This window comes from Variovorax multivorans (genome assembly GCF_051216835.1).
Lineage (GTDB): Bacteria > Pseudomonadota > Gammaproteobacteria > Burkholderiales > Burkholderiaceae_C > Variovorax.
Genome location: NZ_JBPJZL010000005.1, coordinates 555,231 through 606,470, shown reverse-complemented (window position 1 = coordinate 606,470; position 51,240 = coordinate 555,231). Strand labels below are relative to the sequence as shown.

Annotated in this window: 47 protein-coding genes (1 of these 47 cut by a window edge); 29 read left to right on the top strand and 18 right to left on the bottom strand. The window is 67.2% G+C overall.

Going from position 1 to position 51,240, the window contains the following annotated elements:
* From ACSFCA_RS16200 to ACSFCA_RS16190, 3 genes are all read left to right on the top strand, one after another.
* Positions 1 to 117, top strand: a 117-nt coding sequence (locus tag ACSFCA_RS16200) for an aldehyde dehydrogenase family protein (RefSeq protein WP_435460206.1), incomplete at its 5' end; no start/stop codon positions are given.
* Entirely contained in the window at positions 111 to 701 is a 591-nt protein-coding gene (locus ACSFCA_RS16195) for a phosphonate degradation HD-domain oxygenase (RefSeq protein ID WP_435460191.1), read from the top strand. The genes ACSFCA_RS16200 and ACSFCA_RS16195, both read left to right, overlap by 7 nt.
* A gap of 23 nt (positions 702 to 724) precedes the next feature.
* Complete coding sequence (locus ACSFCA_RS16190; RefSeq protein ID WP_435460190.1) at positions 725 to 2,113, top strand: FAD-dependent oxidoreductase; 1,389 nt, start codon at positions 725 to 727, stop codon at positions 2,111 to 2,113.
* Between the two features lie 6 nt (positions 2,114 to 2,119).
* Here ACSFCA_RS16190 and ACSFCA_RS16185 read toward each other — a convergent pair whose 3' ends face one another.
* The 4 genes from ACSFCA_RS16185 to ACSFCA_RS16170 are packed head-to-tail and all read right to left on the bottom strand — an operon-like array spanning position 2,120 to position 5,617.
* Positions 2,120 to 3,400 (bottom strand): NAD(P)/FAD-dependent oxidoreductase, encoded by a 1,281-nt coding sequence (locus ACSFCA_RS16185; protein WP_435460189.1) that lies wholly within the window; start codon positions 3,398 to 3,400, stop codon positions 2,120 to 2,122.
* Positions 3,397 to 4,167, bottom strand: a complete 771-nt coding sequence (locus ACSFCA_RS16180) for an amino acid ABC transporter ATP-binding protein (protein WP_435460188.1) — start codon at positions 4,165 to 4,167, stop codon at positions 3,397 to 3,399. The genes ACSFCA_RS16185 and ACSFCA_RS16180 overlap by 4 nt, the downstream gene beginning before the upstream one ends.
* A complete protein-coding gene (gene ehuD, locus ACSFCA_RS16175; RefSeq protein ID WP_435460187.1) occupies positions 4,164 to 4,835 on the bottom strand; it encodes an ectoine/hydroxyectoine ABC transporter permease subunit EhuD in 672 nt (223 codons plus the stop codon). The genes ACSFCA_RS16180 and ehuD overlap by 4 nt, the downstream gene beginning before the upstream one ends.
* A 14-nt stretch (positions 4,836 to 4,849) precedes the next feature.
* A complete protein-coding gene (locus ACSFCA_RS16170; protein WP_435460186.1) occupies positions 4,850 to 5,617 on the bottom strand; it encodes an ABC transporter substrate-binding protein in 768 nt (255 codons plus the stop codon).
* A 201-nt stretch (positions 5,618 to 5,818) separates the two neighbouring features.
* Between ACSFCA_RS16170 and ACSFCA_RS16165 the strand changes: the two genes are divergently transcribed.
* A complete protein-coding gene (locus ACSFCA_RS16165; protein WP_258353606.1) occupies positions 5,819 to 6,622 on the top strand; it encodes an IclR family transcriptional regulator in 804 nt (267 codons plus the stop codon).
* A gap of 96 nt (positions 6,623 to 6,718) precedes the next feature.
* Positions 6,719 to 7,780, top strand: coding sequence for an adenosine deaminase (locus tag ACSFCA_RS16160; RefSeq protein WP_435460185.1), 1,062 nt, complete (start codon positions 6,719 to 6,721; stop codon positions 7,778 to 7,780).
* Here ACSFCA_RS16160 and ACSFCA_RS16155 read toward each other — a convergent pair.
* Positions 7,741 to 9,042, bottom strand: coding sequence for an MFS transporter (locus ACSFCA_RS16155; protein WP_258353608.1), 1,302 nt, complete (start codon positions 9,040 to 9,042; stop codon positions 7,741 to 7,743). The two genes, ACSFCA_RS16160 and ACSFCA_RS16155, sit on opposite strands and share 40 nt — an antisense overlap.
* A 97-nt stretch (positions 9,043 to 9,139) precedes the next feature.
* Between ACSFCA_RS16155 and ACSFCA_RS16150 the strand changes: the two genes are divergently transcribed.
* The 3 genes from ACSFCA_RS16150 (at position 9,140) to ACSFCA_RS16140 (ending at position 13,487) form a co-directional block, all read left to right on the top strand.
* Positions 9,140 to 10,168, top strand: a complete 1,029-nt coding sequence (locus ACSFCA_RS16150) for a LysR substrate-binding domain-containing protein (protein WP_435460184.1) — start codon at positions 9,140 to 9,142, stop codon at positions 10,166 to 10,168.
* A complete protein-coding gene (locus ACSFCA_RS16145) occupies positions 10,134 to 10,946 on the top strand; it encodes a helix-turn-helix domain-containing protein (protein ID WP_435460183.1) in 813 nt (270 codons plus the stop codon). The genes ACSFCA_RS16150 and ACSFCA_RS16145 overlap by 35 nt, the downstream gene beginning before the upstream one ends.
* Positions 10,947 to 11,060: 114 nt before the next feature.
* Positions 11,061 to 13,487 carry a penicillin acylase family protein gene (locus tag ACSFCA_RS16140; RefSeq protein WP_435460182.1) on the top strand — a complete coding sequence of 809 codons (2,427 nt, stop codon included), beginning with the start codon at positions 11,061 to 11,063 and terminating at the stop codon, positions 13,485 to 13,487.
* A 28-nt stretch (positions 13,488 to 13,515) separates the two neighbouring features.
* On the opposite strand, the gene ACSFCA_RS16135 is transcribed toward ACSFCA_RS16140, so the two are convergent.
* The gene (locus ACSFCA_RS16135; protein ID WP_435460181.1) at positions 13,516 to 14,748 is read right to left on the bottom strand and encodes an MFS transporter; all 1,233 of its coding nucleotides are present in this window, start codon (positions 14,746 to 14,748) and stop codon (positions 13,516 to 13,518) included.
* A 172-nt stretch (positions 14,749 to 14,920) separates the two neighbouring features.
* On the opposite strand from ACSFCA_RS16135, the gene ACSFCA_RS16130 reads away from it, so the two are divergent.
* The 3 genes from ACSFCA_RS16130 to ACSFCA_RS16120 all read left to right on the top strand — a co-directional run bounded on the left by ACSFCA_RS16130 (position 14,921) and on the right by ACSFCA_RS16120 (position 17,970).
* Positions 14,921 to 15,868, top strand: coding sequence for a GlxA family transcriptional regulator (locus tag ACSFCA_RS16130; protein ID WP_258353613.1), 948 nt, complete (start codon positions 14,921 to 14,923; stop codon positions 15,866 to 15,868).
* 105 nt (positions 15,869 to 15,973) lie between these two features.
* Positions 15,974 to 16,780: an SDR family NAD(P)-dependent oxidoreductase gene (locus ACSFCA_RS16125; protein ID WP_435460180.1), complete on the top strand. Its 807-nt coding sequence runs from the start codon at positions 15,974 to 15,976 to the stop codon at positions 16,778 to 16,780.
* Between the two features lie 89 nt (positions 16,781 to 16,869).
* Positions 16,870 to 17,970 (top strand): BMP family ABC transporter substrate-binding protein, encoded by a 1,101-nt coding sequence (locus ACSFCA_RS16120; protein WP_435460179.1) that lies wholly within the window; start codon positions 16,870 to 16,872, stop codon positions 17,968 to 17,970.
* Here ACSFCA_RS16120 and ACSFCA_RS16115 read toward each other — a convergent pair.
* Complete coding sequence (locus ACSFCA_RS16115) at positions 17,967 to 18,848, bottom strand: LysR family transcriptional regulator (RefSeq protein ID WP_435460178.1); 882 nt, start codon at positions 18,846 to 18,848, stop codon at positions 17,967 to 17,969. The genes ACSFCA_RS16120 and ACSFCA_RS16115 overlap by 4 nt on opposite strands.
* 105 nt (positions 18,849 to 18,953) lie before the next feature.
* On the opposite strand from ACSFCA_RS16115, the gene ACSFCA_RS16110 reads away from it, so the two are divergent.
* From ACSFCA_RS16110 to ACSFCA_RS16085, 6 genes are all read left to right on the top strand, one after another.
* Positions 18,954 to 19,559, top strand: coding sequence for a short chain dehydrogenase (locus tag ACSFCA_RS16110; RefSeq protein WP_435460177.1), 606 nt, complete (start codon positions 18,954 to 18,956; stop codon positions 19,557 to 19,559).
* Positions 19,556 to 20,539, top strand: coding sequence for an SMP-30/gluconolactonase/LRE family protein (locus tag ACSFCA_RS16105; RefSeq protein ID WP_435460176.1), 984 nt, complete (start codon positions 19,556 to 19,558; stop codon positions 20,537 to 20,539). Before ACSFCA_RS16110 ends, ACSFCA_RS16105 begins: the two co-directional genes overlap by 4 nt.
* Before the next feature lie 76 nt (positions 20,540 to 20,615).
* The gene (guaD, locus tag ACSFCA_RS16100) at positions 20,616 to 21,902 is read left to right on the top strand and encodes a guanine deaminase (protein ID WP_435460175.1); all 1,287 of its coding nucleotides are present in this window, start codon (positions 20,616 to 20,618) and stop codon (positions 21,900 to 21,902) included.
* Positions 21,903 to 21,981: 79 nt separating this feature from the next.
* Positions 21,982 to 22,548: a dCTP deaminase gene (gene dcd, locus ACSFCA_RS16095; protein ID WP_093179585.1), complete on the top strand. Its 567-nt coding sequence runs from the start codon at positions 21,982 to 21,984 to the stop codon at positions 22,546 to 22,548.
* Positions 22,549 to 22,658: 110 nt separating this feature from the next.
* A complete protein-coding gene (gene ypfJ, locus ACSFCA_RS16090) occupies positions 22,659 to 23,549 on the top strand; it encodes a KPN_02809 family neutral zinc metallopeptidase (protein WP_435460174.1) in 891 nt (296 codons plus the stop codon).
* 131 nt (positions 23,550 to 23,680) lie between these two features.
* Positions 23,681 to 25,144 carry a DEAD/DEAH box helicase gene (locus tag ACSFCA_RS16085; RefSeq protein WP_093080851.1) on the top strand — a complete coding sequence of 488 codons (1,464 nt, stop codon included), beginning with the start codon at positions 23,681 to 23,683 and terminating at the stop codon, positions 25,142 to 25,144.
* A gap of 35 nt (positions 25,145 to 25,179) precedes the next feature.
* On the opposite strand, the gene ACSFCA_RS16080 is transcribed toward ACSFCA_RS16085, so the two are convergent.
* The 5 genes from ACSFCA_RS16080 to ACSFCA_RS16060 all read right to left on the bottom strand — a co-directional run bounded on the left by ACSFCA_RS16080 (position 25,180) and on the right by ACSFCA_RS16060 (position 29,975).
* Positions 25,180 to 25,401 (bottom strand): hypothetical protein, encoded by a 222-nt coding sequence (locus tag ACSFCA_RS16080; RefSeq protein WP_435460173.1) that lies wholly within the window; start codon positions 25,399 to 25,401, stop codon positions 25,180 to 25,182.
* Between the two features lie 131 nt (positions 25,402 to 25,532).
* Positions 25,533 to 27,155, bottom strand: a complete 1,623-nt coding sequence (locus ACSFCA_RS16075; protein WP_435460172.1) for a rhodanese-related sulfurtransferase — start codon at positions 27,153 to 27,155, stop codon at positions 25,533 to 25,535.
* Positions 27,152 to 27,754, bottom strand: coding sequence for a cysteine dioxygenase family protein (locus tag ACSFCA_RS16070; RefSeq protein ID WP_435460171.1), 603 nt, complete (start codon positions 27,752 to 27,754; stop codon positions 27,152 to 27,154). Before ACSFCA_RS16070 ends, ACSFCA_RS16075 begins: the two co-directional genes overlap by 4 nt.
* On the bottom strand, positions 27,751 to 28,734 hold the full coding sequence (locus ACSFCA_RS16065) for an ABC transporter substrate-binding protein (protein ID WP_435460170.1): 984 nt from the start codon (positions 28,732 to 28,734) through the stop codon (positions 27,751 to 27,753). Before ACSFCA_RS16065 ends, ACSFCA_RS16070 begins: the two co-directional genes overlap by 4 nt.
* Complete coding sequence (locus tag ACSFCA_RS16060) at positions 28,731 to 29,975, bottom strand: acyl-CoA dehydrogenase family protein (RefSeq protein WP_435460169.1); 1,245 nt, start codon at positions 29,973 to 29,975, stop codon at positions 28,731 to 28,733. Before ACSFCA_RS16060 ends, ACSFCA_RS16065 begins: the two co-directional genes overlap by 4 nt.
* A 110-nt stretch (positions 29,976 to 30,085) precedes the next feature.
* Here ACSFCA_RS16060 and ACSFCA_RS16055 point away from each other — a divergent pair, with 110 nt between their 5' ends.
* From ACSFCA_RS16055 to ACSFCA_RS16035, 5 genes are read left to right on the top strand one after another with little or no spacing between them, the layout of a single operon-like run.
* Positions 30,086 to 31,087 carry an ABC transporter substrate-binding protein gene (locus ACSFCA_RS16055; protein ID WP_258353630.1) on the top strand — a complete coding sequence of 334 codons (1,002 nt, stop codon included), beginning with the start codon at positions 30,086 to 30,088 and terminating at the stop codon, positions 31,085 to 31,087.
* A 38-nt stretch (positions 31,088 to 31,125) separates the two neighbouring features.
* The gene (locus ACSFCA_RS16050) at positions 31,126 to 32,244 is read left to right on the top strand and encodes an LLM class flavin-dependent oxidoreductase (protein ID WP_258353631.1); all 1,119 of its coding nucleotides are present in this window, start codon (positions 31,126 to 31,128) and stop codon (positions 32,242 to 32,244) included.
* A gap of 3 nt (positions 32,245 to 32,247) precedes the next feature.
* The gene (locus ACSFCA_RS16045) at positions 32,248 to 33,072 is read left to right on the top strand and encodes a class II aldolase/adducin family protein (protein WP_435460168.1); all 825 of its coding nucleotides are present in this window, start codon (positions 32,248 to 32,250) and stop codon (positions 33,070 to 33,072) included.
* Between the two features lie 10 nt (positions 33,073 to 33,082).
* The gene (locus ACSFCA_RS16040) at positions 33,083 to 34,084 is read left to right on the top strand and encodes an ABC transporter substrate-binding protein (protein ID WP_258353632.1); all 1,002 of its coding nucleotides are present in this window, start codon (positions 33,083 to 33,085) and stop codon (positions 34,082 to 34,084) included.
* 20 nt (positions 34,085 to 34,104) lie between these two features.
* Positions 34,105 to 35,061: an ABC transporter substrate-binding protein gene (locus ACSFCA_RS16035; RefSeq protein WP_177142479.1), complete on the top strand. Its 957-nt coding sequence runs from the start codon at positions 34,105 to 34,107 to the stop codon at positions 35,059 to 35,061.
* Here ACSFCA_RS16035 and ACSFCA_RS16030 read toward each other — a convergent pair.
* Both ACSFCA_RS16030 and ACSFCA_RS16025 read right to left on the bottom strand, forming a co-directional pair.
* The gene (locus ACSFCA_RS16030) at positions 35,058 to 35,762 is read right to left on the bottom strand and encodes a glycine-rich domain-containing protein (RefSeq protein ID WP_435460167.1); all 705 of its coding nucleotides are present in this window, start codon (positions 35,760 to 35,762) and stop codon (positions 35,058 to 35,060) included. The genes ACSFCA_RS16035 and ACSFCA_RS16030 overlap by 4 nt on opposite strands.
* A gap of 72 nt (positions 35,763 to 35,834) precedes the next feature.
* Positions 35,835 to 39,155: a bifunctional diguanylate cyclase/phosphodiesterase gene (locus ACSFCA_RS16025; protein WP_435460166.1), complete on the bottom strand. Its 3,321-nt coding sequence runs from the start codon at positions 39,153 to 39,155 to the stop codon at positions 35,835 to 35,837.
* A gap of 471 nt (positions 39,156 to 39,626) precedes the next feature.
* Between ACSFCA_RS16025 and ACSFCA_RS16020 the strand changes: the two genes are divergently transcribed.
* Both ACSFCA_RS16020 and ACSFCA_RS16015 read left to right on the top strand, forming a co-directional pair.
* Positions 39,627 to 40,331, top strand: coding sequence for a fumarylacetoacetate hydrolase family protein (locus ACSFCA_RS16020; protein ID WP_435460165.1), 705 nt, complete (start codon positions 39,627 to 39,629; stop codon positions 40,329 to 40,331).
* 104 nt (positions 40,332 to 40,435) lie between these two features.
* Positions 40,436 to 41,353 (top strand): helix-turn-helix transcriptional regulator, encoded by a 918-nt coding sequence (locus tag ACSFCA_RS16015; RefSeq protein ID WP_093179601.1) that lies wholly within the window; start codon positions 40,436 to 40,438, stop codon positions 41,351 to 41,353.
* Between the two features lie 31 nt (positions 41,354 to 41,384).
* Here the strand turns inward: ACSFCA_RS16015 and ACSFCA_RS16010 are convergent, their stop codons facing one another.
* Positions 41,385 to 42,923, bottom strand: a complete 1,539-nt coding sequence (locus tag ACSFCA_RS16010; RefSeq protein WP_435460164.1) for a peroxidase family protein — start codon at positions 42,921 to 42,923, stop codon at positions 41,385 to 41,387.
* Positions 42,924 to 43,083: 160 nt separating this feature from the next.
* Positions 43,084 to 44,589 (bottom strand): MocR-like pyridoxine biosynthesis transcription factor PdxR, encoded by a 1,506-nt coding sequence (pdxR, locus tag ACSFCA_RS16005; RefSeq protein WP_435460163.1) that lies wholly within the window; start codon positions 44,587 to 44,589, stop codon positions 43,084 to 43,086.
* Between the two features lie 95 nt (positions 44,590 to 44,684).
* On the opposite strand from pdxR, the gene ACSFCA_RS16000 reads away from it, so the two are divergent.
* Positions 44,685 to 45,398 (top strand): GNAT family N-acetyltransferase, encoded by a 714-nt coding sequence (locus tag ACSFCA_RS16000; protein WP_258353639.1) that lies wholly within the window; start codon positions 44,685 to 44,687, stop codon positions 45,396 to 45,398.
* Between the two features lie 10 nt (positions 45,399 to 45,408).
* On the opposite strand, the gene ACSFCA_RS15995 is transcribed toward ACSFCA_RS16000, so the two are convergent.
* Entirely contained in the window at positions 45,409 to 46,326 is a 918-nt protein-coding gene (locus ACSFCA_RS15995) for a LysR family transcriptional regulator (RefSeq protein WP_435460162.1), read from the bottom strand.
* A gap of 122 nt (positions 46,327 to 46,448) precedes the next feature.
* On the opposite strand from ACSFCA_RS15995, the gene ACSFCA_RS15990 reads away from it, so the two are divergent.
* The gene (locus tag ACSFCA_RS15990) at positions 46,449 to 48,005 is read left to right on the top strand and encodes a M20/M25/M40 family metallo-hydrolase (protein ID WP_435460161.1); all 1,557 of its coding nucleotides are present in this window, start codon (positions 46,449 to 46,451) and stop codon (positions 48,003 to 48,005) included.
* Between the two features lie 17 nt (positions 48,006 to 48,022).
* Here the strand turns inward: ACSFCA_RS15990 and ACSFCA_RS15985 are convergent, their stop codons facing one another.
* Positions 48,023 to 48,865 carry a symmetrical bis(5'-nucleosyl)-tetraphosphatase gene (locus tag ACSFCA_RS15985; RefSeq protein WP_435460160.1) on the bottom strand — a complete coding sequence of 281 codons (843 nt, stop codon included), beginning with the start codon at positions 48,863 to 48,865 and terminating at the stop codon, positions 48,023 to 48,025.
* Positions 48,866 to 48,888: 23 nt separating this feature from the next.
* On the opposite strand from ACSFCA_RS15985, the gene ACSFCA_RS15980 reads away from it, so the two are divergent.
* The 3 genes in view from ACSFCA_RS15980 to ACSFCA_RS15970 are tightly spaced (at most 27 nt apart) and all read left to right on the top strand, a layout consistent with a single transcriptional unit that may run on beyond the window.
* Positions 48,889 to 50,202, top strand: coding sequence for a hemolysin family protein (locus ACSFCA_RS15980; RefSeq protein ID WP_435460159.1), 1,314 nt, complete (start codon positions 48,889 to 48,891; stop codon positions 50,200 to 50,202).
* Positions 50,203 to 50,212: 10 nt separating this feature from the next.
* Entirely contained in the window at positions 50,213 to 51,190 is a 978-nt protein-coding gene (locus tag ACSFCA_RS15975) for a lipopolysaccharide kinase InaA family protein (protein WP_435460158.1), read from the top strand.
* Between the two features lie 27 nt (positions 51,191 to 51,217).
* On the top strand, positions 51,218 to 51,240 hold the beginning of the coding sequence (locus tag ACSFCA_RS15970; protein WP_435460157.1) for a VWA domain-containing protein. Its footprint extends 958 nt past the window's final position; the window shows 23 of its 981 coding nt (coding positions 1-23); its start codon is at positions 51,218 to 51,220; its stop codon lies beyond the right edge, outside the window.

Here is a 51,240-nt window from a genome sequence, read left to right as displayed (position 1 = left end):
CGCCTGGAGCTCACGCCCTTCGGCGGCATCAAGGACTCGGGCCTGGGGTACAAGGAAGGCGTGCTCGAGGCCATGAAGAGCTTTACCAATACCAAGACTTATTCGTTGCCGTGGTAGTCGCCGCATCGCTCGCTGTGCCGCTGGACGTGGAGGGCATCGTCGCCCTGTTCGAGGCCAGGGGCCACGCGCAGTACGACGGTGAACCCGTCACGCAGCTCCAGCACGCGCTGCAGTCCGCGCACTTGGCCGAGCAGGCCGGTGCATCCAGCGAACTCATCACTGCAAGCCTGCTGCACGACCTGGGGCACCTGCTGCACGACATGGACGGCACGCCCACGCAGCAGGGCCTGGACGACCTGCACCAGTACCGCAGCCGTGCCTTCCTGAAGCACCTGTTCGGCCCGGCCACGCTCGACCCGATCCGGCTGCACGTGGACGCCAAGCGCTTCCTGTGCGCGCGTGAACCGGGATATCTCGAAGCGCTGTCGGCCGATTCGCAGCGCAGCCTGGTGCTGCAGGGCGGTGTGTTCGACGAAGCACAGGCAAGGCAGTTCGAAGCGCTGCCGCATGCGCTCGACGCGGTGCGCCTGCGCCGCTGGGACGACAGCGCCAAGTGCGCCGATGCGAAGACGCCCGACCTGATGCACTACGCGCGGCACATGCTGCTCGCGTCGAGGCAGGCTGCCACGCAGCAGCCATAACCTGAAACCGAGAGCCTTCCGACATGCGCCCCTTCTGGATCGAACAGGCCCTCTTCAATGACGGCGACCTCGCACCTGCACTGCAGGGCGCGCAGCGCGCCGACGTCTGCATCGTTGGTGGCGGCTTCACCGGGCTCTGGACTGCCATCCAGGCGAAGCAGCGCAACCCGGCGCTCGACATTGCCATCGTCGAGAGCGATCTCTGCGGCTCCGGCGCGAGCGGGCGCAACGGCGGTTGTCTGCTGACGTGGTCGACCAAGTTCTTCACGCTGCGCCGGCTGTTCGGCGAAGCCGAGGCCATCCGCCTCGTCAGAGCCTCGGAAGATGCGGTGCAACACATCGCCGACTTCTGCCGCGCGAACGGCATCGACGCCGAACTGCGGCAGGACGGCACGCTCTACACCGCAACCTCGCAGGCCCAGGTCGGCGCACTCGACCCCGTGATGAAGGGGCTGGAGGACTGCGGCATTCATTCCTACCGCACGCTGCCGCCCGAAGAAGTCGCGCGCCGCTCGGGCTCCGCGCGCAACCTGGCGGGCGTGTACTCGCCCATCGCCGCGACCGTGCATCCGGGCAAGCTGGTGCGGGGGCTGAGGCGCGTGGCGCTGCGCATGGGCATCCGCATCTACGAGCGCAGCCCGATGATCGACTTCACGCAAGGCCATCCGGTCACGGTGCGCACGCCGGCCGGCAGCATCGAGGCGCCGAAGCTGGTGCTGGCGATGAACGCGTGGATGGCCAGTGCCTTGCCTCAGTTCGAGCGCACGATCGCCATCGTGTCGAGCGACATGGTCATCACGGAAAAATGCCCCGAGCTGCTGCGCGCGACGGGGTTGGTCGATGGCGTCTCGGTGCTCGATTCGCGCACCTTCGTCTATTACTACCGAACCACCGTGGACGGCCGCCTGATGCTGGGCAAGGGCGGCAACACCTTCACCTGGGGCGGGCGCATCGCGCCGGTGTTCGACCAGCGCTCACCTTACGAGGCCGAGCTCACGCGCGCGCTGCATGGCTTCTTTCCTTCGCTGCGTGACGTGCCAGTGACTGCGAGCTGGAACGGGCCCTCGGACCGCTCCGTGACCGGCTTCCCGTTCTTCGGCAAGCTCAACGGCGCGCCGCACATCTACTACGGCTTCGGCTACTCGGGCAACGGCGTGGGGCCGACCTACATGGGCGGGCAGATCCTCTCTTCGCTGCTGCTGGACGAGGACAACGCCTGGACGCGCAGCCCGCTCATCCAGGGGCCGCTGGGGCAGTTTCCGCCCGAGCCGATCCGCTACATCGGCTCCATCGTCGTGCGCGACGCGATCCGCCGCAAGGAAGCGGCCGAGGACCGCGACAGCCGGCCGTGGATGGTCGACCGGCTGCTGAGCAAGTTCGCCGACGCGGCAGGCAAGTCGGACAAGGGCTGAGCGCGTTCAGGCCAGCCGGTCGAGCAGGCTGTACCAGGCCACGCCGCCGGCCACGTAGAAGCGCTGCAATCCATGCAGCGGGATCGGTGCGATCGGCGTCACCGGGTACGGAAAATCCGCGCCCGCATCGACCAGCCGCGCCGCCACGTGTTTGCCCATGCTGGTGGCCAGCGCGATGCCACGCCCGTTGTAGCCCAGCGCCACCGTCACGCCCGGCGCCGGCGTGTGCACGTGCGGCATGAAGTCGCGCGTGACCGCGATGCGGCCGGCCCAGCGGTACTCGTAGCGCAGCGGCCCCAGTTGGGGAAACAGCAGTTCGAGCGAACGTTCGAGGTGCGCGAAATCCGCGGGCCCGGCCGGGTCGGCGAAGTGGCCGCGCCCGCCCATCAGCAGACGGCCTTGCGCGTCCTTGCGGAAGTAGAGCAGCAGGCGCTGCGAGGTCGATGCGGTTTCGCCGCCCGGCAGGATGGCGTCGGCCGCGGCGCCCTTGAGCGGTTCGGTGGCAACGATGAAGCTGTTGGCGGCCAGCACGGTGCTCGACAGCTTCGGCCACAGCGCGCCGGTGTAGCCGTTGGTGGCAATCAGCACTTGTTCGGCCGTGACGCTCGCGCCTGTCGATGTGCTCGCATGCCAGTGCGTGCCGTGGCGCTCCAGCGCCGTGACTTCGGTGCCGCCGTGCACGGAAGCACCTGCGGCCTGCGCGGCACGCACCAGTCCGCGCGTGTAGGCCAGTGGCTGGATGCTGCCGGCGCGGCCGTCGAGCCAGCCGCCGGCAAAGGCTTCGGTGCCGAGCCGCGCGCTGACAGCGGCGCGGTCGAGTTGCAGCATCGTCACGCCGCGCTTCGCCCACTGCTCGGCGCGCGCATGCAGCGCGGCCACGTCCTTCTGTGCGTAGGCGGCCTGGATCCAGCCTTTGCGCACCGGCTGGCAGTCGATGCGGTGGCGGGCGATCAGGTCGAACACCAGGTCGGCCGAGCGCGAGACCGCATCGATCAAGGGCTCTGCACGCGCTTGGCCATAGAGCTGGACCAGCTCATCGGGGTCGTGCTTGAGCGAAGGATTCACCTGCCCTCCGTTGCGGCCCGACGCGCCCCAGCCGGGTTCGTGCGCCTCAAGCACGCAGGCCTGCACGCCGGCCTCGGCCAGATGCAGCGCAGCCGAGAGGCCGGTGAAGCCGCCGCCGACGATCAGCACGTCGGCCTTGCGCGATTCGGTCAGCGGCGGCGTTGGCGGAGCGGGTGGTGCGGTGTCGGCCCAGAGCGAAGGAGGCAACGCGCGAACGCTCATGCACGCACCTCCGCGGACGCCGCAGACGCTACAGCACCAGACGGATGCAGCACGCGCCGCAAGAAGTCTTGCGTACGCGCCTGGCGCGGCGCGCCCAGCACCCGCGCGGACGGGCCTTCCTCGACGATGCTGCCGCTGTGCAGGAAGCACACGCGGTCGGCCACTTCGCGCGCGAAGCCCATCTCGTGCGTGACCACGATCATCGTCATGCCCTCGTCGGCCAGTGCGCGCATCACGCCGAGCACGTCGCCGACCAGCTCGGGGTCGAGCGCCGAAGTGGGCTCGTCGAACAGCATGGCCTTTGGCTTCATCGCGAGCGCGCGGGCGATTGCCACGCGCTGCTGCTGCCCACCCGAGAGCTGTGCCGGATAGGCTTGCGCCTTCTCGGCCAGCCCCACCTTGGCCAGCAGCGCCAGCGCTTCTTCGCGCGCTTGCGCCGCGTTCTGGCGCAGCACGTAGACCGGGCCTTCCATCACGTTCTCCAGCACGGTGCGGTGCGGAAACAGGTTGAAGCGCTGGAACACCATACCCATGCGACTGCGCAACCGATGGATGTTGGGCGCGTTGCGGTCCACCCGCTCGCCGAAGGCGCGCACTTCGCCGCCTTCGTATGACTCCAGCCCGTTGATGCAGCGAAGCACCGTCGATTTGCCAGAGCCCGAAGGGCCGATCAGGCACACGACCTCGCCCTTGTCCACGTTCAGGCTCACGCCCTGCAGCACGCGATGCGCGCCGAAGCGCTTTTCCAGTCCTTCGACGTGGATCATGGTTGTTTTCTCCCGGCGGCAAAACGCTTCTCGAGCCGGCGCAGGCCGTAGACCAGCGGCAGGCTCATCAACAGGTAGAGCAGGGCGACCAGCGTGTAGACGGTCATGTTCTGGAAGGTCGACGAGGCAATGAGCTGGCCGGCGCGCGTCATCTCGGCCACGGTGATGGTCGAGACCAGCGAGGAGTCCTTCAGCATCATCACCAGCGTGTTGCCGTAGGGCGGCAGCGCGATGCGAAAGGCCTGCGGCAAGATCACGCGCCGCATGATCAGCGCCGAGCGCATGCCCATGGCCTGCGCGGCCTCGCGCTGGCCCGGATCGACCGCCTCGATGCCGGCGCGGAAGTTCTCGGCCTGGTAGGCCGAGTAGGCGATGCCCAGGCCGATCACGCCGGCCTGGAAGGCCGTGAGCTGCACGCCGAACTCCGGCAGCACGAAGTAGATATAGAACAGCTGCACGATGATCGGCAGCCCGCGAATCACGTTGATCGTCACCGTGGCGGCCCAGGAAAGGGCGCGCACGGGCGACAGCTTCATCAGCGCCAGTGCAAGGCCGAGCGCGCTGCTCAGCAGAAAGGCGAGCACCGTGACCTGCACGGTGACCACCGCGCCCTGCAGGAGGATCGGCAGGAAGTCCTGCGCGTTCTGGAGAAAGGTGGGAGCAGCCATGGGTCAGCGCGCTCTCAGATGCCCCACTTCTGCACGATCTTGGCGAGCGTGCCGTCTGCCTTCACGGCGGCAATGGCTTTGTTGATGCGGGCCATCGTCTCGGTGTCGCCCTTGCGCACCACCAGGCACACGTCGCCCACGTTCACGGCCTTGTAGCTGTCGACCAGCTTCACGCCAGGGAAGGTGTTCTGCCGGATCTGGTAGGCCATGATGGGTTGGTCGCCCAGCCCCGCCTTGATGCGCCCGAGCGAGAGGTCGCGCGTCATGTCGGCCACCGAGTCGTAGCTGCGCACTTCCTTGAAGATGCCTTTCTTGTTCAGCATGTCGAGGAACACGGTGCCGACCTGTGCGCCCACCACTTCGCCCTTGAGTTCGTCGAGCGAGACGTACGCGCGGGTGTCGTCGGCCTTGACGATCAGGCCTTCGCCGTACGAATACACCGGGTCGCTGAAGTCGACCACTTCCTGGCGCGCCGCCGTCTTGAGCATGGCCGCCGAGACGATGTCGATCTTGCGGGCCGTGAGCGAGGGAATCAGCGCCGAGAACACCGTCTGCTGCACGTTGACGTTGAAGCCGCCCGCCTTGCCCACGGCGGTGACGGTGTCGACCATCATTCCCTGGATGGTGTTGGTCTTCACGTCGAGGAAGGTGAAGGGCACGCCGGTGGCGGTGGCGCCCACGTTGTAGGTCGGGGTGGCGCCTTGTGCCGCAGCGAGCGAGGCGGTGCCGGCGATGCAAAGACCCAGGGCCAGGCGGTGAAGGCGGCGAACGATGCGATTCATGGAAGCACTCCTCGGAGGAAAAGGACGTTGAAAAGTGGAAGTGAACGGAAAGGGAACGGAAAAGGGTGGTGCACCCTGCGATGCAACATGTATGCCAATAGTCGATTCTTTTGAATCTCTAATCAATAAATAGAAACCACTAGTCGAACCATAAGAATCGATATTCGATATTTCAAGGGACTGTAGATATACTCCACCGCCATGGACGCCACACCCGACACAGCCCCCGAAGACAGCCAGAGCCTGCTTTTCAACCAGTCGCTGGAGAAGGGCCTGGCCGTGCTGCGCGCCTTCAGCGCAAGGCGGCGCACCATGACGCTGGCCGACGTGGCCGAGGCCACCGACATCACCAAGAGCTCGGCCCAGCGCATGGTCTTCACGCTCGAAAAACTGGGCTACGTGCGCAAGCACCCGAAGACGCGGCGCTACCAGCTCACGCCGCGGGTGATGGAGATCGGCTTCAACTACCTGGCGGCCCATTCGCTGATCGACATGGCCAACCCCTTCCTGTCGGAGCTGACCAAGGTGACGACGGAAACCTCCTGCCTCACCGAGCCCGACGGGCTCGACATGGTCTACGTGGCGCGTTTCGTCAGCGCGCAGTTCGTGCCGGTGCACATGCCCATCGGCAGCCGCATTCCCATGTACTGCACGGCTTCGGGGCGCGCCTTTTTGAGTGCGCTGCCCGAGGAAGAGGCACGCGCGCTCATCGAGGCCTCCGACCGCGTGGCCCACACCATGCACACATGCACCGATGTGGACGCGATCCTCGAAACGCTGCGCCAAGCGCGGCTGCAGGGCTTTGCCACCAATGCCGAGGAACTGTTCCTCGGCGACATGACCATCGCGGCGCCCGTGCTGGGCAGCCAGGGACGGCCGGTGGCCTCGGTGCACATCGTGGCGCCGACCAGCCGCTGGACGATCGACGAAGCCGTGCGCAAGCTGGCGCCCACGCTGCTGCTGTGCGCGCGCTCGCTGACCAGTTCGGCGCGCAGCATCGACTGACTGACTGACTGACGCCTATACGGTTTCAGGCATCGCGCCGGCGGTGGCTGGCTTTATGCTGTGCGGGATCACAACGCAGCAGCAGAGTCCCCCACCATGACTGATTTCCGCCCCGCCTACGACAAGAGCTTCGACCGCATCGCAGCCGACCGCCTGCCCGAGTTGCTGCGCGCCATGCCCAAGGCCGAGCTGCACATGCACATCGAGGGCTCGCTCGAACCCGAACTCATCTTCGCGCTCGCGCAGCGCAACGGCGTGTCCATTCCCTATGCCAGCGTCGAAGAGCTGCGCAAGGCGTATGCCTTCACCAACCTGCAGAGCTTTCTCGACATCTACTACGCCGGCGCCAGCGTTCTGCTGAAGGAACAAGATTTCTACGACATGGCCTGGGCCTACCTGGAGCGCGCGGCCGCAGACAACGTGGTGCACACCGAGATGTTCTTCGACCCGCAGACGCACACGGCGCGCGGCGTGTCGATGGAAACGGTAATCAACGGCCTGCACCGCGCCTGCGTCGATGCGCAACCGAAGCTGGGCGTGAGCGCCACGCTCATCCTGTGCTTCCTGCGCCACCTGAGCGAGGAAGAAGCCTTCGAGACGCTGGAGCAGGCGCTGCCATTCCGCGACAAGTTCATCGGCGTGGGGCTCGATTCGAGCGAAGTCGGCCACCCGCCCGAGAAGTTCGCGCGCGTGTTCGCACGCTGCCGCGAGCTGGGCTTTCACCTCGTCGCGCATGCGGGCGAAGAGGGCCCGCCGGCCTATGTGTGGAGCGCGCTCGACGTGCTCAAGGTCGAGCGTGTGGACCACGGCGTGCAAAGCACCAAAGACCCGGCGCTGATGAAGCGCCTCGCGCAAGACCGCATTCCGCTCACCGTGTGCCCGCTGTCGAACCTCAAGCTCTGTGTGTTCCCCGATCTGTCGCAGCACAACCTCGGCGCGCTGCTGGGGGCAGGCCTGGTCGCTACCGTCAACTCGGACGACCCGGCTTACTTCGGCGGCTACATGAACCAGAACTTCACGCAGACCTTCGCGGCCACCAGGCTCAGCGTGCAACAGGCCTGGCAGCTTGCTGCCAATAGCTTCGAAGGCAGCTTCATCGACGCGGCCGCCAAGCGCGCCTACGTCGACCGGCTCAACGCGGCCTTCGCGACTTTCTGATCCGACACGGCGGGCCGCGGCACCAGCAGCGGCATCGCCACCAGCGCGCAGGCGCTGGCCGCCAGCCACACCATCGGCCAGCCCTGCAGCGCCAGCAGGTGCGGAATGGAAAACGGCGTGACGAAGCACACCAGGAACACACTGGTGTTGGCCATGCCCAATGCCGTGCCGGCGCGGGCTGCACCGGCCAGCGTGGCGAGTTCCGTGTAGGCCACGCCGTGCCAGGCCGACACACACACTCCGCTCACACCCAGAAGCACGACCAGCGCAATGCGCAGCGCCAATGAATCGGCGGCATGCGTTCCCGAGACCATCACCAGCACCGCGAGGCCGGCGAACAGCAGCACGCTGAGCGCGCTGCAGGCACGCAGGTAGGCCGGCCGGTTGCGCTTGCGGTCGGTCCAGCGGCCGCTCCACACGCGCATGACCATCGCACCGACCTGCGTGAACACCATCGTCGCGGTGATCGTCGCGAAGCCTGCGTGGCCGAAGTCGTGCAGGAACACGGTGCCGAAAGACAGCACCGCGAATTGCGGCGCGCAGAGGATGCCGATGCCGGCCACGATGCGCCACACGCGCACGTCGCGCAGCGGGCCGCTCTTCGGTGCGGCCGTTGTTTCCACGGCCTTGCTGCCGCGCGGCGCAATGGGTGGCTCGTGCACCCACGCCCAGCTCATCGCCGCGCTCAGCGCGCACAACAGCGCGAGCAGGCCGTAAAGCGCCGCAAAGCCGAAGTGCAGCGCCACGAAAGGCAGCACCAGCGCGCCGATGCCGCCGCCCAGCGGCACGGCCGTCTGCCGGATGCTCATCGCGAGGCCGCGCTCGCTGGCGTCGAACCACGTCATCACCGCGCGGCCACTGGCGCCGTTGACGCTGCCGCCAAGCAGACCGACCAGCAGCAGCCCGGCACCGAGCCAGCCCAGGCCGGGAATGTGCCCTGCCGCCGGTGCGGCCCACAGTGCCATCACCACCAGCGCGATGGCCGTACTGCCCAGGCCCATCAGCAGCACCGGCCGGTCGCCCCAGCGGTCGGTCAGCAGGCCCCAGGGCAGCTCGCTCACAGCAATGCCCAGCCCCATGAGGCCGAGCACCAGCCCGAGCGTGGCGTTGTCGAGCTGGTAGCCGGTGCGCATGAGCACGGCGGTCATCGGGATGCCACTGAAGGCCACGGAGAACGCCGCGTTGGCGGCCACGCCCGCAGTCAGCACCTTCCAGCGGTGGCGCGGCGAGAACGAAGAGGAGGAAGAAGGGGATTGCGTCATGTTGCGGCGCAGTGTCCGCCGCCGCCAAGGTTTTGAAAATCAGAAAATAATGCGCCAATCGTCCTGAAAAACAGGATGGTCAAAAAGGAGCCCCGACATGAGCCAGGTGATGTTCGATCTCGACGTGCTGCGCACCTTTTCCACCGGCATCGCGCTCGGCAGCTATGCCCGCGCGGCCGACAAGCTGGGCCGCTCGACTTCAGCAGTGAGCGCGCAGTTGAAGAAGCTGGAATCGCAGGCCGGCACTGTGCTGTTCCGCAAGGCCGGCCGGGGGCTGGAGCTGACCGACGCCGGCGAGACGCTGCTGGCCTACGCCCATCGCATGCTCGAACTGAATGAGGAAGCCGGCGCCGCCATGCGCGGTGCCGACCTGCAAGGCTGGGTACGCCTCGGCCTGCAGGAAGACTTCGGCGAGACGTTGCTGCCGGCCGTTCTCGGCCGTTTTGCACGCGCGCATCCCAAGGTGCGTATCGAAGCCTGCGTGGCGCGCAGCGGCGAGCTGCGGGAGCGGCTCGAACTTGGGCAGCTTGACCTTGCACTGGCATGGGACGCGGGCGACCAGCCTCTGTCGCCGTACGCAGAGCGCGTGGCGCGATTGCCTCTGCTGTGGATTGGCCCCAAGGCCCCCTACCGTGTCGAGGCCGACTGGTGGACGCAGCGCGAACACCGCGGTACCGGCACGCGCCAGGCCAAGAGCAAGGAGCCGTTGCCGCTCATCATGCTCGACGCCCCGTGCCCGCTGCGCGAGATCGTCATCACTGCGCTCGACCGTGCTGGCGTGCCATGGCGCCGCGCCTTTGGCAGTGCCAGCCTTGCGGCGCTGTGGGCTGCAGCCTCGGCCGGCCTGGGCCTCACGGTGCGCACGCCTTTCGGGCTGCCTTCGCATGTGCGCGTCATCGATCGCACGATGCTGTCCCTGCCGGCGCTGCCGCAGATATCGCTCGTGCTCTATCGCGCGCAGGCTCACTCCGAGGCCCCGGCGAGCCGGCTGGCCATGCTGCTGCTGGAGGCGGTGCGCCAGCATGTGCAGCCCATGGCCGTTCCGATGCAGGAGAATCCGCCGCTGGAGACAAAAACAAAAGTGGCACGGCATGGCAACGCAAAACTTCCTGCACCTGTGGGATGACCGGTTCCTCTACATCACGCCGGCGATCCAGTCGGGCCTGACGGCCCGCTCGTCGGCCACGCTGCTGGCGTCGGTCAGCGGGCATCCCTTTGCGCTGGAGGCGGTCGACGGCACGCGCGTGCACTGCACCGCGGCGCTGGTCGCTCCGCACGTGTCGCGCCGGCTTGACGTCGATGGCTGCGGGCTGCTGTCGCTCAATCTCGATCCTGCGTCTAGTGCCTACCGCATGCTCGCAAAGCGCATGGGCGGCCACGGCATCCTGCCGATCGATGCGCGCCGCTTCGGCCGGCTGCGCGACGAGTTCGATCCGGCGCAGCACGGCACGCTTTGCAGTCGCGGGCTGCGGGCGCTGAGCGTGAAGCTGGTCGAGGCCATCAACGAGTTTCCCGAGATCGAAGCGGCCGTCGACCCGCGCATCGAACGCGTGCTGCAGGCCATCCGCGCGCATGCGGGGCAGATTCCGCTGCGCGACTTGTCGGCCGTGGCCTGCCTCTCGCCCGACCGGCTCACGCACCTGTTCGCCCGGCAGGTGGGCGTGTCGGTCAAACGCTATGCGCTGTGGACCAAGGTGCGCCGCACGGTGCAGCAGTTCACCGCGCGGCGCCCGCTCACCGACGTAGCTCTGGTCAGCGGCTTTACCGATGCGGCGCACATGAGCCGCACCTTCCAGCGCTACTTCGGCCTGTCGCCGTCCTTCCTGGCGAACCAGGTGCGCGTGACTGCCGACGACGGCGCCTCGCACGCCTGGGGCCATCAGCAGGGGCTGGCGTCAATGTAAAGAAGGGCACGCGGGCGAGGCGTTCGCGTCGCCCGTCTTAAGATTGGCGCCGAACGCGCCACGCACGCTCGACGCCCACGCAGCTGCGTTCCTCATACACAACAGGAACACCGCATGCGCTCGAAATTCACGCGCGGCCTCGGGCCGCTTTTTCTCGTGCCGGTTGCCATGGCCCTCGTGGCATGTACCGGCATTGCCGACCGCTCAACGCCGCCGCACGGCAGCTACAAGGCCGAGATCCGCCGCACCGCCATGGGCGTGCCGCACATCAAGGCGGACGACTGGGCCGGTGCCGGCTATGGCTACGGCTACGCGCAGGCGCAGGACGATCTCTGCACCATGGCCGACAGCTTTCTCACCTACCGCGGCGAGCGTTCGCAGTTCTTCGGCGCCGAAGCGCTGCTGACGGCCAAGAGCACCATCGGCCAGCCGAAGAACATCGATTCCGACTTCTTCCACAGACACGTGATTTCAGCCGACGTGGTCGACGCCATGGCCCGCGCGCAGCCGGCCAGCATCCGCGGCATGGTCGAAGGCTTTGCCGCTGGCTACAACCGCTACGTGCGCGAGCTGAAGGCCGATGCAGGCAACGCGCATGCGGCCTGCCGCAACGAGGCCTGGGTGCGGCAGGTGAGCCCCGACGACATCTACCGCCGCATGTACGCCACCAACCTGGCGGCGGGCTACAGCAACTTCCTCTCGAACATTGCCAACGCGGTGCCGCCTGCCGCCAAGGTGTCGTTGCGCAAAGAGCATGATGCGCAGCCGCTGGCGCTGCAGGTCGGCGGCGAGGCGGGCGTGGGCAGCAACATGATCGGCTTCGGCACAGCGAGCACAGGCGACGCGAGCCCGCTGCTGTTCGGCAACCCGCACTGGTACTGGCGCGGACCCGACCGCTTCTATCAGGCGCAGCTCACCATTCCGGGGCAGCTCGACGTGAGCGGCACGTCTTTCCTCGGCGTGCCGGTGCTCCTCATCGGGTTCAACGACAACATCGCATGGAGCCACACGGTATCGGCGGCGCGGCGCTTTGGTCTCTTTCAATTGCAGCTCGCTCCGGGTGACGCCACGAGCTACCTGCGTGACGGCCGCGTGGTGAAGATGCAGGCGCGCATCGTCACCGTGAACGTGAAGCAGGCCTCGGGCAAGGTCGAGCCGGTGACGCGCACGCTCTACGCCTCGGAGTACGGCCCGCTGGTGAACCTGGGCGCGATCAACCCGGCGCTGGCCTGGAGCCAGAGCACGGCCTTCGCCATCCGCGACATCAACGCCGACAACTACCGCACCTTCCGCACCTGGCTGCGCTGGGGGCAGGCGAGGTCGCTCGACGATCTCATCGCCATTCAGCGAGAAGAGGCCGCCATTCCCTGGGTCAATACCGTAGCCGTGGGTCGCGGCAGCGCCAAGGCCTGGTATGCGGACATCGGCGCGGTGCCCAACGTGTCGCCCGAGCAGATGGCGAACTGCACCACGCCCGCCGGCAAGGCGATGGCGGCCACGCTGCCGCGCGTGCCGGTGTTCGACGGCTCGCGCAGCGCCTGCGACTGGCAGAGCGATGCCGACTCGGTGCAGAAGGGGGCAGTCGGCCCTTCGCGCATGCCGAGCCTGCTGCGCGACGACTACGTCGCCAACATGAACGACAGCTACTGGCTCGCCAATCCGAAAGCGCCGCTCACGGGCTACCCGGCCATATTCGGCCCGACGGGCAGCAACGCGCAGACCTTCCGCACGCGGCTCGGCCACCTCATTGCGCAGGGCGCTGGTAGCGGCGCGACGGTCGATGCCGTCGAGCGCGTGACGCTCGGCAGCCGCGCCTACACCGCAGAGCTGTTCAAGGCCCGCGCGCTGGAGCTGGTGTGCGACGTGCCCCGCATTGCCGTGACGGGCGATGCGCAGACCGGCGAGGCGTTCTCGCCGCCGCGCAGCGTCGACACCGGCCCCGCCTGCGCGGTGCTGAAGGCGTGGAACAACACCGGCCTGGCCTCGGCGCGCGGCGCCCACGTGTGGGACGAGTTCTGGGCGCGTGCCTCGCGGCTGCCCGCGGACAGGCTCTATGAAGTGCCTTTCAGCGCGAACGATCCGATCAACACGCCGAGCGGCCTCAAGACTTCCGCCGCCGAGGACCTGCGGCAGGCCTTCGGTGCGGCAGTGCTGCGTGTGCAGGCCAGCGGCTATGCACTCGACGCGCTGCGCGGCGACACGCTGTTCGTGACGCGCAACGGCCAGAAGATTCCGCTGTCGGGCGGCTGCGACGGCCAAGGCTACTTCACGATCCTTTGCTCGGAGAACCGGCTCGACAAGGGCGGCTACACGATGGACGCCAACCCCAACGGCAACAGCTACATGCAGATCGTGCGTTTCCCCGCAGGAGGCGTCGAGGCTCACACCTTCCTCACCTTCTCGCTGTCGGACGACCCGGCGTCGCCGCACAACGCCGACTACACACGCGCCTACAGCGCCGGGCAGTGGCTGCGCCTGCCGTTCTCGGAAGCGGAGATCAAGGCCGACGCCGCCTACAGCAGCGTGACCATCCGCGAGTAAGGAAGGAGGAGGGCGCAGCGGTGCTTCTTCAGCGCCGCTTCGCCAACCAGTTCCACCCGGCGCCCGCGGCCATCAGCACGCAGGTGCCGAGGAACACGGCGCGCATGCCGATGTGCCCGCCCACGAAGCCGCCGAGCAGCGGCCCCGCGACCTGGCCCGTGTATTGCGCCGAGGTCGAGTAGCCGAGCATGTTGCCCGCCACGCGCTCGGGCGCGTTGTGGCGGATCACGCTCGCGATGCAGGGCAGCAGCCCGCCGAGCGACAGCCCCATCAGAAAGCGGAGCACCACCAGCTGCCAGCCCGAGCTGACGAAGGCCTGCGGCACCAGCAGCAGCGCCGACACCGCAAGGCAGCCGACGATCACGTTCCAGTGCCCCACGCGGTCGGCCAGCTTGCCCAGCCACGAGGCCGAGAGAATGCTGCCCAGCGCCGCCGCCGACATCACCAGGCCGGCCATCATCGTCACGCGGTTCGGGTCATCGACCAGCGTGGCAACGTAGACGGTGATGATCGGCTCGATCGACATGTTCGCGAGCATCAGCAGCATGCCGGTGAAGAGCATCGCGACCAGCGGGCGCTTGTCGGGCACGGCGGCCCAGCCGGTGTCGTCGGAGGCGCCGCGCTGCTTCGATGCGGAAGGCGCCTTCTTCTCTTCACGGATGAGGAAGGCCGTCGCGAGAAAAGCCACGAAGATCATCGCGCCCGCCGCGAAGAAGGTGTTGCGAATGCCGACGAGCGGCGGCAGCACGCCACCCACCAGCGGCCCCACGAGATTGCCGGCCATGATGGCCGACGACATCGTGCCCAGCGCCCAGCCGGTGCGGTCCTTGGGTGTCTGCGTGGCTACCAGCACCATCGAGCCCGAGGCATAGCCGCCGAGCAGCCCCGCCAGCAGCCGCAGGCCGACGAGCTGCCACACGTTGCCGGCAAGACCGATCAGCGCCATCGCCACAGCCATGCCGAGGCTCGCGCGAATCAGCATCGGCTTGCGCCCATAGCGGTCGGCCAGCCGGCCCCACAGCGGCGCGACCAGCGCGGCGCTGAAGAAGGTGGCACCGTATGCCGCCCCTGACCATTGCACGATGGCCGCATGGTCCTTCACGCCCAACTGCTCGACGTACAGCGGCAGGAAGGGCAGCAGCAGCGTCATCGCGATGATGGTGGTGAAGGAGCCGAACATGCAGACAGCGAGGTTGCGCTGCCAGTGGATGTGGGCGCCCGACTCGGCTGGCGGGGTGGTTGTTGTCGTCGATTGCGTCATGTGGAGCGCCCATTGTGGGACGGCGCGTCCGGGTTGGCGCTTGCCGATTGGCGGCGGCACCCATCGCCGCGTGGGAAGGCCATGCTGCGTATCCCTCACGCCAACGCGGTCGGCGCAGGTCGTCTAGCCTCGCGTCCGTCATTCAGTGCAAACCTCTTTTCAGGACATGGCCATGAAACGCATCGGCGTGCTCGTCTTCCCCGGCTTCCAGATCCTCGACCTGGCCGCGATCGCGGCGTTCGAGCTCGCCAACATCCATGCCGGCAAGGTGGTCTACAAGGTCGAGCTGCTGTCGGAAGAGGGCGGCCTCGTGGCCAGCTCGTCGGGCGTGACCGCCGACAGCAAGCGCTTCGGCACGGCGAAGTTCGACACGCTGGTGATGAGCGGCGCGCTCTTCATCGCGCCCACGTCCGAGAAGATGCGCCGCTTTCTGCGTGCAGGGCTGCGCAATGCGCGTCGCGTGGCCAGCATCTGCACCGGCGCCTTCGGGCTGGCCGATGCGGGCCTGCTCGACGGACGCCGGGCGACCACGCACTGGTCCTTTGCGGGAGAGCTGCAGAAGCGCCATCCCTCCGTCAAGGTGCAGCCCGATCGCATCTTCATCAACGACGGGCCGGTGTGGACCTCGGCCGGCATGACGGCCGGCATCGACCTCGTGCTGGCGCTGGTGGAGGAAGACCTCGGCGTGGAGGCTGCCCGGTTCGCGGCGAGGAAGCTGGTCGTGTACCACCGCCGCGCGGGTGGGCAATCGCAGTACTCCGCGCTGCTCGAGCTGGAACCCAAGTCCGACCGCATCCAGAAGGCGCTGGTGCATGCGCGCGCCAACCTGCGCGAGACGCTGTCGGTGGAGGAACTGGCCGAGGTCGCGCACCTCAGCCCGCGTCAGTTCAGCCGCGCCTTCAAGGCCGAGACCGGGCAGTCGCCGGCGCATGCGGTCGAGAACCTGCGCGTGGAGGCGGCGCGTGCGCTGATCGACGAGGGCAGCCTTGCGCTCGGCGTGGTCGCGCGCGAAACGGGCTTCGGCGATCCCGAGCGCATGCGCCGGGCCTTCCTGCGCACGCTGGGGCAACCGCCGCAGAGCGTGCGCCGCGTGGCCCGGCGGGAGGCTGCGACGGCCTGAAACGCCGGATGTCCTGAAAGGTGGCTTATATGACATTTACGCCATAGCCTTGTAGGAGGAGACTTCCACCACGGCCATAAACCCGTGGCGAAAAAAGGAAACTCCATGACTGCAACTTCAGCAACTCCCAAGGGCACAGCCCTCATCACCGGTGCCTCGTCGGGCATCGGCGCCGTGTACGCGGACCGCCTCGCGCGGCGCGGCTTCGACCTGATCCTGGTGGCGCGCAATCGCGAACGCCTCGAGGCGCTAGCCGCGAAGCTCGCGGGCGAGACCGGCCGCAAGGTCGACATCCTCCCCGCCGACTTGATAGACAAGAAGGACATCGCGCTCGTCGAGGCGGCGCTGCGCACCCGCAACGACATCACCATGCTGGTGAACAACGCCGGCGTAGGCGCCACCGCGCCGCTGCTCGCGTCGGACATCGACAAGATGGAAGAAATGATCGCGCTCAACGTGAACGTGCTCACGCGGCTCACCTACGCGGCCGTGCCCGGTTTTGTCGAGCGCGGCGCGGGCACGCTGGTGAACATTTCGTCCATCGTGGCGGTCTCGCCCGAGACGCTCAACGGCGTGTACGGCGGCAGCAAGGCCTTCGTGCTGGCGCTGAGCCAATCGCTGCAGCACGAGCTGAACGGCAAGGGCGTGCGCGTGCAGGCGGTGCTGCCGGGCGCGACGGCCACCGAGTTCTGGGGCATTGCCGGCCTGCCGGTGCAGCACCTGCCCAGCGAGATCGTGATGACCGCGCAAGACATGGTCGACGCGGCCCTCGCAGGGCTCGACCAGGGCGAGCAGGTCACGATTCCCGCGCTGCCCGACCTTGCCGAGTGGGATGCCTTCGATGCGGCGCGGCGTGCGATGTCGGGGCGGTTGTCCAGCACCGCGCCTGCGGCGCGCTACCGCGCCGCCTAGTCGGCTCGGGCATAAAATCCGCACCCCGCACCAGGGCGTCCCGGCCTGCTGCGGGGTTTTGCTTTTCCGGGGCCATGTAGAGGAACACCATGTACAAAAACCTCGCGGGCCGCGCCGTTCTGGCGCTGGCCGCCGCGTGCTTTTTATCTCCCGCCTTCTCGCAAACGCAGCAAGCCAAGGGTCCGCTGAAGATCGGCTTCGTCTACGTCACGCCCGTCACCGATGCCGGCTGGGTGCGCCAGCATGAAGAGGGCCGCAAGGCCGTCGATGCGGCGCTGGGCGACAAGGTCAATACCACCTACGTCGAGAACGTGGCCGAAGGCGCCGATGCCGAGCGCGTAATTCGCGACCTCGCGCAGCAGGGCAACACGCTCATCTTCACGCCGAGCTTCGGCTACATGGAGCCGACGCTGAAAGTGGCGAAGGACTTCCCCGAGGTGAAGTTCGAGTCGATCACCGGTTACAAGACCGCGCCCAACGTGGCGACCGCCAACGCGCGCTACTACGAGGGCCGCTACCTCGCGGGCATCGTGGCCGGCCGCATGACCAAGACGAACATCGCGGGCTACGTGGCGGGCTTTCCGATTCCTGAGGTGCTGCAGGGCATCAACGCCTTCACGCTCGGCATGCGCTCGGTGAACCCGGCCGCGAAGGTGCACGTGGTGTGGCTCAACGAGTGGTTCGACCCGCCGAAGGAGCGCGATGCGGCCATGGCGTTGTTCAACCAGAACGCCGACGTCGTCGCCTTCCACACAGGCTCCACCGCCGTAATGGCCGCGGCGCAGGAGCGCGGCAGGATGGCCATTGCCTACCACTCCGACATGCGCAAGATCGCGCCCGACGCGCAGATCGTCGCGGTCACGCACCAATGGGGTGGCTACTACACGCAGCGCGCGAAGGCCGTGCTCGACGGCAGCTGGAAGAGCGGCAACCTCTGGGGCGGCGTGAAGGAAGGAATGATCCGCGTCGGCGACTTCGGCACGAAGGTGCCCAAGGCCGTGCAGGACGAGGTGCTGGCGCGGCAGAAGGACATTGCGGCGGGCAAGCTGCAGCCGTTTCGTGCAGCTGCCGCTGACGTGCGCGACAACGAAGGCCACGTCGTGATCGCCAAGGGCGTGCAGCTGAGCGACGAGCAGGTCCTGAAGATGAACTGGCTGGTCGAGGGCGTGCAGGGGCGGGTTGGGCGTTAGCCCAGCCGCTCGACCACGAAGTCCACGAAGGTCCGCAGCTTCGCACTCGGCCGCGCTTCCGGCAGCCGCATGATGTGCACCTGCCGCGTGGGCAGTTCCCAGTCGGGCAGCAATCGCACCACCTGACCCGACGCCAGGGCGGGTCCGAGCAGCGCGTCGGCCTGCACGATCACGCCCACGCCGGCCATGGCCGCGGTCAGCAGCGCCTGGCCGTTGTTGGTGGTGAGCGGGCCGCGCACCGGCACGTGCACCGTCTCGCCCTTGCGCGTGAAGCGCCACGAATGGTTCGGCCCCCAGGTCGCGAAGCCCAGCAGCGGAAAGGCTTCCAGATCGGACGGGTGCTTCGGCTGCCCGTGGCGCGCGACCCATGCGGGGCTGGCCACGGCGTACATGCGCGCCAGCGCGAGCGGTCTTGCAATGAGCCGCTCGTCGACCGCAGCCCCCGAGCGGATGCCGCAGTCGAAGCCTTCTTCCGCGAGGTCGACCACGCGGTCGTTGAGGCTCAGGTCCACTTTCACCTGCGGATAGGCGGCGATGTAGTCGCCGATCACCGGTGTGAGCCGGTGCGCGCCGTAGGCCACGGGCGCAGTGACGCGCAGCACGCCCTGGGGCATGGCGCGTAGCGACTCGGCCACACCGTCGGCGGTGTGCACGCTGGCCAGCACGTCGCGGCAGCGCTCGAGGTAGGCGGCGCCTATCTCGGTGAGTGCGTGGCGGCGCGTGGTGCGCTCCAGCAGGCGGGCACCGAGCTGCTCTTCGAGCGCGCGTATGTGCTTGCCGACCATCACGGCAGACAGGTCGAGCGCCTCGGCGGCGGCCGCGAAGCTGCCCGCATCCACCGTGGCGACGAAGACCTCCATGGCGCGGAGCTTGTCCATATTGAGAATCCAGAGTTTCGAATGACAGAACCAGATGGCAATTTATCAAATCAACGGTTCGTAAAACAATCGCCGCTTGTTGATTCACTTTTGGCGAGGTTTTCCATGAAGGTTCTTGTTGTGGGCGCGACGGGCGCGATTGGCAGCGCAGTGGCTCAGACGCTGGCCGAGCGCGGTCACGAGGTGATTCGTGCAGGACGCACGCGCGGCGACCTCCAGGTCGACATCACGAGCGATGCCAGCGTTGAGGCGCTGTATGCGGCGGTAGGGCGCGTCGATGCCGTCGTGTCGGCGGCGGGCGGGCTGTTCTTCGGGCCGCTGAATGAAATGCGGCCGGCCGACTTCAACATCGGCCTGCAAGACAAGCTGCTCGGCCAGGTGCGGCTCGCGTTGCTCGGCCAGCACGTGCTGAATGACGGTGGTTCGATCACGCTGACCACGGGCGTCGCGGCCGCCGACCCGGTTCGCGGCGGAAGCAATGCGGCCGCCGTGAACTCGGCGGTCGAGGGCTTCGTATTGGGCGCGGCGATCGAGCTGCCACGCGGCCTGCGCATCAACGCGGTGAGCCCTACGTTGCTGACCGAATCGCTGGCGGCATATGGCGCGCTCTTCCCGGGCGTCGAAACCGTATCGGCCGCGCGCGTGGCGCTGGCTTATGTGCGCAGTGTCGAAGGACCGCTGACGGGGCGCGTGTTTCGCGTGTGGCAATGAGCAGCCACACACGGCTGGCCGGCGCGCTGCTCGCGCTCGCCACGACAGCAGCCACCGCCGCACCGCCTCTCGTGCAGGCGTTGCCCGAGGACTGGTATCCGGAAAGCGTTGCCATCGGCCCGGATGGCTCGTTCTATGTCGGCAGCTGGCGCGAGGGCGCGGTCGCGCGCCTGAAGCCGGGCGTCGCTCCGAAGGCCGAAGTGCTCGTGAAGCCTGGTGCCAACGGGCTTGCGAACGGGCAGGGCGTGTTGGTCGATGCGAAGCATCGGGCGCTTTGGGTCTGCTCGGGCAGCAGCGGCTTCACCACCGTGCCGCAGACGCCGAGCGCGCTCAAGCGCTACGACCTGGCCACGGGCGCGCCGCGCGCGAGCTATGCAATGCCCGACAGCGGCTACTGCAACGACCTCGCGCAGGACGCCCGCGGCAATCTCTACGTGACCGACTCCTACCACCCGCGCGTGCTGAGGCTCGCGCCAGGCGCCACCGCGCTCACTGTGTGGAAAGAAGACCCGGCGCTGGCCGGTCCGGGCCCCTACAAGGGCCTGAACGGCATCGCGATCGATGGCGGGCGCGATGTCTACGTGAGCCTCGTGGCGGCGGCTCCTTACGTGCTGCGCATCGGCTTGGGCGCCGACGGCAGCGCCAGCGAGGTCACGCGCATCGATGCACCGCGCGTGCTGAAGAACGTCGACGCAATCCGCGCCTGGAAGCCGGGCCGGCTCGTGCTGTTCGAGAGCAATGCCTTCGGCGAAGGCCCTTACGGCGGCCAGATCACAGTGGCGCGTGTCGACGGCATGAAGCTCGGCCTGCAGACGGTAGTGACAGGGCTCAACGACCCCTCGTCGGGCGCGGTGTGGGGCGATCGCGTCTACTTCATCGAATCGAAGTACGCGCTGCTGACAAAGCGCAAGGACGGCGACGGGCCCGTGCCGACCGGCGTGCCCTTCGACATTCAGTCGCGTGCGTTGCCGCCGCGGTGAGTGCGTTCCGCATATAGCACTCATATGCGCATGGAAATTGCGGTGCGGCGGGGCTGGATTACCCTCCGCACCCACGATGAAAAAAGCCTACCGCGCCTCCCTCCTGCGATTCGACGCCGCCGGCCAGCCCGTTTTCGATGAAGACGGCCTGCTGGTCGTGGCCCCCGACAGCACCGGCCGCCAACGCGTGCTTGATGCCGGCAGCCATGCCGCCGTCGCGCCGCGCCACCCCGGCGCCAATGTGACCCATCTGCCGGGGCGCATCCTCGCGCCGGGCTTCGTGGACATGCACATCCACTATCCGCAGACCGACATCATCGGTTCGCCCTCGCCGGGCCTGCTGCCCTGGCTCGAGAACTACACCTTCCCTGCCGAAAGCAAATTCGCAGACCCCGCGCATGCAAACGAAGTGGCCGACGTGTTCTTCGGCGAACTGCTGCGCAACGGCGTCACCACCTCGCTGACCTTCGCGACCTCGCATGTGGCCTCGGTCGATGCCTTCTTCGAAGGTGCGCAGCGCCGCGGCCTGCGCATGATCACAGGCAAGGTGCTGCAGGACCGCAATTCGCCCGACGGCGTGCGCGATGAAACCGAGCAGAGCCTGATCGACTCCGAGGCACTCATCCGCAAGTGGCACAACGTCGACCGGCTGGGCTATGCCATCACGCCGCGCTTTGCACCCGCGAGCACCGACGCCCAGATGCGCGGCGCGAGCGAGCTCGCCGCGAAGTACGCCGACACCTGGATCCAGTCGCACGTGGCGGAGAACCGCGACGAAGTGAGCTGGGTGCGCGAGCTGTACCCCAAGGCGCGCTCGTATCTCGACGTGTACGCCGGCTTCGGCCTGATGCGTGAGCGCGCCGTGTACGCCCACTGCATCTACCTCGACGACGCCGACCGCGCCCTGCTGCGCGAGACGAAGACGGCCGCGGCCGTGAGCCCCACGAGCAACCTGTTCCTCGGTAGCGGCTTCTTCGACTTCGGCGCGGCCGACCGCGTGGGCTATCCGTACGGCCTGGCCAGCGACGTGGGTGGCGGCACCAGCTTCAGCCCCTTCCACACCATGATGGCCGCCTACTACGTCGGCCGTGAAGGCCAGACCAAGACCGGCCTGAGCATCGCGCCTTCCGAGCTCTGGTGGCGCCACACCGGCGGCGCGGCGCGCGCGCTGGGGCTCGATGGCGTGGTCGGCAACCTGCAGCCGGGCTGCGAGGCCGACTTCCTGGTGCTCAACCCGGCGGCCACGCCGCTGCTGGCGCGCAAGACGAAGCTGGCGAACACGCTGGAAGAAATGCTCTTCGCCATGATCGTGCTGGGCGACGACCGGCTGGTCGAGCGCACGGTGATTTCGCAAGCGCTGTAGCACCCGGGGCGGCGGGGAGGGCAGTGGCGCATGCCACAATTCGCGCCATCTCCCCCCGCAGCAGCAGTAGCGACCGCATATGAGCATCAAGAGCGACAAATGGATCCGGCGCATGGCCGAAAACGAAGGAATGATCGAGCCCTTCGAGCCCGGTCAGGTGCGCGAGAGCGACGGCCACAAGATCATCAGCTACGGCACCTCGAGCTACGGCTACGACATCCGGTGCGCGCCTGAATTCAAGGTGTTCACCAACATCCACAGCACAGTGGTCGACCCGAAGAATTTCGACGAGAAGAGCTTCGTCGACATGCACGGCGACTACTGCATCATTCCGCCCAACAGCTTCGCGCTGGCGCGCACCGTCGAATATTTCCGCATCCCGCGCAACGTGCTCACCATCTGCCTCGGCAAGAGCACCTATGCGCGCTGCGGCATCATCGTCAACGTCACGCCCTTCGAACCCGAATGGGAAGGCTACGTGACGCTCGAATTCAGCAACACCACGCCTCTGCCCGCCAAGATCTACGCGGGCGAAGGCTGCGCGCAGGTGCTGTTCTTCGAGAGCGACGAGGTCTGCGAGACCAGCTACAAGGACCGCGGCGGCAAATACCAGGGCCAACGCGGCGTCACCCTGCCAAAAACCTGACGAAACACCGGGCCGTCTGCTGACGGCCAGTTACCCCGGAGGGCGCCGGGGCAAGTACCATCCTGCGACCGCCGGCAAATCCTCCTGCAATGGCCGGCAAGGAGACTGCGATGAGATGGGAAGGCAACGAACAATCGGACAACGTCGAAGACCGCCGCGGTGAAGGTGGCGGCGGTGGTGGGGGCGGCGGCTTCATCGGAGGCCGAAGCATCGGCATCGGCACCATCGCGGTCGCGCTGATCGCGGGCTGGGTCTTCGGCATCAACCCGCTTACGGTGCTGAGCCTGCTCAGCGGCGGCGGTGGTCCGGCCCCGGTGCAGCAACAGCAGCAGGGGCCTGCGCCCAAGCCACCGTCCGGCGACCGCGAGGCAGCTTTCGTCTCCACCGTGCTCAAGAACACCGAAGTGGTCTGGACGGGCATCTTCAAGCAGAACGGCGGCACGTATCACGCGCCCCGGCTCGTGCTGTTCCGCAATGCCACGCCCACGGCCTGCGGCACGGGGCAATCGGCCATGGGCCCGTTCTACTGCCCGGGCGACCAGAAGGTCTACATCGACCTTGGCTTCTACGACACGCTGAAGAACCAGCTCGGCGCGCCGGGCGAGTTTGCGCAGGCGTACGTCATTGCGCACGAGGTCGGCCATCACGTGCAGGACGAGCTCGGCATCACCGCCAAGGTCGACGGCATGCGCAACCGCCTGAGCCAGACGCAGAACAACGCAATGAGCGTGCGCGTCGAGCTGCAGGCCGACTGCTTCGCGGGCGTGTGGGCCCACCATTCGCAGGAGTCGAAGAAGTGGCTCGATCCGGGCGACATCGAGGCCGCCATGAACGCCGCGCAGAAGATCGGCGACGACGCATTGCAGCGTTCCGCAGGCCGTGCAGTGGTGCCCGACAGCTTCACCCACGGCTCGAGCGCGCAGCGCCAACGGTGGTTCGGCGCGGGTTATCAAAGCGGCGATATCAAGTCTTGCGACACCTTCAATGCGCGTAGCCTCTGAGTTGCATCGTCTTGAAGGGCTTGTTGGTGCTGGATTGGTTGCTATCTAATAAATAGCAATTCCGCTGGCGCGGGCGTTGTCATGCCGCCGTCACTGCCGTTTTTTGCGGCAATGCGACAATAGCGGGCTCAATGACAAGCTCCTTCTCCAATCTATCGCTGGCGGAACCGCTGGCGCGCGCCGTAGCCGAAATGGGCTACGAGACCATGACACCGATCCAGGAGCAGGCCATTCCGGTCGTGCTCGCGGGCCAGGATGTGATGGGCGCCGCCCAGACCGGCACCGGCAAGACGGCGGCGTTTTCGCTCCCGCTGCTGCAGCGCATGCTCAAGCATGAAAACGCCTCGACCTCGCCCGCGCGGCATCCGGTCCGGGCCCTCGTGCTGCTGCCCACGCGCGAACTGGCCGACCAGGTCGCGCAGCAGGTCAAGCTGTACGCCAAGTACACCAACCTGCGCAGCACGGTGGTGTTCGGCGGCATCGACATGAAGCCGCAGACGCTGGAGTTGAAGAAGGGCGTCGAAGTGCTGGTCGCCACGCCGGGCCGTCTGCTCGATCACATCGAAGCCAAGAACGCGGTGCTCAACCAGGTCGAATACGTCGTGCTCGACGAAGCCGACCGCATGCTCGACATCGGCTTTCTGCCTGACCTGCAGCGCATCCTGAGCTACCTGCCCAAGCAGCGCACCACGTTGCTGTTCTCGGCCACGTTCTCGCCCGAAATCAAGCGACTGGCCGGCAGCTACCTGCAGAACCCCGTCACCATCGAAGTGGCTCGGCCGAACGAAACGGCTTCCACCGTCGAGCAGCACTTCTACAGCGTGGCCGACGACGACAAGCGCCGCGCGCTCAAGCAGATCGTGCAGCAGCGCGGCATCACGCAGGCTTTCGTGTTCGTCAACAGCAAGCTCGGCTGCGCGCGCCTCGCACGCTCGCTGGAGCGCGATGGCCTGCGTACCACCGCACTGCATGGCGACAAGAGCCAGGACGAACGCCTGAAGGCGCTCGCTTCGTTCAAGGCCGGCGAAGTCGACCTGCTCGTGTGCACCGACGTCGCGGCCCGTGGCCTCGACATCAAGGACGTGCCCGCGGTCTTCAACTTCGACATTCCGTTCAACGCCGAAGACTACGTGCACCGCATCGGCCGCACGGGCCGTGCCGGCGCTTCGGGTCTGGCCGTGAGCTTTGCCAGCGGCGGCAACGATGCGCGCCTGGTGGCCGACATCGAGAAACTGATCAAGAAGAAGATCGAGCTCGAACCCGTCGAGTTCGAAGAAGACCGCCCGCGCGGCCGCATCAACGACGGACGCCGTCACTGGCGCGAAGAAGGCGAAGCCGGCGACGCACGCGATGTGCTCGACCAGCCGCGCGAACGCCGCGAGGCCGAAGCCCGCCGCGGCGGTGGCCGACCGCATCGCGCACCGTCGGCGCCGCGCGATCCGTTCTTCGACAAGCCTTACGAAGCTGGCGAGCCCGATGCCACGCCGGCATGGGAAGCCGCCGCCAAGGCCGCGACGCCCGCACGCGGCATCTCCAGCAACATCAAGACCAAGCGCAAGGTCGCGGCGCTGTTCAAGAGCGCCGAGCCGAGCTGATCCAGGCGAATAGAGGCGGCATCAGCCGCCTCGGTTCAGCGCCAGCCGCGGTGCCAGCCGTACTGCGGGTGGTGCCAGCCCCAGCCGTAGCGCGGGTGGTAGGCCCACACGAAGCCGACACCGGGCGACACATACGTGGGTGCCACATAGGCCACGCCCGGAGGCGCCGAATACACGGGGGCTGCCGGCGCAACCACGCAGCCGGTCAGGGTAGCTGCCAGTGCGGCAGCGGACAAGGCAAGAACAGGGAATCTCATGATGGCGAAGCTCCTGGGATGAGTTGTTGTCGGTATGAACAACCAACGTCCCGTGGCATCGCCGGATGACGGCCTTTACCCAGCCTACACAGTGTCACCACCGTGTTGTCATCCTTTCAAAACGCTTGCATTTAGATCACGTTGAAATGATGTGTGCCGTCGCGCCCTAGCTGCGCCACCAGGCCGAACTCCCAATCGAGGTAAGCCTGCATCGCTTCGGCAGGCGCATCGGTGCCTTCGTACGGCCGGCGGTAGCGGTCGGTGCGCGCAGTTGCAAGGCGCGTCTCGCCGGTCTCCGCATCGAGGCCTGCGGCGAACCATGCCGCGTTGCCACCGGTCAGCACCAGCACTTCGACATCGCCCTTGCCGCGCGCATCGAGCAGCGAGCGCAGGTCGGCTGCGGCATATCGGGCGAGCAGGCTGCTGCCGCAGGTCAGCACGTAGCGCTGGGCCGGTGGAATGACAGCATCGATGGCCTGCGCCAGCTGAGCGCGAATCGCATACCAGGCACCGGGAATGTGGCGCTTCACATAGTTGGCGCTCGTCGTCACGTCGATCACCGCGGTGCCGGGTTGCTTCAGCAACGCCGCCAGTTCCTTCGGTGCGAGCTCGCCCACAACGGCCGCAACCGGCGGGTATAAGCTCGGCGGTGCCGAGGTCTCGACGAAGTCCGCAGCCGTTGGCACGAGCTCCGGCACATGAACCTCCCACCCCATCTGCGCAAGCCACGACGCGCTCATCGATGCCCGCACGCCGTCGTCATCGGCCAGCACGATGCGCGCGCCGCGCACGGGCACCTGGTGATCGGTTTCCTGCACCAGCTGCCCACCGGGCGCGCTGGCAAAGCCGGGCAGGTGGCCCGCCGCATATTCCTCGGGCGTGCGCACGTCGAAGCGGTACACGGTGCGCCCCGGTGCTTCGAGTGTCTGCAGAGCGTCAAGCGCGATGCGGCGCACGCCAGCCAGATCGGCCACGCGTTTTGCATCGGCCTGCGCCCGTGCGCGATGTGCCTGCGACACCGCAGCGGGCGCCTGCCGATCGGCACCATGGTCCAACACCTGCCCCGCGAGCTTCCACCCTATCGTGCCGTTGCGCAGCGCAGCCACCGGGTTCGGAATGCCCGCGTTCACCAGCGACTGCGTACCGATGATGCTTCGCGTGCGTCCCGCGCAATTCACGATCACCTGCGTTGAAGGATCGGGTGCCAGCTCGCGCACCCGCAGCACCAGTTCCGCGCCCGGCACGCTGGTGGCCGAGGGAATGCTCATCGTCTGGTATTCGTCGAAGCGGCGCGCGTCGAGCACCACCACGTTGGCCTTCGCATCGACCAGCGCCTTCACCTCGGGCGCGGACAGCGAAGGCGTGTGCCGCTCATGCTCGACCAGCTCGCCGAAGGACTTGCTCGGCACGTTCACGTCGCGGAACAGTTCACCGCCCGCGCGGCGCCAGCCTTCGAGGCCGCCTTCGAGCAGATGCACGTTCGTGTAGCCCAGCGCGGCCAGCGTGTTCGCGGCGAGCGGCGCAAGGTCGACGCCGCCGTGCTCGCCATACAGCACGATCAGCGTGTCACGCCGCGGAATACGCCGCCACGCCTCTATCTCGATGCGCGACAGCGGCAGGTTCGCGGCCCACAGCGGATGCTCCTGTGCGAACGGGTCTTCCTCGCGCACGTCGAGCAGGGCGGTTTCGTCGCGGGCGATGAGGCGCTCGCGCACGGCGGCAAATGAAAGAACGGGAAAGGAGGCAGTCGTCATACGGTGTTCGAGGATGCGAGTTCAGCGGAGCGATCCCACAGATTGGGCAGCAGCGCGTTGGAGTATCCGGAGACGAAGGGCTTGCGGCCACCCTCCGTCGGGTAAGTATGCCGCCGCACGGCGCCGATGTTCGCGCCGTACACGTGGATGCTGATCGACACGCGGTCCGCATGCGCGTTGTGCACGCGGTGCAGGTCGCCGATGGTGGGCGACACGGCTTCCACGTCGCCAGCGTCGAGCCGCACCGCCTCGCCCTGCGACTGCGCATTGCCCTGCGCATCGAGCGCATAGCCCTGGCTGTACTCCGCGCCGCGCAGCATGCCGATCAGCCCCCACACCGTGTGGTCGTGCACCGGCGTGGCCTGCCCCGGCCCCCACACGAAGCTCACGACCGAGAAGCGCTCGGTGCTGTCCGCGTGCAGCAGAAATTGCCGATAGCGCACGGGGTCGGGCTGGGCAAAGGCCTCTGGCAGCCAGTCGTCGCGTGCCACCAGCGTGCGCAGCAATGCGCCACCTTCGGAAAGAATGCGGGGCTCGTCGGGCGCGCGGTCGAGCAGCCGGCCGAAAGCGCCGACGAATTCGCGCAGCGGCGCGATCACGCCGGGCGCTTCCAGACGCTGGTGTCGGTAATCGCGCGCACGTCCACCCGCACCGGCAGGATGCCGTCGCGCGCCGAGCGGTCGGCCACGGCCTGCAGCGCGACGATGTCGGCTTCGCTCACCGGCCGGCCAGCCACCGAAGCCCGTGCGGTGATGATGCGCGCGGACTCGATCGGCAGCCGCGTGAGCTGGCTGTAGGCCTGTGCGTAGGCCTCGGGGTTGGCCAACGCCCAGTCGCCCGCACGGCCGAGCCGGTCGAGAAACTGCACGATGGCCGCGCGCCTGGCCCGGTCGGCCAGCGAATGCTCGCTCGCGGTGATGAAGCCCAGGGCAGTGTTGATGCCGCGCCCGTCGCGCAGGATGCGACCGCCTTGCTGCAGCGCAATCGCGTAGTACGGATCGAAGATGGCCCACGCGTCGATCTGCTTCGACGCGAAGGCGGCGGCCGCGTCGGTCGGCAGCACGAACTTCACCGTGACCTCTTCGCGCCGCACGCCGGCCTCTTCGAGCGCGCCGTACAGCTGGTACTGCGAGATGCTGCCGCGCGCCGACGACACGATCACCGTCTTGCCGCGCAGGTCCGCCACGCTGCGCAGCGGCGAATCGGCCTGCACCACGATGCCCAGCGAATCGGCCTTGCCGACGCGCGTGGCGACGATCTTCAGCGGTGTCTTGCCCACGGCTGCGGCCAGCACGGGCAGGTCGCCGGCCATGGCTGTGTCGACCGCCGCGCTGCGCTGCGCCTCGAACAACGGCGCCGCCCCCTGGAAGTTGGCCCAGCGGTAGGCGAACGGCGCGCCTTCGAGCGTGCGCGAGGCCTCGAAGAGCGAGCGCAGGCCACCGGCCTGGTCGCCGAGCACCAGCGTTGTTTGCTGCGGCTGTGCCCACACACGCAGCGAGCCAGCAGCGGCAAGCGAGAGCGCGGCGCCTTGCTTCAGCCAGCTGCGGCGCGAAGCCTTGGAAAACAGCAGATCGGTCATGCGGCGGCTCCCGACGACAGCAGCGCGCGCTTGCCCGCGGCCACCAGGATTGCGTCGTTCTGCGGCGTATGGATGCGGCTGCACAGCACGTCGCGGTAGTGCCGCTCCAGCGGGTTCTGCCGCGTAAGGCCGTGGTTGCCGCTGAGCTGCAACGCCAACTCGACTGCGCGGATCGCGTTGCCCGTCACTGTGTACTTGAGCAGGCCGCTGTCGGCGGCCGGTTGCGCATGGCCGCTGTCGACGGCGGCGGTCGCATCGTCGAGCAGCACGCGGTTTGTTCGCAGTAGCGCTTCGATCTCGCCGACATGCTCCTGCACGCGCGGCAAGCTGGCCAGCGGCGCGCCCAGGCTGCCGGGCGCGCGCTGGTTCAGGAAGCCGACCAGCCAGTCGCGCGCGGCCGTGGCCACGGCGTCGTAGAGGCTGCCGAGCAGCACCGTCATCCACGCCTGCTGCGTGGCGTGGGCGTCGATGTCGGTCTGGCTGCCCGCATCGGGCGCCCAGTCGGCCGGCACGCGCAGGTCCACCGCGTGATCGAGGTCGATGGCGACGTCTTCGAACACCACCTCGTGGCTGCCCGAGGCGCGCAGGCCCAGATGGTCCCAGCTCGCGATCACGCGCACGCCGGGCGCGTTGCGCGGCACCAGGAACACGCCGGTGCGCGGCGTGGTTTCATCAGCCTCATCGGTACGAGCCCACACGGCGAGCCAGCTCAGGCCCTCGATGCCGGTGGTGTAGAGCTTGTGACCGTCGATCTTCCAGCCGTTGCCGTCGCGCCGCGCGACCGTGCCGGGCAGGCCGCCACGGGCCGGCGAGCCTAGCGCGGGCTCCACGCGCAGGGCGTTGATCAGCGCGCCGTTTGCGACCGCATCCCGCGCCACGCGTTCGCGCAGATGCGGTGGCCAGCGGCTGTCGGTGCGCGTCAATGCGTGGTGCTGCAGATAGGTCATCGTGAGGATCAGCGCCGTGGCCGGCTCGCCCCGCGCCACGGCCGAGATCACGCGCCGCGCTGTCGCCAGCGTGGCACCGCCGCCGCCATGCTCGGCGGGAGCGACCAGCCCGATGAGCCCGTGCGCCTGCAGCGCCTCGAAGTTCTCGCGCGGAAAGGCGCCGCTGCGGTCGTGGTCGGCCGCGGTGGTGGCGAACTGGGCCGACAGGCGCGCCAGCACGGCGGCATCGACGGTGGAAGGCGGGGAGGGGTGTTCAGGCGTGGCCGACGTGCGGCGCAAGGGGAGTGCACTCATGGTTCCCGCACGGTACCGGGCCGCCCGCAGCCCGAAAACGACGCATCCCGCATATGCAAACTCGTTTTTCTGCGTTCGCTTCCGTGGAGCGTCTGGTTACGGTTCGGTGCATGAAACCAGACTTTCCTTTGGACCGGCGCCGCCTGTTGCAAGCCGCTGCCGCGCTGGCCACGGCCGGCACGGCAGGCTGGGCGCAGGCCGCCACCCCCTCGCGCGACCTGTCCGGCGTCACGCTGCGAGTGGGCACCTACAAGGGCCTCTGGCGCCCGCTGCTCGCTGCTTCGGGCCAGGCCAACACACCTTACAAGATCGACTGGCGCGAGCTCAACAACGGCGTGCTGCACATCGAGGCCATCAACGGCGACGCGCTCGACCTGGGCTCGGGCAGCGAGATTCCGCCCGTGTTCGCGGCGCGGCAGAAGTCCAGCGTGAAGCTGGTGGCCGTTACGCACGAAGACCTGAACAACCAGGCCACGCTGGCGCGCAAGGACGCACCCATTCGCTCCATCGCCGACTTCAAGGGCAAGCGCGTGGGCTACGTGCGCGCCACCACTTCGCACTACTACCTGGCCAAGCAGTTGGCCGAGGTGGGGCTGTCGTTCAGCGACATCCAGGCCGTGAGCCTCACCCCGTCGGATGGCCTCTCGGCCTTCGCGCGCGGCGACCTCGATGCCTGGGCCATCTACGGCTACAACGGCCAACTGGCGCGCACGCAGTACGGCGCGCGTGTCATCAAGACCGGCGTGGGGTATCTATCGGGCAACTTCCCGATCTACGCCAACCCGCGCGCGCTTGACGACGCGTTGCGCCGCGCCGCACTGAGCGACCTGCTGCAGCGCCTGCAACGCTCGTTCGCGTGGATCAACGGCAACTTCCTGGCCTATGCCCGCGCGCAGTCGGCCGAAACGCGCGTGCCCGTCGGCGACATCGTCGAGCTCTTCAACGGCCGCAGTGGCGATTACAGCCTTGGCCCCGTCAGCGATGCCGTGGTGCGCAGCCACCAGGACGTGGCCGACACCTTCCTGAAGATCGGCGTGCTCGACGGCCCGGCCGACGTCAAGCCGCTGTGGGACCGCAGCTTCGAGAACGCGCTGCGCCTGCCCGCTGCCTGACATCCACCTCCTATTCATATTCAAACAAGGACAACACCATGAGCCAGCAACACCAAGACGGCGTCGAATTCATCGGCATGATCCAGGGCCAGAAGGTCTCGGAGATCCACGCGGCCAAGGGCCCCTCGCTCGACCGCGACTATGTGCGCGCCTTCGCGCAGGCCCACGAAACGGCCGGCTTCGACCGCGTGCTGGTGCCGCACCACTCCACCAGCCCCGACGCCACGCTCACGGTGGCCTACGCCGCCTCGGTGACCGAGCGCATCCACTTCATGCTCGCGCACCGTCCCGGCTTCGTGGCACCCACGCTGGCGGCGCGGCAGTTCGCTTCGCTCGACCAGTTCAGCGGCGGCCGGCTCGGCGTGCACTACATCTCGGGCGGCTCCGACGAAGAGCAGCGCCGCGACGGCGACTGGCTCGACCACGACCAGCGCTACGCCCGCACCGACGAATACCTCGAAGTGCTGCACAAGGTGTGGACGGCCGAGAAGCCCTTCGACCACGAAGGCGCGCACTACCGCTTCCAGAACGCGTTCTCCGAAGTGAAGCCGCTGCAGACGCGCAATGGCAAGCCGCACGTTCCGGTGTATTTCGGCGGGGCTTCCGAGGCTGCGATTCCGGTCGCTGGCAAGTACGCCGACGTGTATGCACTGTGGGGCGAATCGCTCGACCAGGCGCGCGAGCTGACCACACGCGTGCGTGCCGAAGCGGCCAGGCACGGGCGCAGCGTGCGTTTCTCGGTGTCGTTCCGGCCGATCGTGGCGGAGACCGAAGAGGCCGCATGGGCGCGCGCCGAGAACATCCTGGCGGAGACCAAGCGTCTGCGCGTGGTGCAGGGCTACAACCGCGGCGGTCCGCAGCAGAGCGAAGGCGCCAAGCGCCTGCTGGCCGCGGCCGAGAAGGGCTCGCGGCTCGACAAGCGGCTGTGGACCGCTGTCGCGCAGGAAATCGGCGGCCGCTCGAACAGCACCGCGCTGGTCGGCACGCCCGAGCAGGTGGCCGACGCACTGCTCGACTACTACGACCTGGGCGTGACGACCTTCCTGATCCGCGGCTTCGACCCGCTGGAAGACGCGCTGGACTACGGGCGCGAGCTGATCCCGCGTACGCGCGAGCTGGTGGCACAACGCGTGCAAGCACAACGCAAGGCGGCCTGAGTCATGAGCGCCGTTCTCTCCATCGACCGCAACGCGCCCCAGCCGCTGAAGCTCAACCCGAATCCGCAGCAGAAGTACTGGTTCGACCCCATCCCGCCGCGCGCCACCGTGCAGGCCGAGCGCCGCCACCGGCAGGAGCGCCTGGCCGGTGCCTTCCGCCTGTTCGCGCGCTTCGGCTTTGCGCAGGGCCTGGCTGGTCACATCACGGCGCGCGACCCTGAGCTCACCGACCACTTCTGGGTCAACCCGCTGGGCATTCATTTCTCGCGCATCAAGGTGTCCGACCTGCTGCTCGTCAATTCGAAGGGCGAGACTGTCATCGGCGACAGGCCGCTCAACAAGGCCGCCTTTGCCATTCACGCCGCCATTCACGAGCACAACCCGAAGATCATTGCCGCCGCCCATACGCACTCGACCTACGGCAAGGCCTGGTCAACGCTGGGCCGCAAGCTCGACACCATCACGCAGGACAGCTGCGTGTTCCACGAAGACGTGGCGCTGTTCGACGACTTCACCGGCATGGTGGTCGACACCAGCGAGGGCGACCGCATCGCCCACGCGCTGGGCGACAAGAAGGGCGCCATCCTCAAGAACCACGGCATCCTGACCGCAGGCCCCACGGTGGAGGCCGCCGCGTGGTGGTACATCGCGCTCGACAACGCCTGCCACACGCAACTGCTGGCAGAAGCCGCCGGCAAGCCGCAGCCCATCGACGAGGCCACCGCACGCCACACGCACAGCCAGATCGGCGGGCCTGAGGGCGCCATCCATTCCTTCGACAGCCTCTATGAAGGCCTGGTCGAAGCCGAGCCCGAACTGCTGCTGTAACGCGACGACGATGACCCCAACTCTTTCCCGCCGCAGCGTGCTGCGCGCCGGCGGTGCCGCCGCCGTGGTCGCCTCGGGCGGCCTGATCGCCTCGCAGGCCTTCTCGCAGCAGGCGCGCAAGCTCACCTTCGCCTGGAACGCAGCAGCCTTCTGCCTCTCGCCCGTGGTGGTGGCGCAGGAGCGCGGCTACTTCGAGCGCAACGGCCTGCAGGTCGACCTCATCAACTACACCGGCTCCACCGACCAGTTGCTGGAGTCGCTGGCTACCGCCAAGGCCGATGCGGCCGTGGGCATGATCCACCGCTGGCTCAAGCCGCTCGAATCGGGCTTCGACGTGAAGATCGTCGGCAGCTCGCACGGCGGCTGCGTGCGGCTGGTGGGCGCGAAGAGCGCGGGCGTGACCAATCTCGCGAGCCTCAAGGGCAAGACCATCGGCGTGTCCGACATCGCGAGCCCGGGCAAGAACTTCTTCTCGATCCTGCTCACGAAGAACGGTATCGACGCCGACAAGGACGTCACCTGGCGCCAGTACCCGGCCGACCTGCTCGACATCGCGGTGAAGAAGGGCGAGATCCAGGCCATTGCCGACGGCGACCCCAACATCTACCTGATCGAGAAGCGCAACCAGGGCGCCTACGTCGAGGTGGCGAGCAACCTCTCGGGCGAATACAAGGACAAGGTCTGCTGCATCGTCGGCGCGCGCGGCGAGCTCGTGCGCAAAGACAAGGCGACCGTCGCCTCGCTGGTGCGCGCCATTGCGCAAGCCTCCGACTACGTGGCAGAGAACCCGAACGAATCCGCCAAGCTCTTCGCCAAGTACTCGCCCAACGTTGCGGTGGAAGATCTGCGCGCCTTGCTCGGCACGCTCACGCACAACCACCATCCGCTCGGCCGCAACCTGCGCGACGAAGTCGAGTTCTATGCGCGCGACTTCCGTGGCGTGGGCGTGCTCAAGAAGAGCACGGACCCGGTGCGTTTCGCCGAGCATGTTTCTTTCGATCCGCTGGCATGAAGCCCGGCATCAGCAAACCTATGACCCACAGTTCACGCCGCCAGTTTCTCGTTCAAGGCACCACCGCCGCTGCCGCCATCGCATTGCCCGGCTGGGCGTCCGCGCAGGGCCGCCCGGTGCTCAAGGCCGGCGACCAGAAGGGTGGCCTGCGCGCGCTGCTCGAAGCGGCGGGCGGGCTCGAAGGCCTGGGTTACGACATCCAGTGGTCGGAGTTCCCGGCCGCTGCGCCGTTGGCCGAGGCGCTCAATGCTGCTGCGGTCGATTCCGGCCCCATCGGCGATGCGCCGTTGATCTTCGCGCTGGCCGCCGGCACACGCGTGAAAGCCATCGGCGCGAACCGCTCCGACTCCTATGGCACGGCAGTGCTCGTGCGGCCCGATTCACCGCTGAAGACCGCTGCCGACCTCAAGGGGAAAAGCGTCGCGACCAATCGCGGCTCCATCGGTCACTACATCACGCTCAAGGCCATCACTGCGGCCGGCCTCAAGCCCGAGGACGTGAACCTGCGCTTCCTTGCGCCGGCCGATGCCAAGCTCGCGCTCACGCAGGGCTCCGTCGATGCCTGGGCCACATGGGAGCCCTACACCGCACTGGCCGAGGTCAGCCACCATGCGCGCGTGCTGGTCAGTGGGCGAGGGTTGCTGCCGGGCCTGAGCTACCTCGCGGCGACCGACAGCGCCATCGCGGCCAAGCGGCCGGTGCTGCAAGACTTCCTGCAGCGCGTGGTGAAGGCCCAGATCTGGTCATACCGCAACGTCGACGCCTACTCGGCCGCGCTGGCGCGCATCATCGGCATTCCGCCCGAGGCGGCGAAGCTGCAGTTCGAACGCCGCCAGCAGAAGTGGGTGCCCATCGACGCGCAGGTCATCGCCGATCAGCAGGGCACCGCAGACTTCTACCGGCAGGTCGGGCTCATCAAGCAGCCGCTTGATGTGAAGGGCACTTTCGACACGGGCTTCGGGGTGGCGGCTGGCTAGTGATGCCCAGGCGCGCCGGCCTTCACCGAGTGCTCTGCCGCGGAGGCGGTAACGGCCGCGGTGCCCGTTTCGAGCGAACACCATGCTGCCGAAGGTTTGCCTGCTTCCAGCGAACACCACGCTGCTGCAGGTTTACCTGCCTCGAGCGAACACCACGCTGCTGAAGCCTTGCCCGTCTCGAGCGAACACCATGCTGCCGAAGGTTTGCCGACCTCCGCCGAACACCATGCTGCTGCAGGCTTGCCCGCCTCAAGCGAGCACCATGCGGCCACATCCTTGGCCGCCTCGTGTCGGGACGCGGGCGTAGGCTCGCCGAATTCCTCGACAGTCAGGCGTTGCATCTCCAGGAAGGCCGCCTGCAGCGCCTGGGCATCTTCCTCGCCGCGCAGGCCGAGGTACGGAAAGTGGTGCAGGAAATAGCCGAAAGTGGTTTCGCAATCAGCTGCGTACTTTCTCGTGTCGAGGATGTGCATGTGCCAGAAGCGGTCGACGTCCTGCTCTGGAGCGAGCGTCAGGTCGGGATGCTTGGCGTGCAGTATCAAGTAGCGCTTGTAGGCCACTTCCATCTGATCCGCGTAGCCTGCCGACCAGCCGTAGCCGTCCTCCTTGCGGCAGGCCTTGAACTTGATCGGTGTGAGGTCGAGCGCATTGATCGCGATGATCGTCTGCTCCAGTGTCTTGCCTTGAGTGGAATGAACCATGAATGCTCCTGTTGAGTTGCTGGAAGGTCCGAGCGAACGTGCCCGGTGAAGATTGCTCCGAAGGCTCGGCCGTCAGACCACTACCGATGGGGCAAATTGGTTGCGCAGGTGACGCGCCATGAAATCGCGCGCCTCGTCGGCGGGTACGGGCTTGCACAGCCAATAGCCCTGGGCCTCGTCGCATCCGTGGCTGCGCAGGTAGTCGAGCTGGGCTGTGGTCTCGATGCCCTCGGCCACCACCTTCATCCGCAACCCGTGGGCCAGGGTGATGATTCCGTCGATGAGCGCTCGTGCGTCGGGGTCTTGCGAAAGGTCGTTGATGAAGGAGCGGTCGATCTTGACCGTCGACAGCGGGAAGTGCTTCAAGTAGGAGAGCGAGGAATAGCCCGTTCCGAAATCGTCGATGGCGAGCCTGACGCCCATGTCCCGAATCGTGCGGAGCAATTTCGCCGCATGCTCGGGGTTCGCCATCACCGCGCCTTCGGTGATTTCCAGTTCCAGCAGCGATGGCTCCAGGCCCGAGACTTCCAGGACGGCCCGTATGTCGGCGATGAGCGTGCGGCTTTCGAATTGGCGCGGCGACAGATTGACGCTCACCAGCACCGCGGGCAAACCGTATTTCTGCCACGAACACGAATCGGCGCAGGCCCTCTCCAGCGCCCACTTGCCCATCGACACGATCAAGCCGATCTCTTCGGCGATCGGAATGAACTGCATCGGCGGAATCATGCCCAGAGCCGGATGGTGCCAGCGCATCAGCGCCTCGACGCCGACGATGCGCTGGGTCTGCAGATCCATCTTCGGCTGGTAATACATTTCCAGCTCGCCACGTTCCAGGGCATGGCGCAGCGCGCTTTCGAGCATCAGCTGTTCGGTACTCTGCGCGTTCATCTTCGCTGCGTAGAACCGGTAGGTGTTGCGGCCTTTTTCCTTGGCGCGGTACATCGCCGTGTCGGCATTTTTCAGGAGCGCTTCGGCATCCGCGCCGTTCTCCGGATAGACGCTCACGCCAACGCTTGCGCTGACGTGCAGTTCGCGCCCCTCGATCACGAAAGGCTCGGCGCAACAGGCCAGCACCTTTTCGGCGAGCACCTCGGCATCTTTCGGGCCGGACAGGTTCTCCAGCACCAGCACGAACTCATCGCCGCCAAAACGCGCCACGACGTCGGTATCGCGCAGCAGCGCCGTGAAGCGCTCGCCGCAGATCTTGATCATCTCGTCGCCCACGCCGTGGCCCAGCGTGTCGTTGATGTGCTTGAAGCGATCCAGGTCGACGAACATCACCGCGAACTGCCTCTGATGGCGGTTGCTGCGCCTGATGGCACGGGCAAGCTCGTGCTGCAGCGCGGCGCGATTGAGCAACCCGGTCAATTCGTCGTGGCTGGCGATGAAGCGAAGACTCCGCTCGGCCCGCTTGCGTTGCTTGTACTGGGCGATCTGCAAGGCGATCACACGCAGCGACTCAAGCGTCTCCGTGTCGGCAACGTACGGATTGCAGCCAAAGAGTTCCAGCGCAGTGGTCGCATCGGAGGCGACCATCGGCACGATGAGGCCAACGGTCAGCCCGGCCTGGCGAGCCATCGCATCGCGCGTGAAATGGCCCGGAGCCGCCAGCGTGTCGATTCGCACGACGCCGCCGATCCCCCAGGCGCGGCCCAGCGAACCTTCGTTGGGCCGGTAGGTGAGCGACCGGCTGGCGCTGACGAATTGCTGCACCGCCGGGTCGTTGTCGGCATGCCAGGCCGCGGCACAGCGAGCCAGGCCGTCGTCGCCAACGCTCCACAACGCGCCGCAGTCCCAGCGCAGATCGGTGCATACCGCCTCCAGCGCCAGTGCAATCACCGTCTCGGTCCTGCCGTCGCCGGCAAGCAGCCGGGCGATCTTGTACTCGAGCTTCTGGCGCAACGCATCCTTGCGCGGCTGCGTGGCGTCGCGCACGGTGCCGCGCACCAGTCTCCTGCCTTCATCGTCGGCCGACTGCACGATGACGTGGAGCCAGCGTTCGGTGCCATCGGGCAGGCACAGACGATGCTCGAATTCGCTGCGTTCCGTGGACCGGGAGGCCATTGCGATGCGCTGTTCGACCGCGAAACGCTCTGCGGGCGGAATGCGCAAGAGCAGCGTTGGCAGGTCCGGCGGCAAGGGGCCCGCCTCGAAGCCCAGGATGCGCCGGGCTTCTTCGGAGCATTGCAGGGCTCCGGTTTCAGGATCGAGGATCCAGCTGCCCAGGCTTGCCAGATGCTGGGCCTCCTCCAGCTGCCGTTCGCTCCTGCGCAGGTGGCTGGTCATCCTGTTCGCCAGGACCTGGGCCCGGCTGCGTGCGGTGGTCAACGAAAAGACGATGCCCGCAAGCAGCATGCTGGTGGCCAGGCCACCGAGGACGATGAACCACGGGATGGCCTTGTCGAGCGGGCCGAGGACCTGGTTTTCATCCTGTCTGACCTCCACAAGCCAGGAGTGGCCACCCAACTCGAAGCCGAGCATGCGCTCGAGGCTGTGCGCCGGTGCGGCAGCGGGCTTCGCCAGGGCCGCGCTGTCGAACAGCAATTGCCGCTCGCCGAATGGGGTTGGCGTTACAAATCTGGTTTCGATACGGGTCCCGATCGCCGCCTTACCCGGCCCGGCACCGATCAGGCGCAACCGGAACGTCCTCGCGGCGTCGGCACCGACCACATCGCTCAGCATCCCCGCGATGCTGAAGCCCGCGCCAACCGAACCGATGTAGGCAGTGCGCCGCTGCTCGAGCGTATCGAGCGGTTGTCTCGGGCGATAGACCGGCAGCCGCATCGCCAATCCAATGTCGGACTCGCGACCCGGGATGCGGACCTTGCGGCCGGACATGACGAGCCCGCCGGTGTCGCGCCCCTGCTCGAGCGCGTCTCCTCTGTTGGGCATCGCGCCCAGGTCATTGCCGAGCAGCTTCTCGTTGCCGCCCTGCGGTTCGACGTAGATCAGCGGGTAGTAGGTGTCTCGCCCACCTGGCGGCTTGATGGCGAAGCTGGAGGCAACGCCGGCGTCGAGGCTGGCATCACCGCGGACTCGTTCCTCGAAGGCGTGCTTGTCGTTGGCCGCGATGCGGGGCGCATAGTTGACGGCCTGGAAACCGGGGTAGGCGCTCGCCAGGTTCAGCCCCGCGACGTAGTCCCTGAAATCGCTTCGCGTCACGGCCTCGGAGGTGTTGAATCGCGCACGCAGGCCGATCAGGACGGCAATGTAGTCGTCGAAGCGGGCTTCGACCTTGCGTGCCAGATCGAAGGCGGTTGCGTCGAAGCGCGCCTGGGCACTGCGCCCGATCTCCTGGTGGGCGGAGACACCGAGGGCGATCGACAGTGCCGTGCCGGCCACGAAAATTACCAGCGGCAAGCGAATCCTGACCCAGACGGACACTGACATCGGATTTGATCCTGTCGTTGGTACAGGCCGGTTAGCTCTGTGTGCGGCGATGCGGCACGGCAGAGAACGCAGCAAGTTGCTTCGTTGCCGCAATATATATGGCTGGCGAGAGAGCGTCACGCAATTCGTTACAACAATATCAGGACATGCTCTGGACGGCTTGCTCCGAATCAGAATGCTTAAGTTTTAGTTCGAACAAATGCGGAGCCGGCATTCGGGGAAGAGAGAGCGGCTCTTCCGGCAACCGACTGGAAGCAATGTTGAGCGCCGCCGCACCGGGCGGTGTTGAGATGGATCAAGCGCCGCTTCAACCTGTCGATTGGGAGCGCGGTGGTTGATCGCCCGGCGCAACGACGACGCTTCCTGTGCTCGCGCCCCGAAACAGAAGCGCCAAAACGAAAACGTAGCCAAGTCCAAGACTCGCATAGATGCGTCCCCCGGAAGCGGGGCGCCGCTCGCTAGAGTTGTTACATGATTTCTGCTACCGACACCCTCTACGCCATCGCACCCGCGCCCGTTCACTCCCTGCCCATCCAGGGCGAACGCGCGCGCTTCCCGGTCAACCGCATCTTCTGCGTGGGTCGCAACTATTCAGAACACGCCCGCGAAATGGGCCACAACCCCGACCGCGAGCCGCCGTTCTTCTTCATGAAGCCGGCCAGCGCCATCGTGGCCGACGGCGGCGAGTTCGCCTACCCGACGCTCTCGAACGACGTGCACCACGAGATCGAACTGGTGGTCGCGCTCAAGACCGGCGGATCGAACATCGCCGCTGCCGATGCGCTCAGTCACGTGTACGGCTATGCCGTCGGCCTCGACATGACCCGCCGCGACCTGCAGGGCGAGGCCAAGAAGATGGGCCGCCCCTGGGACACCGGCAAGGCCTTCGACGGCTCCGCGCCCTGCGGCGAACTGGTGCCCGTGGCCAAGGCCGGCTACCCGGCTACCGGCGAGATCCGCCTCGAAGTGAATGGCGCGCAACGCCAGGTCGGCGACCTCGCCGACATGATCTGGAACGTGCCCGACACCATCGCCTACCTGTCGACCCTGTTCACGCTGCAGCCTGGCGACCTGATCTTCACGGGCACACCGGCCGGAGTGGCGGCCGTGCAGCGCGGCGACCGCATGCGCGGCACGGTGGCGGGCGTCGGCGCACTGGAAGTCGTGGTCGTCTGAGCCTGAAGACAGTCCGCGCATCGGACCTGCCGGGCCTGGCCGCCTCGCGTGGCCGCAAGTTGGCGTACCCTCGCGGGCAGACGCCTGCCGCCACGCCTGTTCCGATGCGCCCCTCTCCCTCCACGTCCGTTCGCACCTATGGCATGCACGAGCGTGCCGACCACCTCGACTTCGACATCCGCTTCCAGGGTGCGCGCAACGAACTCACGCTGCCGCACCGGCATGCGTACTTCCAGATCCAGATCGGCATCGAGGGCAGCTCGCAGCAGGCCATCGGCGGCGAGGTGCGTCCCTTCGGGCCGCGCCACCTGAGCTTCGTACTGCCGTACCGGGTGCACGTGATTCCGCATCCGCCCGAGGCGCTGTACTGCATCGTCAACTTCGACCAGCGTTTTCTGTGGCCCGAGCTCGAGGTCGATGCGCTCGACCTCGACGACGTGTCGCTCGCGCGCTACCCCGACCTCGCGCCCTTCCTGTTCCAGGAGTACGTCGACTTCGCCTTCGACGACGCCGACTTCGCGCGCATCCGCGGCTGGCTCGACGAGCTGCATGCATTGAACGCGGGCCGCAACTTCGGCGCCAAGATCGCGATGCGCGGCATCGTGCAGCAGATCATCGGACTGGCCTGCATGCGGCAGGAGCAGGCGCTGATGCGCCTTTCACTCCAGCACAACGGCAAGACATCGCAGCGCGACGCGTTGCAGCGCGTGGTGCGCTACGTGCGCGACAACCTCGACAAGCCGCTGTCGCTGACCGATGCGGCCGCCGCTGCGTTCCTCTCGCCCAACTACCTCGCCAACCTGCTGCGCAAGGAAACCGACCGCACCTTCACCGACCTTGTGACCGAGCGGCGCATCGAGCGGGCGAAGGAACTGCTGTCGTCCACCTCGCTGCTGGTGCGGGAGATTGCGCACCAGTGCGGCTTTACCGACGAGGCGTATTTCAACCGGCGCTTTCGTCAGTGGGTGGGGAGTACGCCGCGCAACTTCCGGCGCGACCACGTGGTGAATACGCGCGGGTAGTTTCCTTAGATCAAGACGCCGAGCGCTCCAGTCAGGCTTGGGTCACGCCGTCGATGGGGCTTACGTCGCCTACGAACTGCAGCAGGTCCACCATCGTAAAAGTCCCAGGCGTGCGCGAGGGAAGAGTCGGCGTCCAGTCCGGGCCTTTCTTCCAAAGGTAGGACTCATGATCGCCGTGGACCAATCCGATGAAGACTTCCGCCACGATACGCGCGCCCACAGGCCCCAACCGCTCGCCGCCCTCTCTGACCGACGCTTCCTTGAGGATGTAGTACCACAAGGGCGTCTGCTCATGTAGTCCCTGCGCCTTGGCCACCGCGCCGTCCGTGCCGGACGAGATCTCGGCGCTTGTCAAAGGGTTGGGCACTTCCATTGACTGCGCAACCGATTGGCCTGAAGGCAGTCCGAGCATCACGCCCCGCTTCAGGTTCAGGAACGGCAGGCTGGCACCGCCAGGCAGCGTATGCAGCGTCTTGACGACGAAAGGATCGATGCGCCGCGCATGATTGAGCGTGACCCCTGGTGGGTTGTTGCCGAAATCGTAGAAGCGCCGCCAGTCGATGATCCAGTTGCTGGCGAGCTTGCCTATCGGAGTCGGAGCGGTGAGCGGATTGGGCGCCAGGTCACCCACGATGCCACCAGAGAGGCCGGAGAACGCGAAGAGAAGTCCCAGCGAGGCGGGTGCGAGCCCGCCCGGGGTGAAGACCCTGTTGTGGCTGTAGACCTCCCGGACCATGCTGTGTCCGAGCCGGTAGGCCGCACCGGAGAACTCCACGGGCATGTAGGGCGTCTTCTTGAACCGGTAGAACTGGCGGCCCTCGTTGAGAATGCGAGCCACGATGCCGTCTTCGGTGAGCCGTTCCACGAAGTCGTGCAGCACGAGCCATTGATAGTGCCAAGTCACCTCGCGCCGGGCTTGAAAGAAGAGCTCGGCGGGCGTGGGAGCCGTTGGCGAAGCCATCAGCAGGTCCACCACCTTGTTGTGGAACTTCATGAAGGCCAGATGAGTTTGTGCGACCAGCAGGTTCTCGTCATTGCGATGGTCGCCGATCAAGGCCTGGCCCTCGGGGCTTCTCGGAAGGTCGTTGGGGAACACGCCAGGTATGTCGGCCGCATTCTGTTGAAAGCCCAGGGTGGTCTTGCCGATCAGCAGCTTCGCGCTCGGCGCGTTGTTGGGGCCGCGGGCGTAGAGGTGCGGGCTGCCGTCCGGACCTCGCCCATAGATCGAGTCCAGGTCCAGCGCCGGCGTCCTGAAGTTCTCGACCCCGGTCGGGTCCTCCAGCTTGTCGCCGATGGAGGTCAGATCCAGCGTGATGTCGTGGTCGACGAACTGGCCCAGATAGGTGAACCCCGCCGGCACTCGTGCGTTGTCTGCGCTGCTGTTGTCGTCCAGCATTGCAGCGGCGAGCGCCTTCAACTTGTCGTCGGAAACAGAAAGAGGCGCCAGGTGAGGGAACATCCGGCCGAACATGCCCGGGTCGCCATGCCCAGCGAGCGCATCCAGCGATCCTTTGGTGGGGTGGCGGCCGGCTCGGCCGTGCTTGGGATCGACACCGATTTCATCAGTCATGACGAATTCCTTTGCTTCGTGTGTGGGGCTTCGAGCAACATGATCGGAGCGGGTTTGCATCCTACGGAGCGGCAGAAGAATTCATATACGCTGCTCGCGGTAGGCCGGTTGTTTGCGATAGACCGGTTGCGCTAGGAAAGCTCTACAACGAAGAACTCACTCAATAGCCAGGTTCTTTGTTGGGACCGTCCAACCTTCCTGCCGCGCGTGCGAGTTGCGACAACTGCTTCACCAGCGGCTCGAATAGCTCCGCCGGCGTGTTGCCATACCCCAGCACCAGCCCGTTGTCCGACGGCGTGGGCTGCAGCGCGAAGCCCGATAGCGGTGTGGGCGCGATGCGATGGCGCAGCGCCTTGGCCGCGATAAGTCGATCGTCATAGCGCGCGGGTAGACGCACCGTCAGATGTAGGCCGCAGTAGCCACCGTCGATCTCGTGTAGCACTTTGAAATGTTTGTTCAGCGCGAGCCGCAACGCTTGCTGCCGGTCGCGGTAAAGCCGGCGCATGCGGCCCAGGTGCCGGCTGAACTGCCCGCTCTCGATGAAGTCGGCCATGGCCAGTTGCTCGTGGCGGTGCCCGCCGCGCAGCATCTCTTCCAACGGCGCCTGCACAGCAGACATCAACTGGGCAGGCAGCACAAGAAAGCCCAGCCGCAGCGACGGAAACATCGTCTTGCTGAAGGTGCCGACGTAGAGCACGGGTGCGTCGTCCACCAGCCCCTGCATCGCGCCGATGGGCTCGCCCGTGTGGCGGAATTCGCTGTCGTAGTCGTCCTCGATGATCCACGCGCCATGCCGGCGGGCCTGCGCGATCAGGTCGAGGCGGCGCGCGATGCTCAGCACGGAACCCACCGGGTACTGGTGCGAGGGCGTGGTGTAGATCAGCCGGGGCGGGTGCTTCTGCCAGTCGCGCTCGTTCACGCGCAGGCCTTCAGCGTCGACCCGTACGGGCACGATGCGCATGTCGCCCGCGTGCATGGCAGCCTTCACGCCGCGGTAGCCCGGGTCTTCGACCCAGCCGATGTCGCCGGGGTTGGACAGCAGCCGCACGCACAGCGAGATGGCTTCCTGTGCGCCTTCTGCAATGACGACCTGCTGCGGCTCGCAGCGCACACCGCGTGCCACCGAAAGGTGCCGTGCGATGGCCGCGCGCAGCGCTGATTCGCCCAGCGGATCGCCATAGCCCAGCGCGGCAGAGCCGGCACTGCGGATCGCCCGGTCGAGCGCGCGCCGCCATGCGGCCGACGGAAAGTGCGACAGCGCGGGTACGCCGGGGCGCAGTGCCATGTCTGTCTCGGCGCGCGGCACGCTGGGCTTGATGTTCGAGAGGCGCAGCGCGGTGGTGGGCGTGCCGGCTGGCCTGCCTGCGCGCTTTCGTGGAAGGGCGGGCGACGAAAGCTCGGTCACGCGCGTGCCCTGTCGGTCGGGCCGCACATAGCCTTCGGCCGCCAGGTGCTCGTAGGTTGCGGTGACGGTGTTGCGCGAGATGGCGAGCGCCTCGGCGAGCGCGCGCGAACCGGGCAGGCGACTGCCCGGCGCAAGGCTGCCGTCGAGGATGGCGCGCTTGAGCCGGTCGTGCAGCTGGCGCTGCATCGAACCGGCGTCGCGCTCCTTCACGAGCGGAGATTCGAGCAGGGCAGTGGAGGAGGGGATTGGGCGTGGCACCATGGAATAAGGCATGCGTGGCACTTTCATTGGAGCCACGATGCGGGTACTTTACGTCCTCCGACCTTGCCGCTCCAGTTTTTCAGAAAGACACTCGCATGCCAGTCCGCCATAACGAATTCGGCCAGTCCATCGGCCCAGACCTGCCCGAATGGACCCCGCGTTCCCTGCCGCCGCGCCGCCCCCTCGAGGGCCGCTTCTGCACCCTCGAGCCGCTCGATGCAGCAAAGCACACCGACGACCTGTACGCCGCCTATGCGCAGGCCCCGGACGGCCGCGACTGGACCTACCTGGGCGTGGAGCGGCCCACCGATATCGACAGCACCCGGGCCTACGCCGAGCGCATCGCGAAGAGCACCGACCCGATGCACTTCGCCGTCATCGACAGGCAAAGCGGGCGCGCCGTCGGCTCGCTGGCGCTGATGCGCATCGACCCCGCCAATGGCGTCATCGAGGTAGGAACGGTCAATTTTTCGCCGCTGCTCAAGCACACGCCGATGTCCACCGAGGCGCAATACCTGCTGATGAAGCTCGTCTTCGACGAACTCGGCTACCGCCGCCACGAATGGAAGTGCGACAACTTCAACGAACCTTCGAAGCGCGCAGCCCTGCGGCTGGGCTTCCAGTACGAAGGACTCTTTCGCCAGGCCGTGATCTACAAGGGCCGCGGCCGCGACACGGCGTGGTTCTCGATCATCGACAGCGAGTGGCCGGCGTTGCGCACCGCCTTCGAGCGCTGGCTGGCGCCCGAGAACTTCGATGCGCAGGGCAGGCAGCGCATGTCGCTCGACAAGTTCCGCCTGCCTTCCTGAGCCTGCATCGTCACTGCGTACCGGGCGCAGGCAGCACCTTGCACAGGAAGTCGAGAAAGGCACGCACCACCTCGGGCAGCGTGCGCCCGGCCAAGGTCTGCAGCTCGACCGAGCGCGCCCGCATGCCGCGCTCGCGAATCTCCGCGGCATGCAACTCGCCGCGCCGCACGCGTTCGCGCACCGTGATTTCGCCGGCAATCGCAAGGCCGCCGCCGTGCAGCACGAAGCTGGCGAGCGCCTCGAAACGGTTGCTCACCAGCGCGGGCTCGAACACCACGCCGCGGTTGCTGCAGGCCACGTCGAACAGCTGGCGCACGGTGGTGTCCGGCCCTGACAGCCCGATGGGAAACGGCAGCATCTGCGCCAGCGTCACGCTGCGCTGCTTCGCCAGCGCATGGTCGGGCCGCATCAGCGCGAACACCGAGGCCGCCTGGCGATGCGACACCCGAACGCCCTGTACCGCGGCGCGGCTGTAGGTGAGGCCGATGTCGGCATCGCCGAGCAGCACGGCTTCGGTCACGTCGGCGGGGTCACAGGCCTTCAGCTCGAACTGGATGCCGGGGTGCAGCGGGCGGAACGCGACGATGGCCTGCGGCAGGAACTCGTTCGCGAAGCCCGACGAGCAGGCGATGCGTACATGCCCGCGCTGCAGGCCTTGCAGTCCCTGGATGTCGGACACAACGCGCTCGGCTTCCAGCGCACCGCGTCGCGCGTGCGCCGCCAGCAGCTCCCCGGCTGCGCTGGGCGCCATGCCGCGCGGGTGGCGCTCGAACAGTGGCACGCCCAGCAACTCCTCGAGCATGGCCACCTGCCGGCTGATGGCCGATGCACTGACGTTGAGGCGCGTGGCCGCTTCGGTCAGCGAGCCGCCGCGGACCACCTCGAGAAAGTAGCGAAGCGAGGTTTCCTGCAGGCGATGGGAGGACATGGCGGCGGACGCGGGTTGGCTGCGTTGCAAAAAAAGCAAAGATATCCCGAAAAATCGGCAATTGTTCAAAAGCACGCGTTTGCCTAGACTGCCTCGGAACTGTCACAAAGCGGAACCCGCCCATGCCTTTACAGCGCAGAACCTCGCGCAGCTCGCTCGCGCTGCTCTCACTGGCCTTGCTCGCAGGCGCCTGCATGACCTGCATGGCCGCAGCCGCAGAACTTTCCCCGGCCGATGCCGAACGCCATGCGCAGGCCACCTATCGCGAGTACTTCGAGCTTCTGTCCTTGCCCAACGATGCGATCTCGCCGGAGGACATCCGCAAGAACGTCGAATGGCTGGAGCAGGCCTTCCGCAAGCGCGGCTTCACCACGCGGCAGTTGCCCAACGACGGCAAGCCGATGCTCTATGCCGAGTACCCGGGCAGCGACCCCACGCGCAAGACGGTGCTGTTCTACATGCACCTCGATGGCCAGCCCGTCATTCCCGCGCAATGGGCGCAAAAGAGCCCGTGGACGCCCGTGCTCAAGCGCAAGGCGGCCAACGGGGGGTGGGAAGAGATCGATTCGGCGCCGCTCTTCAGCGGACCGCTCGACCCCGAGTGGCGCGTGTTCGGCCGCGCGTCGGCCGACGACAAGGGACCGATCATGATGATGCTCGCGGCCATCGACGCCCTGAAGGCCGGCGGCGGGCAGCCGGCGGTCAACGTCAAGGTGATCCTCGACAGCGAGGAGGAAAAAGGCTCGCCGTCGATCAGCAAGGTGATGCAGGCGCACCGCGACCTGCTGCGCTGCGACGCGATCGTGATCCACGACGGCCCCATGCACGCCACCAACCGGCCCACGCTGGTGTTCGGCAACCGCGGCGCGGCCAGAGCCCAGCTCACGGTGTACGGCGCCAAGGTGCCGCTGCACAGCGGGCACTATGGCAACTACGCGCCCAATCCGGCGCAGCGGCTGGCCAGCCTGCTGGCCTCGATGAAGAACGATCAGGGCCGCGTGACGGTGGCCGGCTACTACGACCACGTGAAGATCGGCGAGGCCGACCGCAAGATCATGGCCGCCGTGCCCGACGACGAGGCCGCACTCAAGCGTCGCCTGGGTATTGCCCAGACTGACAAGGTCGGCGCCAACTACCAGGAGGCGATGCAGTACCCCTCGCTGAACGTGCGTGGCATGGCCGCGGCAGCGGTGGGCGACAAGGTGGCCAACATCGTGCCCGACAAGGCCGTGGCCGAGATGGACCTTCGCACCACGCCCGACTCCGATCCGACCTACCTCGGCCAGCTCATCCAGAAACACATCGAGCGCCAGGGCTACCACCTGGTCAAGGGCGAACCGACCGACGAGGAGCGCAGCCGCTACGACAAGCTCGCGAGCTTCTCCTACCAGAGCGAGGGCGGCGAAGCAGCGGGCTCGCAGATCGACTCGCCCGTGGGGCGGTGGGCCTACAGGGCGCTGAGCGACACCTTCGGCGCCAAGCCCGAGCCGGTGCGCATCCGGATGATGGGCGGCACGGTTCCCACCGCCGAGATCGTGCGCGTGCTGCCGGTGCCCTTCGCGATCATTCCGCTGGTGAACGCCGACAACAACCAGCATGCAGCCAACGAGAACCTGCGCATGGGCAACTACGTGAGTGGCGTGCGCACCGTGTACGGGCTGATGACGCAGGCGTTCTGAGGTCCTTCAGCCGAGCTTCAGCCCGGCTTCTGCGCCTGCTCGCACTCGACCTGGATCAGCTCGCGCTCGTCCAGCGTCGCGCCGATGCGCACCGCGCTCAGGCAGCCGCCCCACACGCAGCCTGTGTCTGTAGAGAGCAGGTCGGGCCGCGAGAGCCAGCCCAACGTCGACCAGTGGCCGAAGGCGACCGTGGCGTTGGCCGTCTTGCGCCCGGGCACGTCGAACCAGGGCATGAAGCCTTCGGGCGCGGTGGCCGCGCTGTCCTTGGCATCGAACTCCATCACGCCATCGGTTGTGCAGAAGCGCAACCGCGTCAGTGCATTGACGATGGCGCGCAACCGGGCGCTGCCCGTGAGCGTGTAGCTCCATTGCGCCGGCTCGTTGCCGTACATCGACATCAGGAACTCGCCCAGCGCCGGCCCGCGCAGCACCGATTCGACCTCTGACGCCAGCACCAGCGTGTCGCCCACCGTCCACTGCGGCAGCACGCCCGCGTGCACCATCAGCAGATCGCCGTTGCCTATGCGCATGTGCAGCGCCATGTGCTGCTGGCGCACCCATTCGAGCAGGGTCTCGATGTCGGGCGCGGCCAGCAGCTCGGCCAGGGTGTCTTTGCGGCCGGCCTTGCGCGCGCCGTGCGCCACGCCCAGCAGGTGCAGGTCGTGGTTGCCCAGCAGGCTCAGCGCCGAGGCGCCGTAGCCCTGCACGCGGCGCAGCACCGCGAGCGAATCGGGCCCCCGGTTCACCAGGTCGCCCAGCAGCACGATGGTGTCTCGGCTGGGGGAGAAATCGATCTTTTGCAGCAGCCGCCCGAGGGGGGCGTCGCAGCCCTGCAGGTCGCCAATCAAGTAAAGTGACATTCCCTCATTCTCTCCCTCAGTTCATGGATGTCTTCCTCCTGGCCTTGTTGACCACGCTCAACGCGTTGTTCGCAATGTCCGAAATGGCCCTTTCCACCAGCCGGCGCGCACGTCTCGCGGCACTGGCCGAAACGGGAGACACCGGCGCGGTGGCCGCGCTGAAGCTGATGGAGTCGCCCACGCAATTCCTCTCGACGGTGCAGATCGGCATCACCTCCATCGGCATGCTCAGCGGCATCGTCGGCGAGGCTGCCTTTGCCGAGCCGCTTGCGGTGTGGATGGAAAGCGTCGGCATGGGTCGCGGCACCGCCAGCATCGCGTCTACCGCGGTGGTCGTCACCTGCATCACCTTCTTCACCATCATCTTCGGCGAGCTGGTGCCCAAGCGCATCGGCCAGCTCTACCCCGAGCCCGTGGCGCTCTGGGTGTCGCGCCCCATGCGCGGGCTGGCCAAGGCCGCCAAGCCTTTCGTGTGGCTGCTGGCGGGTGCCACGGCCACCATGCTGAAGGTGCTGCGCATCGACGCCAACGCGGCTCGCTCCGTCACCGAAGAAGAGATTTCGGCCAGCCTCGAAGAAGGCGTGGACGCCGGCGTCATCGAGCAGCATGAGCACCAGATGGTGCGCAATGTGTTTCACCTTGATGACAGGCGCCTGTCGTCGCTGATGATCCCGCGTGCCGACATCGAATGGCTCGACGCCTCCTTCAGCGTGCAGCAGGCGCTGCAGAAGGTGGCCGAGGCGGGCGCGCTCAACCTCGTGCATTCCTGGTATCCCGTGTGCCGCAACTCGCTCGACGACGTGGTCGGCGTGATCAGCGTGGCGCACCTGCTGCGCCTGGGCGCCGCACACCCCGGTGTGCTCGGCCAGGAGGCCACGCCCGCCGTGTTCGTGCCCGAGACCCTTACCGGCATGGAGCTGCTGGAGCAGTTCCGCGCCCGCGCCGGCCGCCTTGTGTTCGTGGTCGACGAATACGGCGTGGTGCAGGGCCTCATGACCCCGCGCGACCTGCTCGAAGCCATTACCGGCGAGCTGCAGCCCGGCATGCAGACCGACGCCTGGGCGCGCGAGCGGCCCGACGGCGTGTGGGAGCTCGACGGCCTCATGCCCGTGTCGGAGCTGCGCGCGCGCCTGGGCATCCGCGAGCTGCCCGACGAAGAGCGCAACCGCTACAACACCGTGGCAGGCCTTCTGATGGCCGTGTCCGGTCATCTGCCCGAGGTGGGCGAGCACATCGACTGCGCCGGCTGGTGCTTCGAGATCGTCGCGCTCGAAGGCCGCCGCATTGATCGCGTGCTGGCATCGCCCGACCCGGCGGCGCCCCCCAAGGAAGACTGAGGCGCGGGCCATGCTGTCGCTGCTTGCTCTCAGCTGCCCGCAATGTTCTGCGCCGCTGCCGCGCGCCGCCCGCTGGCGCACGGTGAACTGCAGCTACTGCGGTGCCACAGTCGTGCGCGGCGAGGAAACCGTCGAGCGCGAGAGCTTCCGCGCCGCGCTGCGCCGGGCCAATGCCGACGTGGCCGGCGGACGCATCCTCGCGTGGCGCGGTGCGCGCTACCGCGTGCTGGCGCCGCTGGCTACCGGCGAGCACAGCGAAGTACTGCTGGCCGAGCGCCTCGGCGCATTGCCCGAGCGCGTCACCATCAAGCTCGCACGAGACAGCGCGGCCAACGACGTGCTGGTGCGCGAAGGCGCGGTGCTGCAGGCCCTGCAAGACTTGTCGGTGCCCGGTGCTGCCTACTTCACCCGCCGCCTGCCGCAGCCCTTGGGCGTGGGCGTGGCCGAAGGTCTGGGCGACGGCGCCCGCCAGGCGCTGGTGCTGCGCGATCCGCCCGGCTTCTGGGGCAGCCTGCAAGACGTGCAGCAGGCCAATGCACAAGGCATCGACCCGCGCCATGCCGTGTGGATCTGGCGCCGCATGCTCGAAGTGCTGGCTTTCGTGCACGGCGCTGGCTGGACGCATCGTGACCTGTCGCCCGCGCACGCGCTCGTGCATCCGCGTGATCACGGTGTGCTGCTCGTCGGCTGGTCGCGCGCTCAGCATGCGACCGGCTCGGCCCAAGGCTTCGCTGTTGCTCGCGACCTCATGCAAGCCGCCTGGACCGTGCGCGCCGTGCTGCATGGCGGCGCGGCCGGCGAGCCCGGCTTCGGCTCTCACACCCCTGCACCGCTGGTCGCCTTGCTGCGCCAGTGCAGCGAAGACGCCGCCACCTGCCGGCGCCTCGGTGCGCAGGGCATCGAGCAAGAACTCTCCGCCGCATCGCGCGAAGCCTTCGGCGCATCGAAGTTCGTTCACTTCGACCCCGCGCCGCGCGTCGGCGCCTGAACCGCAGTCATCAAGGAAGAAAAGCTCATGGGATACGGAAACTACTCGCA

Excerpts from the sequence above, each read along its gene's own strand:
- ACSFCA_RS16085 (WP_093080851.1), top strand. The coding sequence starts at position 23,681 with ATGACAAGCTCCTTCTCCAATCTATCGCTGGCGGAACCGCTGGCGCGC.
- ACSFCA_RS16180 (WP_435460188.1), bottom strand. The coding sequence starts at position 4,167 with ATGATCCACGTCGAAGGACTGGAAAAGCGCTTCGGCGCGCATCGCGTG.
- ACSFCA_RS16030 (WP_435460167.1), bottom strand. The coding sequence starts at position 35,762 with ATGGTTCATTCCACTCAAGGCAAGACACTGGAGCAGACGATCATCGCG.
- ACSFCA_RS16060 (WP_435460169.1), bottom strand. The coding sequence starts at position 29,975 with ATGAGTGCACTCCCCTTGCGCCGCACGTCGGCCACGCCTGAACACCCC.
- ACSFCA_RS16075 (WP_435460172.1), bottom strand. The coding sequence starts at position 27,155 with ATGACGACTGCCTCCTTTCCCGTTCTTTCATTTGCCGCCGTGCGCGAG.
- ACSFCA_RS16020 (WP_435460165.1), top strand. The coding sequence starts at position 39,627 with ATGATTTCTGCTACCGACACCCTCTACGCCATCGCACCCGCGCCCGTT.
- ACSFCA_RS15975 (WP_435460158.1), top strand. The coding sequence starts at position 50,213 with ATGCTGTCGCTGCTTGCTCTCAGCTGCCCGCAATGTTCTGCGCCGCTG.
- ACSFCA_RS15985 (WP_435460160.1), bottom strand. The coding sequence starts at position 48,865 with ATGTCACTTTACTTGATTGGCGACCTGCAGGGCTGCGACGCCCCCCTC.
- ACSFCA_RS16010 (WP_435460164.1), bottom strand. The coding sequence starts at position 42,923 with ATGACTGATGAAATCGGTGTCGATCCCAAGCACGGCCGAGCCGGCCGC.
- ACSFCA_RS16045 (WP_435460168.1), top strand. The coding sequence starts at position 32,248 with ATGAGCGCCGTTCTCTCCATCGACCGCAACGCGCCCCAGCCGCTGAAG.
- ACSFCA_RS16080 (WP_435460173.1), bottom strand. The coding sequence starts at position 25,401 with ATGAGATTCCCTGTTCTTGCCTTGTCCGCTGCCGCACTGGCAGCTACC.
- ypfJ (WP_435460174.1), top strand. The coding sequence starts at position 22,659 with ATGAGATGGGAAGGCAACGAACAATCGGACAACGTCGAAGACCGCCGC.
- ACSFCA_RS16120 (WP_435460179.1), top strand. The coding sequence starts at position 16,870 with ATGTACAAAAACCTCGCGGGCCGCGCCGTTCTGGCGCTGGCCGCCGCG.
- ACSFCA_RS16025 (WP_435460166.1), bottom strand. The coding sequence starts at position 39,155 with ATGTCAGTGTCCGTCTGGGTCAGGATTCGCTTGCCGCTGGTAATTTTC.
- ACSFCA_RS16140 (WP_435460182.1), top strand. The coding sequence starts at position 11,061 with ATGCGCTCGAAATTCACGCGCGGCCTCGGGCCGCTTTTTCTCGTGCCG.
- pdxR (WP_435460163.1), bottom strand. The coding sequence starts at position 44,589 with ATGGTGCCACGCCCAATCCCCTCCTCCACTGCCCTGCTCGAATCTCCG.
- ehuD (WP_435460187.1), bottom strand. The coding sequence starts at position 4,835 with ATGGCTGCTCCCACCTTTCTCCAGAACGCGCAGGACTTCCTGCCGATC.
- ACSFCA_RS16125 (WP_435460180.1), top strand. The coding sequence starts at position 15,974 with ATGACTGCAACTTCAGCAACTCCCAAGGGCACAGCCCTCATCACCGGT.
- ACSFCA_RS16055 (WP_258353630.1), top strand. The coding sequence starts at position 30,086 with ATGAAACCAGACTTTCCTTTGGACCGGCGCCGCCTGTTGCAAGCCGCT.
- ACSFCA_RS16190 (WP_435460190.1), top strand. The coding sequence starts at position 725 with ATGCGCCCCTTCTGGATCGAACAGGCCCTCTTCAATGACGGCGACCTC.
- ACSFCA_RS16165 (WP_258353606.1), top strand. The coding sequence starts at position 5,819 with ATGGACGCCACACCCGACACAGCCCCCGAAGACAGCCAGAGCCTGCTT.
- ACSFCA_RS16150 (WP_435460184.1), top strand. The coding sequence starts at position 9,140 with ATGAGCCAGGTGATGTTCGATCTCGACGTGCTGCGCACCTTTTCCACC.
- guaD (WP_435460175.1), top strand. The coding sequence starts at position 20,616 with ATGAAAAAAGCCTACCGCGCCTCCCTCCTGCGATTCGACGCCGCCGGC.
- ACSFCA_RS16015 (WP_093179601.1), top strand. The coding sequence starts at position 40,436 with ATGCGCCCCTCTCCCTCCACGTCCGTTCGCACCTATGGCATGCACGAG.
- ACSFCA_RS16000 (WP_258353639.1), top strand. The coding sequence starts at position 44,685 with ATGCCAGTCCGCCATAACGAATTCGGCCAGTCCATCGGCCCAGACCTG.
- ACSFCA_RS15995 (WP_435460162.1), bottom strand. The coding sequence starts at position 46,326 with ATGTCCTCCCATCGCCTGCAGGAAACCTCGCTTCGCTACTTTCTCGAG.
- ACSFCA_RS16185 (WP_435460189.1), bottom strand. The coding sequence starts at position 3,400 with ATGAGCGTTCGCGCGTTGCCTCCTTCGCTCTGGGCCGACACCGCACCA.
- ACSFCA_RS15980 (WP_435460159.1), top strand. The coding sequence starts at position 48,889 with ATGGATGTCTTCCTCCTGGCCTTGTTGACCACGCTCAACGCGTTGTTC.
- ACSFCA_RS16035 (WP_177142479.1), top strand. The coding sequence starts at position 34,105 with ATGACCCACAGTTCACGCCGCCAGTTTCTCGTTCAAGGCACCACCGCC.
- ACSFCA_RS16110 (WP_435460177.1), top strand. The coding sequence starts at position 18,954 with ATGAAGGTTCTTGTTGTGGGCGCGACGGGCGCGATTGGCAGCGCAGTG.
- ACSFCA_RS16160 (WP_435460185.1), top strand. The coding sequence starts at position 6,719 with ATGACTGATTTCCGCCCCGCCTACGACAAGAGCTTCGACCGCATCGCA.
- ACSFCA_RS16050 (WP_258353631.1), top strand. The coding sequence starts at position 31,126 with ATGAGCCAGCAACACCAAGACGGCGTCGAATTCATCGGCATGATCCAG.
- ACSFCA_RS16065 (WP_435460170.1), bottom strand. The coding sequence starts at position 28,734 with ATGACCGATCTGCTGTTTTCCAAGGCTTCGCGCCGCAGCTGGCTGAAG.
- ACSFCA_RS16170 (WP_435460186.1), bottom strand. The coding sequence starts at position 5,617 with ATGAATCGCATCGTTCGCCGCCTTCACCGCCTGGCCCTGGGTCTTTGC.
- ACSFCA_RS16135 (WP_435460181.1), bottom strand. The coding sequence starts at position 14,748 with ATGACGCAATCGACGACAACAACCACCCCGCCAGCCGAGTCGGGCGCC.
- ACSFCA_RS15990 (WP_435460161.1), top strand. The coding sequence starts at position 46,449 with ATGCCTTTACAGCGCAGAACCTCGCGCAGCTCGCTCGCGCTGCTCTCA.
- ACSFCA_RS16145 (WP_435460183.1), top strand. The coding sequence starts at position 10,134 with ATGGCAACGCAAAACTTCCTGCACCTGTGGGATGACCGGTTCCTCTAC.
- dcd (WP_093179585.1), top strand. The coding sequence starts at position 21,982 with ATGAGCATCAAGAGCGACAAATGGATCCGGCGCATGGCCGAAAACGAA.
- ACSFCA_RS16155 (WP_258353608.1), bottom strand. The coding sequence starts at position 9,042 with ATGACGCAATCCCCTTCTTCCTCCTCTTCGTTCTCGCCGCGCCACCGC.
- ACSFCA_RS16130 (WP_258353613.1), top strand. The coding sequence starts at position 14,921 with ATGAAACGCATCGGCGTGCTCGTCTTCCCCGGCTTCCAGATCCTCGAC.
- ACSFCA_RS16105 (WP_435460176.1), top strand. The coding sequence starts at position 19,556 with ATGAGCAGCCACACACGGCTGGCCGGCGCGCTGCTCGCGCTCGCCACG.
- ACSFCA_RS16040 (WP_258353632.1), top strand. The coding sequence starts at position 33,083 with ATGACCCCAACTCTTTCCCGCCGCAGCGTGCTGCGCGCCGGCGGTGCC.
- ACSFCA_RS16115 (WP_435460178.1), bottom strand. The coding sequence starts at position 18,848 with ATGGACAAGCTCCGCGCCATGGAGGTCTTCGTCGCCACGGTGGATGCG.